Here is a 57,350-nt window from a genome sequence, read left to right as displayed (position 1 = left end):
CATTCATCAACCTCTCCATGATCACTATGATGACCAGGCGCCTGACCCGCGAAAAGCGGACCAAGACCACCTAGACAAGTTCAAAGACTGGCTCTAACCGCCCGCAACGCTCACGACCCCCTCCGCGCAGGCGTACCTACCCCGCGTGCGATCCCCGAGCTGGGTGAGGGAGGCCCTCACCCAGCTCGGGTTGACCCGCCGCGTTCGTCGTTCGTCCCTTGTGGACGCTCGCGGAGCCGCGACCAGCGGCATCCGAGCAAGTTGATGTACGCGAAACCCGAGTTTCGGCCACCCAATGGCCGAAACTCGGGTTTCGCGCGGCCCGCGCTCCGCATCGTGTGACAGCCGGGGTCGTGAGTGGCGCGGCCGGTTCTAACCGGTCTAAACACTCACGACCCCCGGGTCAGCGGGTGATCGCTTTTTCGGCCTCCGCCACTTCGACGGCTTCCAGGCTCACCAGGGTGGTGTGCGCGTCGCGCCAGGCTTCGCGGGCTTGGTCAAGCAGGCCCGCGTCGTTGAGCAGCGACCCCAGGCTCAGCTGGGCCTTGCCGGTCCACCGGGGATCGCCCAGCTGCTGGAACACCGAAAGCGCGTGCCGGACATGGTGCAGGGCCTGCGCGTGGTCGCCCTGCTCGGCGATGAACTCCGCGTGCAGGACCTCGGTGATGGCCGCGCCGTGGGCGTCCAGGGTCAGCGCGAACAGGTCGGTGCTGCGACGGCAGCAAGCCTGCGCGGTCCCGGTCTCGCCTTGGGCGCGGTAGGCGTAGGCGAGTGAACGCCAGGCGGCCGCCTCGCGCCGGACGTCACCGAGTTCGTGGAACATGTCGCGGCCGGTGTGCCCGAGCCGGAGCGCGGAGTCGAGCTCGCCGAGTTCGCGGTGGACCACGCTGAGCTCGCGCAGGCACGCGGCCTCCCAGCGGCGGTCGGCGATCAGCACGAACTCGTCGATCGCCTCCTGCAGGCACTGCTGCGCTTCCGCCCATTCGCCGCGGTAGCGGTGCAGGATGCCCAGCTCGCGCTTGGCGTACGCGACCCAGCGCGGTTCGTCCATTGTGGACAGCTTGGACAGGCAGGCCTTGATGCAGTCGGCGGAGGCGTCGTAGTGACCCTGGTACCGCTGGCCGACGCCGACCGCGAGGAGTGTGACCATCTCCAGGCGCGGGTCGTTCGCGGCGGGCAGCGCGGCGAGGCAGTGGCCGAAGTGCTTGCGGGCGGACTGGACGTCGTGCTGGTCGCGGGCGGCGAGGCCGAGCGCGAAGTAGGCGTACGCCGTCCAGTACATGTCGCCGGTCTGGCGCGAGGCCGCGAGGCTGAGCTCGGCGACCCTGATCAGGTCGTCCCAGCGGGACCGCAGTTCCAGGTAGGCGGCCACGGTCGCGGACAGGTGGCAGGTGATCTCCGGGCGTCCTTCGGCGGCCGCCATTTCGACCGCTTCGAGGAGGCAGTGCTGCTCCGCGTCGAACCAGGCGGGCGCGTCACGGGCGAATTCCGTGGCCAGCGCGTCGATTTCCGGGGACGGCGGCGCCACCTCGAACTGGTGCAGGCCGCCGAAGTCCAAGGCCGCGTCGGCTCGCTGGCCGACTTGGAGGTAGGTCTCGAAGACCCGGTCGAGCGCGGCTTCGCGGGCTTCTGGCGAGGTTTCCGCGGTCATCCGCTCTTCGGCGAGCAGCCGGATCAGGTCGTGGAAGCGGTAGCGCAGCGGGCTGCCGACCTCGACCAGGTTCGCCTCGACGAGCGCGTCGAGCAGGCGTTCCGCGGTGCGGCGGTCGGTGCCGAGCACGGCGGCCGCCGCCCAGGAGGCGAAGTCGGTGCCCGGCAGCAGCGCGAGCAGCCGGAACGCGCGGCGCTCGTCGGGCCGGAGCTGCTCGTAGCTGACCAGGAAGCCGGCCCTGACCTCGCGGTCGCCGCCGACGAGCTCGTCGAGCCGGTGGCGCTCGTCCTCGAGGCGGTCCGCGATCGTCTCCGCGCTCAGGTGCGGCAGCGTGCGCAGCTTGGTGCCGATGATCCGGATGGCCAGCGGCAGGTTCCCGCAGCAGCGCACGATTCGCTGGGCGGTGAGCGTTTCGCGGGAGGAGCCCGCGAGGTCGGTCAGCAGGGTGACCGCGTCGTCGAGGTCCAGCTCGCCGAGCTGGATGCGCAGGCTCAGGTCGAGCCCGGTCAGCCTGCGCCGCGAGGTGACGACCACCGCGCAGTCCGGGTTGCCCGGCAGCAGCGGCCGGACCTGGGCCTCGTCGGCGGCGTTGTCGAGCACGATCAGCACGCGCTTGCCCGCGAGCCTGGCGCGGAACACGGACTCGCGCTCGTCGGTCGCGCCGGGGATGTCGACGCCCGGCACGCCGAGCTCGCGCAGGAACCGGGCGAGCACGTCGCCGGGGTCGCGCGGGCGGGCGCCGGCGCCGAGCAGATCGATGAACAGCTGGCCGTCGGGGAACGACGGGGCGAGCTCGTGGCCCGCCTTGATGGCGAGCGCGCTCTTGCCGGCGCCCGGCTGCCCGGTGACGGCCGCGATCGGCAGGCTGGCCTTGCCTTCGCCGGTCAGCGTGGTGACGATCTCGGTCAGCTGCCGCCGCCTGCCGGTGAAGTGGTTGATGGCCGGGGGCAGCTGGCGGACCAGCCCGATGGTGGGCTTCGGCGCGATGCGGGCGTCGTCTTCGAGGATCTGGGCCTGCAGCTGCCGCAGTGACCGGCCCGGCGTGACGCCGAGCTCGTCGTCGAGCAGACGGCGCAGTTCCTGGTACGCCGAGAGCGCGTCGGCGCGGCGGCCGGAGCGGTGCAGCGCGGTCATCAGGTGACCCCACAGCTCCTCGCGCAGCGGATGGTCGGCGACCAGGCGCCGCAGCTCGGCGATGAGGTCCGCGTGCTCACCCAGGTCGAGCCGGGCACGCAGGTGCTTTTCGACGACGGCGAGGCGGCGTTCCTCCAGCCGGGTCACCTCGACGGAAAGCGCTTGCCCGGCATGCAGCCCTTCGAGCGGGCGGCCGCGCCACAGGCCCAGCGCCCGGCTGAAACAGCTCGCGGCTTCCCGGCTCCCGGCCGCGGTCTCGCCCGCGACGGTCAGCTCGGTGAAGGTGGTGAGGTCCAGCTCGCCCCGGTCGACCCGGAGCACGTAACCACCCGGCCGGGTGGACAGCCTGCCGGGATCATCACCCGCCTGGGCGAGCCGCTGCCGCAGCCCGGAGACGTAGGTGCGCAGGTTCGATTCGGGCGTCGCCGGCGGCGACTCCCACGCCGCTCCGGTCAGGTATTCGACCGAGGCGAGCTCATTGGCCCTGAGCAGCAGCGCGGCGAGCACCGCACGCTGTCTCGGGCCGCCCAGCTCGACGGGTCCCCCCACGGCGCGGACGTCCAACGGCCCCAGAACGCGGAACTCCACCGGCTCAGTATCGGGTACTGAGATCTCGCTGTTATCTCGGGGCGCGATCTGGGCGCGATCTGGGCGGTCGCTGGTGCAGGGTTCTCGCTCAGGGGGAATCGACGGGCCGGATAACACTTGCGAACCGCTTGGTGTGATCCAGGTAACACCGCTCGGTGGGCGGCCGACAAAGTCGGCGAACACCGAGGTGGGGAGGGGCCCTGCGATGACCGAGCCCGAGGGCGCGCGATTTCACGCGCGTGAGCTCTACGGCTCGGTCATCGCGGTCCCGTTGCTCCAGCGCATGGATGCCGCCGAGGCGCCGCATCGGGTCGTGATCGACCTGAACCTTGCTTACCCCCAGGGGCGGGAAGCGGCTGCCCGCGCCATCCATGCGCTGGTCGGTTCCGTGGCCGACGAGGGGGTCGACGAGGCGCGCACCGCGCAGCTCGGGCAGTACGTGGTCGCCTGGCTCAGCCCGGAGGCGCTGCTCGAGATCGTCCGGCGCGACCGGGCGGCCGAACACCGCGCGATCCACCGGATCTGGCCCGACTTCAAGGTCAGGGCGCTGATCAACAAGTCGTGCGCCACGGTGAAGGCCGACGCGGCCCGCGCCGTGTTCTCCGCGCTGGGCGCCGGGATCACCTGGGCGGTCGTCGATTCGGGCATCGACCACGGCCACCCGCACTTCGACCACTCGCTCGACGTCACGCTTCCCGTGGAGCACAAGGACTTCACCAAGGCGGCCAGCCCGCTCACCGACGAGTTCGGGCACGGCACGCACGTCGCGGGCATCATCGCGGGCCAGGGCTCCGGGACCGTGGTGCGCGCCGAGCTCGATTCCGGCGACGACGTGCACTACCTGCCCGTCCACGCCGACCGCATGACCGGGATCGCGCCGCTGGCCAAGCTGGTCAGCTACAAGGTGCTCGACGAGCGGGGCGACGGCGAGACGAGCGCGATCATCGCCGCGCTGCAGGACATCCAGCGGGTCAACTCGGGCGGGCGCGACCTCAAGATCCAGGGCGTCAACCTGTCGGTGGGGTACCCGTTCGACCCGCAGTGGTTCGCCTGCGGGGAAAGCCCGCTGTGCGTCGAGGTCACCCGGCTGGTCAAGTCCGGGGTGGTCGTCGTGGTCGCGGCCGGGAACACCGGCTACGGCTACAACCAGGACGCTGTGAAGGGCGCCGTCGCCGCGGGCATGGACCTGACGATCAACGACCCCGGCAACGCCGAGGCCGCCATCACCGTCGGCTCGACGCACCGCGAAATGCCGCACCGGTACGGGGTTTCGTACTTCTCGTCGAAAGGACCGACCGGCGACGGCCGCGCGAAACCCGACCTGGTCGCGCCCGGCGAGCGGATCCTGTCGTGCGCCGCGGGCAAGCTCCGCGGCCGCGTCGAGGCCAAGGCCGAGGTGCGACCGCCCGTCCACTACGTCGAGGACAGCGGGACGAGCATGGCCGCGGCGCACGTTTCCGGCGCGATCGCGGCGTTCCTGTCGATCAGGGGCGAGTTCATCGGGCGCCCCGACGAGATCAAGCGGATCTTCACCGGCACCGCGACCGATCTGGGCCGGGTGCCCGCGTTCCAAGGGCATGGCCTGCTCGACCTGATGCGGGCCATCCAATCGGTGTGAGCGGGAGGGAGCAGTCGTGGCCGACCTTTTCGGATTCCCCAGCGCGGAGGTCCAGTTCGACAAGGACGCGCACTTGGTGGGTGACGCGAACGCGGTGCTCGGGCTTGCCGCCGATCCCGGCCTCACCGATCTGCTGGTGCTCAGCCATGGCTGGAACAACGACATCGACGCGGCCAGGAGGCTGTATGGCGGGCTCGCCGGTTCTCTACGGGTCAACCTCGATCAGGCCACCGTGCCCGAGATCGCCGGGCGCCGCCTCGGCATCGCGGGCGTCATCTGGCCGTCGCGGATGTTCGCCGGTTTCGAGCTGCCCCAGCTGGCCGCCGCCGCGGCCGGGTCGCCTGCCGACCCGGACACCATCGCCACCCAGATCGAAGAGCTCCGCGCGGTTTTCCCCGATCCCGAAGCGCAGCGGACGCTGGACGAGGTCGCCGCACTCGTGCCGCGGTTATCCGACCTGGCGTCCGCGCGCGCGGATTTCGCGGAGAAGCTGAAGACACTCGTCGCGCACGGCGCCGCCGACCGCGAGGACGCCTCCGAAGAGCTGTTCAAGGTGCCGGGTGGCACTTTGATGGACCGCCTCGCCGTGCCGGTGCTCCCGGCACCTCCTGGCGCGCCCGGCGGCGCCGCCGGGTTCGGTGGCCTGCTCGGCGGCGTATTCGGTGCGGCGACCAACTTGCTCAATTTCCTGAGCTACTACGAGATGAAGGCTCGCGCGGGGATCATCGGCGAGCTGGGCGTCGCACCCGTGCTCGCGCAGATCCACCTGAACCGGCCGGATCTGCGCATCCATCTCGCCGGGCACAGCTTCGGCGGGCGTCTGGTCAGCGCGGCGGCCAAGCCGTTGCCGACCGGCTCGATCGCGACGATGACCTTGCTGCAGGCCGCTTTCTCGCACTACGGGTTCGCCGACGACTGGAGCGACGACGCCGGTGCGCAGTCCGGGTTCTTCCGCGACGTGCTGACCGACGGCACCGTGCGCGGACCGATCCTCATCACGCACACCGCCAACGACCTGTGCGTCGGCATCGCGTACGCCATCGCGTCGCGGATCGCCAACCAGATCGCGGCCGACATCGGCGACGCGAACAGCGTCTACGGCGGCATCGGCCGCAACGGCGCGCTCAAGACACCCGGCGCGGCCTTCGCCGAGCTGCTCGGCGTCGGTGGCGGCTACACCTGGCACGCGGGCGTGCCGAACAACCTGCGTGCCGACGCGTTCATCATGGGGCACTCGGACGTGACCGGGCAGCAGGTCGCCTACGCGATGCTCTCGGCGCTGGCCGCTACTTGATCGGCTATTTGATCGGCGCCGTGACCCGGAGATTCTCCACGTTGACCCCGCCGACCTTCACCGTCGGCGTGGCGCCGCCGAGGTCGGACCGGCGGTACTGCGCGGTCAGCGTGACCGACTCACCTGGCCAGATGGTCACGTAGTCGTCGCTCCAGACCGCGGGCGCGACCTCGTCCTCCGCCGAGCCCTTGGTGACGGTCGCGCGCAGGAAGAACGCGACCTTCGAGCCCGGGTTGGTCATGGTGACCGTGGTGGTGATGTCGTCGCCCGTGGCCTTGCTGGCCGCCTTGACGTCCACCTTCTGCTCCGGGATCCGTTCGAGGTCGGTGTAGTCGGCGTAGTCGATCTGCGGGCTGGTGCGCCAGCCCAGGTCTTCGTAGTCGACCGTGTCCGGCTTGGTGGAGAGCCAATAGACGTTGCGGTCGAGCAGCTTGCCCGCCGAGTCACGCAGCTGCAGCCGCAGGAAATAGGTCGTCGGGACGCCTTCGGGCAGCGGAACGTCCACCAGCCGCGCGGCGCCGTTGGCCGGTGCGGTCGCCGGAGTGGTCTGGTCGTGCAGCGCGACGCCGTTCTCGTCCAGGATGGTGGTCTGGATGCTCAGCCCAGGCACCTCGGTGAGCCCGGTGTTGACCAGCGCGACCATGCCGTCGTCGTAGGTGTACTGGACGTGCAGCGGCCGCAATGCCTTCTTGGCACCGAAATAGCCGCCGCTCGGCGCCATCGAGTAGTCGTAAAGATGCCAGAACAGCGACGGCCACGCGTTGTTGAGCATCCAATAGATCGTCCCGGTCGCCGGGTGCTCGCTCTTGGACTGGTTGACGCCGAACGCCTCGAACTGCGCGCGGTTGACCTCGTAGTTCGCCAGCTGGGACTTCATCACGAAGTCCGTGAGGTCGCGTGGTTCGCCGTAGCGCTCGACGATCGCCTTGTGGAACTCGGCGAGAGTGTCGAAGTTGTCCGAAGGCGACAGGTGGAACTGGACGGATTTCCCGTCCTTCCACAGCTTTTCCAGTTCCTTGGGCGACAGGATCTTCTTGAGCGCGGTCAGGTCGGGGATGGCCGGGCCGGGCCCGTGCTCGGCCTCGAAGCCGAACGCGCCACCGCGCTGGTCGCCGTAGAAATAGTTCGGCGGGACCCACCAGTACGGCCCCCAGCCCTTGTTGCCGGACTCGCCCAGCACCGGGCTGGCACGCCAGTTGATCGACGAGATGATCGGCGCGTCCCAGCCGGAGGCGGCCAGCCCGTCGAGGTACGCCCGCTCGACCGGCTCGGTCGGCGCGGTGTCGCTGCCGACGTAGAAACCGAGGACGCTCGGGTGATTGCGCAGCCGCAGGCCTTCGGTCGTCGCCGAGGCCTTCGCGATCGCCAGGTCGGCAGGCGTCCACCAATCGTAGTCTTCGACATAGGCCTGCCAGCGGGTGCAGCACTCCCAGCCGGCCAGCACCATGATGCCCATCTGATTCGCGAGCTGGTAGAACTCGTCGTTCTCTTCCTTGCCCTCGAGCCGGATCGTGTTCAGGCCGAGGTCGCGCATGTAGCCGAACTCGTCCTTCATCCGCTGCGGGTTGTTCCGCAGGAAGAGGTCGGGTTGCCAGCCGGCGCCGCGGACGAGGAACGGCTTGCCGTTGACCTCGTAGTACCGATCGCCTTCCGGGTTGATCGCCGACTCGACCCGCCGCACGCCGAAGTCGGCCTTGCCCTGGTCCGACAGCTTGCCGCCGACGGAGACGGTGAGCGCCAGGTGGTACATCGGCTGCCCGCCCATCTGCGCGGGCCACCAGACCTTGGGGTTCGCCACGTGCAGCTGGCTGAACTGTTCGGGCGCGAACGTGACGGTCTTGGTCTCGCGCGGAGCGAGCCGCACGTCCTGGTTGAACGAGATGGTGCCGATCGTGCCGCGCGCGGTCGTGGTGACCGGGTCGGCGGTGTTGTTGGTCAGGTCGGCCTGGACCGTGAGGTCGGCCGAGGTGAGCGCGGGCACTTGGAGGCTGGTGAGCACCCGGGGGTGCCGCAGGGTGACGGCGCCGGACTCGGCGAGCTGGACGTCACGCCAGAGGCCCATGCTGTTGTCCGGCGGCGGCTGGCTCCAGTCGAGGAAGCCGATGGACAGGTGCTTGCACGGGTCGGTGTCGAGGTTGAGGCAGAGGTCGGCGGGGAACGCCTTGATCGCCAGCGCGTTGACGCCGGAGCGCAGGAGCGGCGAGATGTCGAAGTCGTGTTCGGGGTACGCGCCCGCGACCTTGTCCGGCCCGGCCACTTTGGTGCCGTTGACCCAGATCTCCGCGCTCGGGATCACGCCGCCCGGCAGCCGCAGGAACGTGTGCACGCCGTCCTGCGGTTTCGCGGTGAACGTCTTGCGGTACCACCACGGGACGGTGAAGTCGGCCTTGTCGACCTTGTCCCTGAGGTTGGTCGAGTAGTTCAGGTCCGGGTACTTACCGGCCGAAATCAGGCCACCCATGACGGTCGACCGCGCGGGCACCGGCACCCAGGACGAGTCGTCGTACGCCGGGGTGGAGATTTTCGTGCCACCTTGGGTGGCCTTCGCGCTCGACTGCAGCCGGAACGCGGGGATCGTCTGCACCTCGCCCGGCGCCGCGGTCGTCGCCGCGTCGAAGGGGGCTTCCTCCGCCTGCACCGGGGTCGACCCCGACATCAGATAGGGCAACACCAAGATGGCGACCAGCCAGGGTGCCCGTCGTTTCGCGGGCATGCCAACTCCTCGGGTGACTCTGCTCAGTGTCGGCGGATACACCGAGGGTAACTGTTGCCGGACTAGCTTGCACTATTGAGTGATATTTTGTCACCAATCAGAGAGTGATCGGCAAGTGATCGAAACCACGCATGGCGAGCACTGACCGTCGCCGCGGTTCCCCGGCCAGCCGGAAACCGGGGAACCGGGCGAACAGCTCGTTGTACAAGATCTCGCCTTGCACCTTGGCCACGGCCGAGCCCATGCAGAAGTGGATGCCGCCGCCGAAGGTCAGTGGCCGGTTCGCGGCCCGCCGGATGTCGAACCGCCCCGGCTCCTCGAACCGCTCCGGGTCACGGTTGGCCGCGCCGAGGAAACCGGTGACGATCGCGCCCTCGGGGATGTCGGTGCCGGCGATGCTCGTGTCCCGCCCGGCGATCCGCAGCACCATCTGCGCGGAACCGTCGTAGCGGATCACCTCGGTGACCGCGCCCGCGGCGAGGCTCGGGTCGGCTTTGAGCAGAGCGAGCTGGTCCGGATTGGACAGCAGCGCGTGGATGCCGTTGCCGATCATGCCGGTGGTCGTTTCGAAGCCGGCCCCGAAGATGAGGGTGACCAGGTTGACCAGCTCGTCGTCGGTGAGCGCGTCGGTGCCGTCGCGGGTGGCGATCAGCGCCGAAAGCAGGTCGTCCTGGGGCTCGGCGCGACGCTGGGCGAGCAGCTCCCAGAAGTAGGCGAAGATCGTTTCGCACGCCTTGTCGGCCTTGGCGTGGGTCTCCTCGTCGAGCACCGGGTCGAACAGCTTCGCCATGTCGTCGACGAGCCAGCGCCACTGGCCCTGGTCCTCTTGGGGCACCCCGACCAGGTCACCGATCACGCTGACCGGGAGCGGGAAGCTGACGATGTCCTGGAAATCGACCACCTTGCCGTCACGGCCCGCTTCTTCGAGCGCGTCCAGCACCCGCTTGACGTCCGCTTCGATGTGCGGACGCAGCGCTTCGACGCGGCGCGCGGTGAACGCCTTGCTCACCAGCCTGCGCAGGCGCGTGTGGTCCGGCGGGTTCCGGTAGAGGACCGAAGTGTGCATGAACACCGACGCGGGGTGGTCGCGCCAGCCCGGTTTGTGCTCATCGGCCCAGTCCTCGTCGGGGGTCCGGAAATCGGCGCCGCCGAGCAGGGTTTCGACATCGGCGTAGCGGGTCAGGAAGTAGACGTTCAGTCCACTGTGGAAACTCACCGGCGCGGCGGCGCGGAGCGCGTCGTAGATCGGGTACGGGTTCGCGTGGCCTTCCGGGCTGAACAGGGTGAGCAGGGTCGACTCGACGTCCACGGCAGTGGTCATGGTCATTTCTCCAGTTCAGCGAGGATCGTCGGGAAGGTGTCCGTGTGCGCGTTCTTGCCGATGAAGACGTCGAGGTGGCCGTAGCCGGGAAAGACGTGCAGCTCGTGACGCCCCGGTTGCCGCCGCTCGAGGTGCGCGAAGGTGCGGTGCTGGCTTTCCGGGAGGAAGCAGCGGTTGTGCTCGCCGGTCAGCAGAACGAACCGGGCGTCGGGCGGTCCGGTGTAGACACTCCCGAAGTGTCCTCGCGCGGCCGCCTTGGCCATCTGGCGGAAGAAGGTCAGCGGCACCGGCCCGAACTCGGCGCGCAGCCAGTCGTGGGTGGCCTCGTCGAGGTTTTCGTGGTTCCACAAGGAAGACCGGCCGCCGCCGAAGATGAAGCTCGCCATCCGGCAGACGTCGTTGTGGCATTCACGATGGGTCGCTCGGACCACCAAACGGATCAACTGGGCCAGTAAACCGTCCGGTTCATCGCCCCAGGCGGGGGAGACGTCGCGGGTGAGCGTGCTGACGATCGGGACCAGGCCGCGCAACTTGGCCGTCGACACCGGCGGGACGACCGGATGCAGCGTGAACGCGTTGCCGATGATCGTGCTCACGCCCGGCAGGCGCCCCGAGGCGGCGGACAGCGCGACCGACGCCGACCCGACGCAGTGGGCGATGATCTTGACGTCGTCCGCGCCGGTCAGCTCCAGCACCTTGGCCACGGCGGCCGGGTGGTCGAATTCCGCCGCCTGGTCCAGTGTCCAGCCGACGAGGCCGACCTCCTTCGAGGCGCGCCAGTCGAACAGCCAGACGTCCCAGCCTTCGGCCAGCAGCGCGTCGACGAGCGTGGTCCGGTGCGGCGGCCGGAAGGTCGCGCCGCGGTTGCCCGCGCCGTGCACGAGCAGCACCGGCCCGCGCGGTGGCGGCTTTTCGGCCATCACCCGGGTGAGCTTGAGCGGAAGCCCATCACCCGCGATCAAGGGCACGGTCACCGGCGTTTCCTCCAGGGTGCGTTGATCCGGACCAGCCGGAAGGCGGGCGAGTCCGGATCGGGGTCGTTCGGCACCTGCCTGGCGACGCCGAGCAGCTGTGCCGCGAAGAAGCCGAGGAACCGGCGGATCGTGCGCGAGCGGCGCGGCCCGAAGGCCTGGAACGTGCGGACCATGCGCGGCAGGTCGCGCACGCGGACGCGGACCCGCGCGGTGCGGTGGCGGGTGTGCACGTAGTCGACGGTGCCGAGCGTGCCGCGATACACCCGCACCCACATCCGGGTGGTGTCGCGCCAGAGCCCCCACGCCGAGCGCCGCTGCACGTCCTTGCAGCCGAGGATGACGCGTGGCTCGCCGTCGCGGCCGACGGTGTTCAGCCGGTAGTACATCCGGGCGCCGACCGGGGTGGCGTGCCGCGTGAGCAGTTCGAGCGTCCCCTGCACGACCTGCCTGCCGCCGAGCGTCGAACAGTCGACCCAGCCGGAGACGTCCGCGCGGTGCTTCGGGTCCGCGAGGAAGGCGTCGAGGTCGGGGATCTCGACACTCAGCCGGAGCGTGAACGCCTGCGAGCGGGTCCCGCCGAGCGCGTAGGTGCCGACCATCTTCTCGCGAAACCGCAGGCCAGAGGTAGTGGACGGGCGCGGTGGCGCTTTTTCGGCCCGAGCCCGTGCCTGTCCTGATGCCGGCCGCGACGTCTCCAGCATCCGGTCGCAGAGGCGGTCGGCCAGCGCGGCGATCGTCAGCGACGGGTTGGGCCCGACCGACCCCGGCATGACGCTGCCGTCGGCGATGTACAGCCCGGGGAAGCCGAACACCTGCCCGTGCGGATCGCACACGCCGGCGTGCTCGGTGACCGCCATCGGGGCGCCGCCGAGTGGATGCACGGTGACCACCCGGCCGCCCCGGCCCATCGGGTTGTCGCGGTACTCGGCGCCGTCGCTCTCGGCGATCGCGCGCATCCGCGCACCGGCCAGCGTGAAGTAGTCGCGGGAGCTTTCGTGCCGCCACCGCAGATCCAGCTCACCGCGCCGGAGGCTCAGCCTGCCTTCGGGACGTTCGCGGCCCATGGCCAGCAACGGCATCGAGGTGTCCGAAAGCAGGCCACAACCGAGCAGCGAGGAGAGTCGCGCGCCGGAATGCGGTGAGCGGCTGAGCGAGAGCGACCCGGCGAGCGCGTCGCCGACGAACCTGGCCGCCCGCGCCCCGAGCTTGCTCACCCGGCTGCCTTCGACGAGCCAGTCGACGAACAGCGGGAACCCGGCGTCCTGCACGTACCCGCCCCGCTGCCCGGCGACGCCGTCGAGGCCGTCGGGGAACCGGATCGAGCTGGTGATCACCGGTCCCTGGCTGGCCGCGAGCGTGCGCGGGCCGCCTTCGGTCGCGCGCAGCATGAAGCCGAGCACGTCGCCGTTGCCGCTGAACCGGGTGCCGAGCGCGCGGCTGAGGCCGGGGAAGTTCGCGCGGTTGCGCAGCAGCAGCCCGACCGTGCCGAACGTGCCCGCGCCCAGCACGAGCACATCGCAGCTCAGCTGCTTCGAGTGCTTGAACGCGGCGGGCCCGGCGTCCGGGTCGTGCACGAGGTAGTCGACCTCGTAGCCGCCGCGCGCACGGGGCGCGATGCGGACCACCTCCGAGGACGTGCGGATCTCGGCGCCCTTGGCCTTCGCCGCGGAGAGGTAGGTGTGGTCGAGCGAGTTCTTCGCGCCGTCGTTGCAGCCGATGTTGCACTCGCCGCACATCCGGCAGCTCCGGCGGACGGCGCCGTGCAGGTTCTTGTACTCCACTTCGGCGATCCGCGTGCCGGGCTCGGGCGGAAGCCCGGGTTTCGCCGAAAAAGTGATACCGAGTGGCGGAAGCGACCATTCGGCGCCCATCCGGCGTGCCGCGTCGCGCATGGCGATCGTTTTCGGCGTTTCCGAATAACCCGGCCGGTCGAACGGCATCGGCGTCGGCGCCAGCATCTTTTCGACGGCGTCGTAATGCTTTTCGAGGTCCGCCCTGGTCACCGGCCAGTCCTCGTAGCCGCCGCCAGGCAACGGTTCCTCGTCGACGAACCATTTTTCGTCCTTGCGCAGCAACACGCCCGCGTAGAGCAGGGAACCGCCGCCGAGCCCGCTCCCGGTCACGGCCTGGAGCTTGCGGAAGTTGAGCACGTCGAACATGCCGTAGATGCCGGCCTTCGGGTCCCAGAAATTGCGGGACATTTCCGCGGGGGTGCGGGGAAAACTCCCCGGCGGATAGGCGCGTCCCCGTTCGAGCACCACGACCGAACGGCCCGCTTCCGCCAGGCGGAACGCGGCCACCGAACCGCCGAATCCCGACCCGACCACCACGGCGTGGATGTGTTCGCGATTCTCGGTGTCCACAATGCTCCCTCGGTCAACGCCGGAGTTCGCCAGAACTGTAGGAACGACGGTTCCGCGCGCTCAAGACCAAGGATGCTGATACATCATATTCCGGGAGCGAATTCCGCTCAGTGCGACACTGTCCGTCAAGTGGCTATGGTCGGGAGGGGGACCTGACGGACTGGGGGAACAATGGACGAAGTGTTCGAGTGGGCCGATCCGCGCGAGGTCGGCCTCGATCCGGCCAGGCTGGCGAGGATCGGGCGGTTCCTCGGCGACGAGATCGCGGCCGACCGGATGCCGGGCGCGGTGCTCGGCATCGTGCGGGACGGGCGCCTCGCCTTCCTCGAGGCATTCGGTCACCGTGACCGCGCTCGCGGTCTCCCGATGACCACCGACTCGCTGTTCTGGATCGCCTCGATGACCAAGCCGATCACCGCGGTCGGCGCGCTCCTGTTGCACGAACAAGGCCGCCTGACGCTCGACACGCCCGTCGGCGCCTACCTGCCCGAGTTCGCGAACCGGCTCGTCGCGGGCGCGGACGGGACGAGCAGGCCCGCCACTCGTCAGCCCTCCCTTGTGGACTTGCTACGGCACACCGCCGGGCTTCCCGAAGGCCTGCTGGGCGACACCGATACGCACCGCTTGTACGCCGAAGCGGTGGGCGACGGCATGACCGACCTGACCGGCCAGGAGTTCATCGACCGCCTCGCCGCGCTCCCGCTGCTGCACGAACCCGGCGCGCTGTGGCACTACGGCTGGGGCCTCGACCTCATCGGCCTGATCATCGAGTCGCTCACCGGCGAACGGCTCGGTGACTATCTGCGCCACGCCGTGTTCGAGCCGCTGGGTATGCGCGACACCACGTTCGGTGTGTCCGAGAAGGACCGCTTCGCCCAGCCGCTTCCCCATGATCCGCTGACCGGCGAGCCGCAGAGCCTGCCCGATCTCGGGAAGGCGCGCTTCGACTCGGGTGGCGCCGGTCTGGTCAGCACGGTGCCGGACTATCTGCGTTTCCTGCGGGTGCTGCTCGACAAGGGCCATGGCCTGCTCGGCCGCAAGACGGTCGAGTTCATGCTGTCCGATCAGCTCGAACCCGGCACCGATCTGACCCGGTTGCACAAGCCCGGCTGGAACCCCCGTCACGGCTTCGGCCTGGCGCTGGCCGTGCGCCGCGAGGTCGGGGACGGGGTCGCCGCGGGTTCCCCCGGCGAGGTGACCTGGCCTGGCGCGGCGGGCACGACCTGGTGGGCCGATCCGGCCGAAGACTTGGGGGTGGCCTTTTTCGCGCACACCCCGTCGGCGATCCAGAGCCGGTACCACCAGCAGATCAAGGCGCTGGTGCTGCAAGCCCTGCGCTGAGCCGGTTCACCAGTGGGTGTCGTTGACGCACTCGGTGCCGTTCCAGTGGGTGTCCGCGGGGCAGTCGGTGGGGCCGTCGGCGACGATGCTGACCGAGGGGCCTTCGGTGCCGAGCGCGAGGGTGGCGGGGGCGAGCGTGGTGACCAAAGCGGCGAAGCCGATGACCGAACCGAGGATCGAGGCGGTGAGCTTGCGCTTGGCGTTCATCCGGGGCCTCCGTCTGAGTGGTTTTCGCAGGTCCTCCCTGCTGGAACCCACTAGACAGCCGCGGCCCATCGGTCCCCTTTCGGTCGGCTATCGGTCCGGGCGCCGACGGCGGATAGGCGATGCATAGAGATCGAATAGCGGCCCCGGCGACAGTTCTCCCATCGAAACGGCAAGCGCCACCACCACAGCGCCACACCTGGAGGTTGGAACCATGACCACGACGGAGAATCCTTGCGACGCACTTGACTGCCAGAACGCGTCCGTGCCGGGGCACCGCATCTGCATGGCCTGCAGTGACAAGGCGGGCACCGAGCTCGTCGGGTTGCCGCGGCTCTATGACGAGCTCGAGCGCACTCTGACGCTCAGCCGCACCGGGATGCGCGAACGGATCAGTGGCTGGCGGCCGAACGGGATCTCCCTCAACGAGCCCGCCGTCAACATCCGGGCCGAGATGGTCGAGGTGCTCGGCGCCTGGGCGAAGCTGGTCGTCGACGAGCTCGGCGTGGCACCCGGCTACCACCGCCAGGTCCGCAAGCTCGCCGGGTTCCTCATGGTCCACTTCGACGCGCTGATGGCGCACCCCGCGGCCGGGGACTTCGTCGAGGAGATCAACGACCTGGCCGGCGCCGCCCGCGGCGTGCTCGAGCCCAGCAACGAGATGCGGCTCGACCTCGGCCCGTGCGCCGAGCAGGACTGCGACCGCACCGTGCACGCGACGATCAAGGGTGACGGCGAATGGTCGCCGGACCAGGTCGGCTGCGAAGCGGGACACACCGTGCGACCCGACCAATGGCTTCTACTGGGCCGTCGCATCGAGCGAGCCCAGCAGAACCTCAGCGTTTCCTCTCACGCCGCCTGACGCTCCCCTGAAGGCGGCCCAAAAGGGGCCTCCCGCGCGTGCACACGCGCTGGAGGCCCCTTTTGCGTGCGCGCGAAAACCGTTGGGGCGCAACGAAAACCGGGGTTGACAGCGATCTCAGCGCCATGTCACGCTTTCGGCACGGCAGAACCATGCCCAAAGCGGAAAACGTTCCCACTGGTTGAGCATTCCGCGAATTCCCCAGTTATGTGCCTTTACCTATGAGGGGTGAACTATGTCCGAGAGCGAGCGGCATTCCGGGTCCGGGGTCGATGTGGCGATCGTCGGCATGGGTCCACGAGGACTGTCCGTGCTGGAGCGCATGCTCGTGCGGCTGACCGAGGAACCCGCCGCGTCGGCCGTCCGGATCTGGACCATCGATCCCGGCGAGCACGGCGCAGGCCGGGTCTGGCGCAGCTCGCAGCCGGACTGGTTCGCCATGAACACGGTCACCGGCGAGGTCAGTCTCTATTCTGGCGAACCGGATGGCGGACCACCGAGAGCCGGCGCCGGGCCGTCACTGCACCAGTGGCTGACCCGGCACCCCGACAGCAGGCTTTCCGCGCTCGGCCCCTGCGACTACGCGCCCCGCCCGGTCTTCGGCCAGTACCTGACCAGCGTGTTCGACACACTGGTTGCCACCGCGCCGCGCGGCGTCGAGGTCATCCCGATCAGCGCGCAGGTGACCAGGATCGACCAGGCCGGCGGCCGGAAACGGCTGACGACCGAGGACAAGTCGATCGTCGCCGACAAGGTCGTGCTCGCCACCGGGCATCCCAAGGTGGTGCCGAACGGCTGTGACGACGAGTTCCTCCGGTTCGCCGAGGACCACCCCGGCGCCACGTACCTGCGCGGCGATTCCGCGGCCGAGATGAACCTCGAAGGCATCCGGCCCGGTGAACCGGTCGGTGTCATCGGGCTCGGCCTGACCTTCTACGACGTGCTCGCCGCGCTCACCCATGGCCGCGGCGGCGAGTTCGTCACCGAAGGCGGTTTGCTGCGCTACCGGCCGAGTGGTCACGAACCGGCCATCGCCGCCGGCTCCCGCAGCGGGCTGCCGATGCTGGCACGCGGACGGAACCAGAAGGCGCCGAGCTACCGGTACCGCCCGCGGTTCGTCACCGACCTGGCACTGACCGCGGCGCGCTACACGGCCGAACGGACCAGGGGGTCCGCGCAGCTGGACTTTCTCACCGACCTGTTCCCCTTGCTGCAGCTGGAAGTCGAGCACGTCTACTACCGGACGCATCTCAAACGGATGAAGGGGCAGCTGGCCGAGCGCGAGTTCGCCAAGCGCCATCTCACGATCGCCCGCGAGAACCCGGGCGCGGTCCGTGACCTGCTGGTCGAGTTCGGGCTCGAAAACCTCCCGCCGATCGACATGCTCGGCATGGCGCGGCCGTTCAAGGGTGAGGTCTTCGCCTCGCCCGGCGAGTACCACGACCGGTTGCTCGCGCTGCTCGACGCTGACGTCGCCCACGCCGAACAGGGCAATATGGACGGTCCGCTCAAGGCCGCGCTCGACATCTTGCGTGACACCCGCGGATTCCTGCGCTCGGCCGTCGACTTCGGCGGCCTGCTGCCGGAGTCGCATCGCGACGACTTCCTCGGGTTCTTCAACCCCATCAACACGATGGTGTCGGCCGGTCCACCGGCCGTGCGGGTTTCCCAGGCGTGCGCGCTGCTGCGCGCCGGGGTGCTGACCGTGGTCGGTCCGGCCACCGAGGTCCGGACCGATCCCGGCTCCGGCCGGTTCGCGCTGCACTCGTCGCAGGTCGAAGGCTCGCGGCGGCTGGTGAGCACGCTCATCGACGGCCGGATCCCGCGCCCCGCGCTCGACCTCGACTCGGCGCCGCTGACCCGTCAGCTGCTCGCCGACGGCGTGATCAGCGAGTACCTCAACGGCGATTTCGCCACCGGCGGCCTGGCCGTCACGCCAGCGCCGTTCCTGGTGATCGACGGCACCGGCCGTCCTGATCCCGATCTCTACGCGATCGGCATCCCCACCGAGAACGTCCGCTGGTTCACCCAGATCGGCAACGGCAGGCCGGGACCGCTGTCCGGGTTCCACGCCGATGCCGACGCCATCGCCGCCGACGCGCTCGCCGAGGCGCGGGTGGTCACGTCCGCGCTTGCCGCCTAGGTCGTGTTTCTCGGATCTGGTGCGTGAGAGTCGTGATCCAGGTTGTTCCTGGCGGTGCCGTGGCATCGCCCTCGTACCGGGTTGTACTCGGGTGATGTCGCGGTGCCGCCAGGGACGACCTGGGCGCGGCTATCGCGTGCCTGATCCGAGAAACCCGACCTCAAGGAGAATCATGAGCAAAACCGATCGGTTTCGTGCTGCCCGCGATCTGCTGCTGGAGCTGCGCGAAGACCACGACGCGGCCTACGAGCGGTTCCGCTGGCCCGAGTTCGACGAATTCAACTGGGCGCTCGACTGGTTCGACGCCATCGCACAGGGCAACACCCGCGACGCGCTCCGGATCGTCGATGGCGCTTCGGTCACTTCGGTGACCTACGAGGAGCTTTCGCGCCGGTCCAGCCGCGTCGCCAACTGGTTGCGCGAGCAGGGTGTCGACCGCGGCAACCGGGTGCTGCTGATGCTCGACAACCAGGCCGCGGTCTGGGAAACCCTGCTGGCCGCGATGAAACTCGGCGCGGTCGTCATCCCGACCTACACCACGATCGGCCCCGCCGATCTGGCCGACCGGCTCGAGCGCGGCGCGGTGTCCCACGTGATCACCACGGCCGCGCTCACCGGCGCTTTCGCCCAGGCCGATCTCACGAAGATCGTGGTCGGGCCGCCGGTCGACGGCTGGCTGGACTACGCGGACGCCGCGCACGCGTCGCCCGAGTTCGTCCCGGACGGACCGACTCCCGCGGACCAGGAGTTGTTCCTCTACTTCACGTCCGGGACGACATCGAAGCCGAAACTCGCGCAGCACAACCACACCAGCTACCCCGTCGGGCATCTGTCCGGAATGTACTGGAACGGCGTCCAGCCCGGCGACGTGCACCTCAACATCTCGGCGCCCGGCTGGGCTAAGCACGCCTGGAGCAGCTTTTTCGTCCCGTTCAACGCCGAGGCGACGGTGCTTTCGGTCGCCAACCCGACGGGTTCGGCACAGGTGGTGCTGGACGCGCTCGTCGAACACGGCGCGACCACGTTCTGCGCGCCGCCGACCGTGTGGCGCCTGCTGATCCAGCAGGACCTGCGGCAATGGCCGGTCCGGTTGCGGGAGGCGGGCAGCGTCGGCGAGCCGCTGAACCCCGAGGTGATCGAGCACGTCCGCCAGGCGTGGGGGATCACCGTGCGCGACGCGTTCGGCCAGACCGAGACGACCGCGCAGATCGGCAACACCGCCGGCTTGCCCGTCCGTCCCGGTTCGATGGGGAAACCGTTGCCCGGCTACGAGATCGTGCTGATCGACCCGATTACCGGGCAGCCCGCCGACGAGGGCGAGATCTGCGTCAAGCTCGACCCGCGGCCGGTCGGCGTGATGAGCGGCTACCTCGGAAACCCCGAGAAGAACGCCGAAACCTTCGGAGGCGGCTACTACCACACGGGTGACATCGCCAGCCGCGACGCGGACGGCTACCTCACCTATGTGGGCCGGGCGGACGACGTGTTCAAGTCCTACGACTACCGCGTCTCGCCGTTCGAGCTGGAAAGCGTGCTGCTGGAACACGACGAGGTCGCCGAAGCGGCCGTCGTGCCGAGCCCGGATGTGGTCGGTTTGGTCGTGCCGAAGGCTTTCGTGACCCTCGCGGCCGGTGCCGAGCCGTCCGAGTCGACGGCTCGGTCGATCCTCGCGCACGTGCAGGACCAATTGGCACCACATCAGTGGATCAGGCGGCTCGAGTTCGGGCCACTGCCGAAGACCACCTCCGGCAAGATCCGCCGGGCCGAGCTGAGGAAGCAGGAGGACGCCAGGGAGTCCGTTGTGGACGGTGAGTACCTGGCGCAGGACTTGTTCGACCTGGTCGCGCTCGGCGCGCCGGGCATGGGCTGAAACCACTTACTTTCAAGGAGAAACCGCCATGCACAACGTCACCATCTACCGCGATGTCTTCGGCAAGGGCCTGCACGACGGCAGCATCAACTGGACGACTTACAACCAGGCGGGCCGCAGCGGCGTCGACGTCGAATGGCTCTACACCGGGGAGCAGACCGGCGAGACCAAGGCCGAGGCCTACATCGGCCGCTTCGCGCCCGGCTCGCACGGAGACCTGCACGAGCACCTGGGTTTCGAGCTGCTGCTGGTGCTGGAAGGCGAGCTGCACAACAGCAACGGCGACGTCTACCCGCCGGGAACGCTGATCCTCGAAGACCCCACGAGCATCCACCAGGTGTCCAGCCCGAACGGCTGCGTCGCGCTGGTCGTCCGTGAGAAGGGCACCCGCCCGCTCACCGCCGCCGAGAAGGAAGAACTGTTCGCCGCCTTCGCCTGACCGAATCCCCGCCACTACCTTCTTGGAGACCTCGTCATGACCAGTATGCTCGAACGGACCGCGACGGCGATCCACCAGACCCCGGTGACCACACCGACCGAAACCGCACTGAAGCGCCAGAAAACGCACGGGCCGAATTACCGCTGGGCGGTGCTCGCGATCGGTTTCGGCGCGCAGGCGGCGTTTTCGGTCGCCTTCCAGGGCATCCCGGTCGCCGGGCCGCTCATGCAGACCGCCTACCAGCTGACCACCGGCCAGCTCGGCCTGGTGCTGTCGTTCATGTCGCTCGGCATCGCCGTCAGCGACGTGGTGTGGGGCATCGTCTCCGACCGCATCGGCGAGCGCAAGGTGCTGGTCGCCGGCATGGTCGGGTTGACCGTCGTGCTGGGATTGATCTCGGCTTTCCTGGTGCCTGCCGGTGGTCAGATTCCGACCATCGCACTGCTGTCCTTGGGGTTGCTCGTCGCGGGCGCGCTCGGCGGCAGTGTCAACGGCGCCAGCGGCCGCGCGATCATGGCCTGGTTCAGCAAGCGTGAGCGCGGGTTCGCGATCAGCGTCCGGGTGACCGCCGTGCCCGTCGGCGGCGCGATCGGCGCGGCGGCGCTGCCGTTCCTGGCGATGAACTACGGCTTCCGCGGCGTGTTCGTCTTCCTGACGGTGATCTCGCTGGCCGCGACCGCGGCGATCTACTTCTGGCTGGACGAGCCGCCGGTCGCCAAGGCCGCGCCGAAGATCAAGGGACAGAAGCGGGTTTCGACGGTGCCCAGCCCGCTGCGCGTGTGGAACGTCTGGCGCGTCGCGATCGCGTCGGGCCTGCTGACCTGCCCGCAGTTCGTGGTGCTCACCTTCGCCGGGATCTACCTGCACACCGCCAAGGGCGTCGGCATCGGCGCGATCGCCGGGCTGCTGGTCGCCGTCCAGGTGCTCGGCGCGGTCAGCCGGGTCTGGGGTGGCCGCTGGACGGACCGCCGCGACGGCCGCCTGCGCCGCACGGTGATCAAGTGGATGAGCTGGATCACCGCGATCGGGTTCGTCGGTGTGGCGGTCGCTTCGGACGCCCCGGCACCGGTTTCGGTCTCCCTGCTGTGCGTCTCGGGCGTCTTCGCCTGCGGCTGGCACGGCATCGCCTACGCCGAGATCGCGGAGATCGCCGGCGCCGAGCGCAGCGGGACCGCACTCGGCCTGGAGAACACCATGGTCTTCGCCGGCGCGTTCATCACGCCGGTGCTGATCCCGGTGGTGCTGGACTTCTCCGGTTCCTGGGCGGTCACGATGGTCCTGATCGGCGCGGTGCCCGCGGTCATCGCGGCGGTCTTGGTGCCCCGAGAAAGTAAGTGACTAGTTAGTATCTGCGAGCTGATCCATCAGCTTGCCCGCCAGGTAGAGCACCTCCCGTTCCGTCTCCGACAAACCGGCCATCGCTGAAGCGAGCCACGCGTCGCGCTCACCCACGTCCCGGGTGAGCGCGGCGCGGCCCTGGCCGGTCAGCACCAGGATGTGCTGCCGCCGGTCGCGCTCATCGCGCTCGCGGCTGATCAGCCCGTCTGCCTCGAGTTCCGCGAAAACCCTGGTCAGCGACTGAGGTTGCTGATGCTCGGCCGCGACCACCTCGCTGGCCGTCGACGGGCCCTGCCTGAACAGGTGACTCAGCACGCCCAGCTTGTTCCCGCTGAGCGCGCCGGGGGAGCGCACGGCACGCATGCGCCGCGTCAGCCGCATCGCGCCCTGGCGGAGCCCGGCTGCCGCATCGAGGTGTCTGCGTTGCTCGTCGTCGGTCATATCGCTAAGATATCACTTACTATGAAGGCAGCTCGGTGGGTCACCCAGCTCGACCCCGGCTTGCGCGAGCTGCGGGCGATGACGGTCGCCATGGTGGCGGTGCTCGCCACCTACGGGTCGGCGCTGCTCGTGGAGCACGCGGCGGACCTGCGGGTCGACGTGGTCATCCAAGCGGTCGTGCTGGCCATGACCCTGGCGCGCACGCTGCGCGGCGCGGACTACTGGAACCTCGCTCTCGCCTTCGTCGTGGTGCCCGCGGTCGCGGCGGGCACGAACGAGCTGAACTCCCTGTTCGCCGGCGACCACGTCACCGCCGATGTCCTTTTCGTGGCCGTAGTCGCCGCGTCGATCGCGATCCGCCGGTTCGGCGCGCGGGCGACCAAGATCGGGTCGCTCACGGTCCTGCCGCTGGTGTCGATCCTGGTCCTGCCGGGACCGTCCGCCCGCTCCGACGACCACAGCCTGTGGGTCGCGTTGTTCGCGCTGATCGCGTGCGGCTGGGTCACCGCGACCCTGATGATCGCCGGACGGCTCGGCTTCGTCGAACGGGTGCGCGCGCTGCCCTGGCGTTCGGACGCCCCGTCCGCCAAGTCCGCCTCCCGGATCCCGGCGAGCACCCGGATGGCGCTACAGATGTCGGCCGCGCTGACGGCCGCGTTCGTGATCGGCCGGGTCTTTTACGCCGGCCATTGGACCTGGGTGGTCCTGACGGCGTTCATCGTGTGCAGTGGCGCGCGTGGCCGCGGCGATGTCATCCACAAAGGATTGCTGCGTGCGCTGGGCGCCGCGCTCGGCACCGTGGTCGCGACGGAGATCGCCGGCCTGATGGGCCGCGACGACCCGATGTCGATCGTGATCATCTTCGCGGTCCTCGCGCTGGCGACCTGGTTGCGGACGCGCAGCTACGCGTACTGGGCGGTGTGCGTGACCTCCGTGCTTTCCCTGCTGTACGGGTACTACGGCGAGACCGGCACCGACCTGCTGCGGACCAGGCTCATCGAGATCCTCATCGGCAGCGCACTGGGCATCACCGCGTCCTGGCTGATCCTCCCGGTCAAGACGAACCAGGTCCTCCGCCGCCGCGTCGCCGACGCGCTGGAACGGCTGTCCCAGTTCCTGGGTCCGCCGGACTGGTTCGACGCCGAAGAACTCGCGCGCCGCCAAGCCCGGTTCGACACAAGCGTCGGCCTGGTACGTCAGCTCGCGGGTCCGTTGGAGGCCCAGCGAGCGCTGGCCATGCGCCTGCGCGGCAAGGCCCGGCACGCCGACGCGATCGACGCCGTGCGGCAGTGCGTCCGCCCGGTGCGCGTGCTCGTCAAGTGCCAGGAGGCCCGCCCCGAGCTCCGCACCGACCCCGAGCTGACGCAGCTGCGCGCGCAGGTGTCCGCGAACGTGACCGCGCTCCGCCGGGCGATCGGCCGCCAGCCCGGTCCCGCGTATACGCCCGTTGAGACCGCGGTCCGGTCCAAAGCGGCTTCGTCCCTTGTGGACATCGACGCCGCGCTGGGCGAGCTGGCGGAGGTGTTCGTTCCCGTCCGCGAGACCGTGCCGTCTTGAGTACCTTGGACGCGGTGAAGCTGCGGCCTTTGCCGGATCAGGCAACTCGACTGCTGGAAACCCTCGACGCCCCGCCCCGGCTGGTCGCGCATCTGCGGCTGGTGCACGACGTGGCCTGTGAACTGGTGGAGTGGCTGTATCCCGTGTTGCCGTTCGACCGGGCGGCGGCGTTGTTCGGCGCGGCCACCCACGACATCGGCAAGATCGTGCATCGCGCGGAACTGTCCGGGCCCGGTTCCGAACACGAGCAGGCCGGGTACGAACTTTTGCTCGCACAGGGAGTCCAAGAGGACTACGCGCGTTTCGCGCGGACGCACGCGTCGTGGAACTCTTCGGACATCCGGCTGGAGGATCTCGTGGTCAGCCTGGCCGACAAAATCTGGAAAGCCAAACGGGTCCCCGATCTCGAACAGCTGATCGTGAATCGCATCGCCACGGCAGGCGGGCGGGAGAAGTGGCAGGTCTTCATGGAACTCGACGACCTGCTCGACCGTCTCGCCGCGACCGCCGACCGCAGGCTCGCTTATCAAGCAGAACACCCCGTCTGAACTGACGGGGGTCGTGAGTGTTTAGGCCGGTTAGAACCGGCCGCATTTGGTGATCTGCGCGGGTTGTGCTCGTCGGGATCCGCACGAACGGGGCTTTTGTCGCGCTCACGGTGACAAAAGTCCCGTTCGTAGCATGCACGGCGAGGGCTGGGCTGTCGGAGTTTGTGCTGGAGGTGACAAGGGTGGCCCTTGTTACCTCCAGCGTGACAAGGGCCACCCTTGTTTCGCCAGCGAGACCGGCAAAAGGTACATAGTGGGGCGTATTTCGGCTTGTGAGGTGTGATCGGGTGTGCGAGGGGAAGGTTTGCTGCATCTAACGCAGCAAACCTTCCCCTCGCACCAGGCAGCTCCGCGAATTCCGCCGTAGGTGACCAAATACGGGTCGGCCAGAACCGGCCGCAACACTCACGACTCCATGCGCTCCGGGAAACACGACTGGCGGAGTCCCGGTGTCAGCACGTGACGGAATTCGGCCGCGCGGGCCCTGGATGGCTGATTGCGGGCGGGGATTCGCGCCGGTGTTACTGGTGGAAAGCCCCTCGACAGGCCGGAGCGGCGATGGTCACCCACGGCGGCGCGCGATTCCGGGAAGTGTTCGCGGTCGCCGAATTCCGGGCGTTGTTCGCCGCACAGCTCGTTTCCGTCGCGGGGGACCAGCTGGCGCGGGTGGCGCTCGCGGTGCTCGTGTTCGACCGGACCGCGTCGGCGGGCTGGGCGGCGCTCGCCTATGCGGTCACGCTGGTGCCGGATCTGCTCGGCGGGCCCTTACTGTCCGGATTGGCCGACCGCTATCCGCGCCGCTCGGTCATGGTGGCCGCGGATCTGGTGCGGATGGCGCTGGTCGCGTTCATGGCCGTGCCGGGCGCTTCGCTGGTGGTCGTCGGCGCGCTGCTGGTGATCGTGCAGCTGGCGAACACGCCGTGGGCGGCGGCCCGCGCGGCGGTGCTGCCGCAGGTGCTGTCCGGCGAGCGGTTCGTCGCGGGCACCGCGGTCTTCGCGATGACCACCCAGGCCGCGCAGGTGCTCGGGTTCGCCACGGGAGGCGTGCTCGTCGCGTGGCTCGATCCCGACGGCGCCTTGCTGGTCGATGCGGTCACGTTCGCCGCGTCGGCGGCGCTGATCGCCGGGGGACTACGGCATCGCCCGGCGTCGTCGGGACTGCGCTGGCGCGGCCGGGTACTCGGCGGCTTGGCGCTGGTGTGGCGTGATCGCCGGTTGCGCGCGCTGGTCGCGCTCGCGTGTGTTTCGGGCTTTTACATCGCGGGTGAGGCGGTCGCGGCGCCGTACGCGGCCGAACTCGGCGGCGGGGCGGTCGCGGTCGGGCTGCTGCTGGCGTCCTACGCGGTGGGGAATGTCGTGGGGATGGCGATACTCGCCCGGCTGCCGGAGGCGGTGCGGGTGCGGTCGATGGTGCCGATGGCGATCGCGTCCTGCGCACCGCTGCTGGGCTGCGCGGCCGATCCGGGGCTCGGTGCCGTGCTCGCGCTGTGGTGCTGTTCCGGCGTCGCGAGCGCGTACAACCTGACCGCGTCGACGTTGTTCGTCACGGCGGTGCCGGATCACGTGCGCGGGCAGGCGTTCGGGCTCGCCGTGACCGCGCTGAGGGTCGCGCAGGGGGCGGGCGTCGTAGTGGCGGGTGTCGCCGCCGACGGTTACGCACCGCATCAGGTGGTGGCGGCCGCGGGGTTGCTGGGAGTAGTCGCCGCCGCGGGTGCCGGGCTGGCGTGGAAAGGCTCGTGAGCGCACTATCGGGTGGAATCACTCACGAGCCTTCCGAACCACTCAGAAGCGTGACCAATCCGTGGGGCGAGCCCAGTCGGTCGGACGGCCGGTGCGGGGCGAAGACGAGGTCTTGATCATGGCTGCCTCCACGGCATAGAAATGTAGGCGGCCACCGAGGCCGCCCACCTGGACTAATGACACTGCGCATGCACGCGATTACCATTGCGGGTTCCCCCGGGGGAGAAAGGGGCGCCCGCATGGGATTTTCCCGTGCTCGGGCCACCTTGCCCAGCAAGGTCAGGCCGCCGAGTGGTCTCGATCCGCGCCGCTGGCCGTTGTGGTCGCTGACGCGGCCCGTGCTCTGCTACCTCTTCGTAGTCGAGATCGCCGCTGTAGCCACCCTCGGGGTGACGGCGAACCTGGCTCCGATTACTCCCCGTGCTCTAGCTTGGTGTGGCCTCCTGCTCGTCGCGGAACTCGCGCATCTGGAAGCCGCCCGCGGCATCGAGCGCATCCGCGAGCTCGGCGCGGACGGCAGTCCCCACATGCATCTGCAGTCCATCTGGATCTTCGCGGCGCTGCTGCTCCTGCCGCCGCCGCTGGTCGCGGTCGTCATCGCGGTGAGCTACACGCATTCGTGGGTGCGGGTGTACCGCCGCCGGTCCGTGCTGCACCGCAAGGTCTTCTCGGCGGCCACCGTGATCTTGGCCTGCGCCGCGGCCGGCGCCGTCCTGCACGCGGGGACGGCCGGGCACTTCGCGCCCTACCCGCCGCTGATCGACGGTTTCGGCGGCATGCTCACCCTGCTGCTGGCCGGGATCGTCTACTTCGCCGTGAACTACGCGATGGTCGTGCTGATGATCATCGCGACCAACCCGGCCAACCCCGGCCGCCAGGCGCTCGGCAACCTCTCCGACGTGCTGGTGATCGGCGGCGCGGTCGGCCTTGGCTGCGGGATCGCGCTGGTGATGACCGTCCGGCCGTGGCTGCTCCCGGTGATGATGCTGACCCCGCTCGCGTTGCAGCTGGGCCTGTTGCTGCCGCAGCTGCAAGCGGCCTCGCGCACCGACTCGAAGACCGGCCTCGTCGACGTCTCGTTCTGGCATGAGGTCGGCCAGCGCGAGCTGTTGCGCGCGCGGCGGCTCACGTCGACCGTCGGCGTGCTGATCATCGACCTCGACCATTTCAAGCGCATCAACGACCGCTACGGCCATCTCGCGGGCGACGAGGTGCTCCGCGCGACGGCTTCGGCCATCAGGGACCACGTCCGCAGCCACGACTTCGTCGGCCGCTACGGCGGCGAGGAGTTCGCGGTGCTGCTGCCCGGCGCGGGCGGCAAGGAGACCTTGGCGGTGGCGGAGCGGATCCGCGCGGGCATCTCGGCGGTGTCGGTGGAGGTGCCTGACATCGGCGGCCCGTCGACCTCGACAGTCAGCGGGCTCAGCGCGTCGATCGGGGCGGCGGTCTATCCCGACAACGCCGAGGAGCTGACCGACCTGCTGCTGGCGGCCGACACGGGCCTCTACGCGGCCAAGAACTCCGGGCGGGACCGGGTCGTGCTGGGATAAAGGGTCGTGCGCGTTGCGGGCGGTTAGAACCGCCCGCAACGCGCACGAGCCTTTTCTACTGCTGGGTGAGCTTGAACGACTGCGCCGCCCCGCCGTTGCAGGTCAGCTGCACCAGCTGGACGCTGTCCGCGGTCGACCCGTTCGGCACCGTAAGGCACTTCGGGGTGTTCCGGCTGACGAAGTGGAAGTACCCGCCGCCCTCCGGAACCGCTTGCCACTGCTGGTTGTTGCCGCCGCCGTAGGCCCACAGGTGCAGCGGCGCGTTGTCCGCTGTGGACACTCCGGCCACGTCGATCACCTGTGCGGGGTTGTTGCGGTTGTTGACGCGCGTGAAACCGCCGCTCGTCGGCTGGAACTGGTACTGCTGCGCGAAACTCGCGTTGCAGGTGTACTGCTGGACCACCGTGCCGTTGGCCGTGCCCGCCGCCTTGGCGTCGACGCACTTGCCGTTGCCCTTGTTCACCACGGAGTACCAGGCCGACGGTGACGGCTGGTCGGGGTCGGCAGGCGGCACCGAGCCACCGCCGCCGAGCCAGAGCAGGCCGTCGAGCAGGAACTTGTTCTGCGTCTCGCTTTCGAAGGTCGACGAGAGCGGGGTGTTCGTCTGGTAGTTCATCGCGTTGTGGCCGAAGTTGGCGTAGAGCATCTTGTAGTTCTTGTTCGTCCACATGATCGGGTAGTACCCGCTGTACCAGCTCTGGTCGGGGTCGGTGCCCAGCGGGAAGCTCGACGGGTCGACCGAGGCCAGGATCCTGATGTCCGGGTTGGTCCGCAGATCGTTGTTCCAGCTGTACCACTCGCTCACCGCGGAGGTGAACTTCGAGCCGAGGCGCAGTGTCGACGGGTGCGTCTGGTCGTCGACCTTCAGCACCGCCTTGGTCGGGCCCCAGGTGTTGTTGCGGAACCGCCCGGTCGCCAGGAACTGGCTGTGGTACCAGGCCCAGCTGTTCGGATCCTCGTTGTACGCCGAGACGTGGAAGCCGAACCAGCCGCCGCCGTTACGCATGTACCGCTCGAAACCCGCGCGCTGCGAGGCCGTGTGCGGCAGGTCGTCGAGGAACATGACCACCTGGTACTGCGAGGCGGTGATGGTGTTCAGCAGGTTCCAGTCCGTGGTGGCGGTGTAGCTGAAGTTGTTCTGGTTGCCCAGGTTCGTGAACCAGGGGTTCGCCTCCTTGTAGAACGAGACGTGGGCCTGGTCGTCGACGTAGTTGTAGAACGCGAGCACCTTGAACGCGGGCGCTTCGGGACGGGCGTACGCCGGAGTGCCCGCCAAGGCGACGCAGACACCGAAGAACGCCAATACCTTCGCTAGCTTTTTCTTGAACACGGCGGGGACCTTCCTGCTCAGAAGTGCTTGCGGTAGCGGAGCCCATAGCCGAACGGGAACAGCGGGGTCTGACCGTCGCCGACGTTGATCGGCTGCTGGTCCGCGCTCTTCATCCAGGTGACCGGCAGCTTCCCGGTCGGGTTGTACGCGCCGAAGAGCACGTCGGCCACGCCGTCGCCTTCGGTGCCGGGCAGCCAGGAAGCGACCAGGCCGTCCCAGTCCGGCAGCTGTGCGGCGATGTCCAGCGGACGTCCGGAGACCAGCACCACGACCGTCGGCACGCCGCTGTCCTTCAGCTTCTTGAGCGTGTCGAGATCGGTCTGGTCGAGGCCCATGCCCTGCGGCCGGTCGCCCTTGCCCTCGGCGTACGGCGTCTCGCCCACCACGGCGACCGCGACGTCGTAGCTCTTGTCGATCCCCGTGCCGTCCTTGCTGAACGTCACGTTCTTCGAGGCCTGCTGCATTCCTTGCAGGATCGTGGTTCCCGGGGTCACCGGGCCGCTCGTGCCCTGCCAGCCGACGGTCCAGCCGCCCGCCTGGTTGCCGATGTCGTTCGCGCTCTTACCGGCGACGAAGACCTTCTCGTGCTTGTTAAGCGGCAGGACGCCGTGCTCGTTCTTAAGCAGCACCTGCGACTCGCGCACGGCCTGGCGGGCGAGCGCGCGGTGGTCCTTGCTGCCGATGGTCGAGGTGAGCCTGCGGTCGGTCAGCGGCTTCTCGAACAGGCCGAGCTCGAACTTCTTGGTCAGGATGCGGCGGTTCGCGTCGTCGATCCTGGCCATCGTGACGTGCCCGGCCTGCACCTCGCCGCGCAGCGTGTCGATGAACTTCTTGAACTCGAACGGCACCATCACCATGTCGATGCCCGCGTTGATGGACGCGGTCACCTCGGCCGGGGTGAAGCCCTTCTGGCCGTCGATCTGGTCGATCCCGTTGTAGTCCGAGATCACGAAACCCTTGAAGCCCAGCTCGCCCTTGAGCACGTTGTTGATCAGGTACGACTGGCCGTGCATCTTCACGCCGTTCCAGCTGCTGTACGAGATCATCACCGTGCCGACGCCGCGATCGACGGCGGCCTTGAACGGCGGCAGGTGGATCTTGCGCAGCTCGGACTCGGGCAGCGTGGTCTCGCCCTGGTCCTTGCCGCCGGTGGTGCCGCCATCGCCGATGAAGTGCTTGGCGGTGGCGACCACGGACGACGGGCTCTTCAGCGACCGGCCCTGCATGCCGGTGATGATCGAGCTCATCGACACGGCCAGCTCCGGCACCTCGCCGAACGACTCATAGGTGCGGCCCCAGCGGTCGTTGCGCGCGACGCAGAGGCACGGCGAGAAGTTCCAGTCGATGCCGGTGCCCGCGACCTCTTCGGCCGTGGCGTGCCCGATCCGCTCGGCGAGGTCCGGGTCCCGCGTGGCGCCGAGGCCGATGTTGTGCGGGAACACGGTCGCGCCGTAGACGCCGTTGTGCCCGTGCACCGCGTCGACGCCGTAGATCAGCGGGATGCCGAGCGGCGTGGTGAGCGCCGTCTTCTGGAAGCCGTCGTACATGTCGGCCCAGGACACCGGGGTGTTCGGGGACGGCTGGGAGCTGCCGCCGGAGAGCAGCGAGCCGATCCGGTACTTGGCCACGTCGGCCGGGTCGGTGATGCCGAGCCGCTCCGGCTGCGTCATCTGGCCGAGCTTGTCGTCGAGCGTCATCCGGGAGAGCAGGTCGTTCACCCTGACCCTGACCGGGAGCCACGCGTTCCGGTACGCGGGGCCGGAGGCGAGCGCCGGGGTGTGGGACCCCAGTAGCAGCGCGCCTGCCAGCAGGCTGAGGGTGAGCTTGCTTCTGACTCGCATGCCTGGGGCCTCCTCGACGACGTCGTCAAATTCACGTATTAAATTAACTGACGAGATAACCGTGGTCCAGACCTTTGAGCAGCAAGAAGGCCGCGTTCACGTGCATGAACGCGGCCTTCGGTGAGTGGGACTAGCTAGGGTTGCACTGGGCGAGCACGGTGGCCAGATACCCGACGTCCGGGCGCCACTGCTCCAGGTTCCAGCTCGGCTTGTCCGGCGCGGCGGCCCGCGCGAAGTCGTAGTGGCAGCGGAACTGGTCCTTCATGTTCCGCTGGTTCGCGCTCGGCGCCAGCGCGACCACCTCGTTCCACGCCGAGGCCCACGCCGACGCGGGCGCGCTCGTCCGGCCGTACTCGGTCGGGAACACCGCGAGCCGCGGGCCCTTCGGGTCGGTGAGCCACTCGGTGTGATCGATGATGGCCTGCTTCAGGTCGGGCGCGGCCTGCAGCCGGGCCAGGACGGCCCGGTCCGCCTGCCCGGTCCGGATGTCATCATCGCTGGTAGCCGCGTGCGCGGGCGCCGCTAGCAGTACGGCCGACACTGTGACGGTGAGTACGGTCAGAGATCTGATCATGTCCCGAACGTAGAATGACTGACCGGGTGCCGGCCACCGTCCGCGCGAACCCGCTGGTCACGCTCCAATGCGCGGAACTGTCGGGCTCCGGGGATACCCTCTCCATCGGTGGGATGCCGGTTCGGCGCCGCTGCTTGTCCGCTATCTGGGAGAAACGACCCTGTGACTGCTTCTGCTGAGACCCTCTACGGGGCCGACGACCTGACCCACCTCGAGGGTCTGGAAGCGGTTCGGAAGCGGCCCGGTATGTACATCGGGTCGACGGACAGCCGCGGCATCAACCACCTCTTCACCGAGATCGTCGACAACTCCACCGACGAGGGCGTGGCTGGCCACGCGTCGAAGGTCGTGGTCACGCTGCACGCCGACGGCAGCGTCCAGGTGGACGACGACGGCCGCGGCATCCCGACCGGGGTGCACGCCAAGTCCGGCCTCTCCGGCGTCGAGCTGGTGCTGACCAGGCTGCACGCCGGCGGCAAGTTCGGCGGCTCCGGGTACAAGACCTCGGGCGGCCTGCACGGCGTCGGCGCCTCGGCGGTCAACGCGCTGTCGCTGCGCTTCGACATCACGGTCAAGCGCGACGGCAAGGTCCACCAGATGTCCTTCGCGCAGGGCGTGCCCGGCGTGTTCGACGGGCCGGGCCCGAAGGCGAAGTTCACCAAGCAGTCCGGCCTGCAGATCGTCGGCAAGATGAAGCGCGGCGAGCGCACCGGCACCTCGATCCGGTACTGGTACGACGCGCGCTACTTCGAGAACGGCGCCGCGCTGGACGTCGAGAACGTCCGCCAGAAGCTGCGCAACACCGCGTTCCTCGTGCCCGGTGTCACCTACGTGCTCAAGCACGCCACCGAGGACGAGATCGGCGAGGAGACCTTCCACTACCCGCACGGCCTGTCCGACATGGTCGAGTTCCTCGCGCCGGACGGGGAAAAGCCGGTCTCGGGCACCCTGCTGATCACCGGCGAGGGCACCTACCGCGAGAACGCCGCCGACGAGAACGGCGTCATGCAGTCGAAGGTGGAGCGCCGCGCCGAGGTCGAGGTCGCGCTGCGCTGGGGCACCGGCTACGAGCGCACGATCGAGTGCTTCACCAACACCATCCGCAACGTGCACGGCGGCACGCACCGCCGCGGCTTCGACCGCGCGGCCGCGAAAGCCATCCAGGAAGCCATTTCCAAGACCCGCGGCCTGCTCAAGCCGAAGGAGGACCCGCCGACGATCGAGGACGTGCTCGAGGGCATGACCGCGGTCATCCACGTGCGCCTCCCCGAGCCGCAGTTCACCTCGCAGACCAAGGACGAGCTGTCCACGGCCGGCATCACCCGGGTCATCCAGGGCATCGTCGACCAGCACATCAAGGCGTGGACCGAGGACCGCAAGACCAAGTCCGAGGCCAAGATCGTGCTCCAGAAGGTGGTCGACGCCGCCCGCGTGCGGCTGACCCAGAAGCACCAGAAGGACGCGGCCCGCCGCAAGACGGCGCTCGAAGGCGCCGCGATGCCGCCGAAGCTGGTCGATTGCCGCACCACCGGCATCTCGCGCAGCGAGCTGTTCCTCGTGGAGGGCGACTCCGCGCTCGGCTCGGCGCGGATGGCGCGCGTGTCGGAGTACCAGGCGCTGCTTCCCTTGCGCGGCAAGATCTTGAACGTCCAGAAGGCCAGCCTCGGCGACACGCTGAAGAACGCCGAGATCGCGTCGATCGTCCAGGTGCTGGGCGCGGGCAGCGGCCGCACGTTCGACATGTCGACCATGCGCTACGGCCGCGTCATCCTGATGGCGGACGCCGACGTCGACGGCTCGCACATCCGGACGCTGCTGATCACGCTGTTCGCCAAGTACCTGCGGCCGGTGATCGAGGACGGCAGGCTGTTCGCCGCGATGCCGCCGCTGCACAAGGTGGTCACCAAGGGCCGCAACCCGGAGACGAAGTTCACCTACACCCAGCGCGAGATGGAGACCACGGTCGCCGCGCTGGAGAAGGCGGGCAAGCAGATCGTCAAGCCGGTGCAGCGGTTCAAGGGCCTCGGCGAGATGGACGCCGACGAGCTGTGGGAGACCACGATGAACCCCGCCACCCGGTCGGTCCGGCGGATCACCTGGGACGACGCCGAAGCCGCCGAGTCCGCGCTCGAACTGCTGATGGGCGAGAAGGTCGAGCCACGCCGCAACTGGCTGGTCGAGTCTTCGGACCGGGTCGACCAAGAAGCGATCGACGCCTGAGTTTTCGTTAGCTACCAAGGAGTTTCGCAGTGGCACGCCGCAAAGGCCCCAGTACGAAGGTCGACGCGTCCGCGTTCGACCAGGCGGGGGCGAACGTCTTCGAGAACCCGCTGAAGACGGAGATCGAGGACTCCTACCTGGAGTACGCGTACTCGGTCATCCACTCGCGCGCGCTCCCGGACGCGCGCGACGGGCTCAAGCCGGTGCACCGCCGCATCCTGTTCTCGATGAACGAGCAGGGGTACCGGCCGACGCACGCGTACGTGAAGTCGTCGCGCGTCGTGGGCGACGTGATGGGCAAATACCATCCACACGGTGATTCGGCGATCTACGACTCCATGGTCCGCATGGCGCAGGACTTCTCGCTGAACGTGCCGCTGATCGACGGGCACGGGAACTTCGGCTCGCCCGACGACGGTCCGGCGGCCTCGCGGTACACCGAGGCCAGGCTGTCGGCCGAGGCGATGGCGCTGGTGGGGGAACTCGGCGAGGAGACCGTCGACTTCCGGCCGACCTACGACGGCTCACTGCAAGAGCCGACCGTGCTGCCCGCCGCGTTCCCCAACCTGCTCGTCAACGGCACGTCCGGGATCGCGGTCGGCATGGCCACCAACATGATCCCGCACAACCTCGGCGAGACGGTCGCCGCGGCGCGGTGGCTGATCCATCACCCCACGGCGACGCTCGACAAGCTGATGGAGTTCGTGCCCGGCCCCGACCTGCCGACCGGCGGGATGCTGCTCGGGCTGGACGAGGTGCGCAAGGCGTACGAGACCGGCCGCGGCGTAGTCCGCATGCGGGCCAAGTGCGAGACCGGGCCGCTGGAAGGAAGCCGCGGCCGTCAGGCGATCACGGTCACCGAGCTGCCGTACGGCGTCGGGCCGGAGAAGATCATCGAGAAGATCACCGATGAGGTCAACAAGTCCAAGCGGCTCACCGGGATCGCGGACGTCAAGGACCTCACGGACCGCGAGAACGGCACGCGGCTGGTCATCGAGTGCAAGGTCGGTGTCAACCCGCAGGCGCTGCTCGCCGACCTGTACCGGCTGACGCCGCTGGAGCAGTCGTTCGGCATCAACAACCTGGTGCTCGTCGACGGGCAGCCGCAGACGCTCGGGCTCAAGGCGCTGCTGGAGGTCTTCCTCGCGCACCGGTACGAGGTCGTCACGCGGCGCACGCGCTACCAGAAGCGCAAGCGCGAGGACCGTTTGCACCTGGTCGAGGGTCTGCTGCGGGCGCTGCTCGACATCGACAAGGTCATCAGGCTCATCCGCAACAGCGAGAACGCGCAGGCCGCGAAGGACGGCTTGATGAAGTCGTTCAAGCTGTCGGAGATCCAGGCGACGTACATCCTCGACACGCCGCTGCGGCGCCTCACCAAGTACGACAAGATCGAGCTCGAGGCCGAGCAGGACAAGCTGCGCGAGGAGATCGCCGAGCTGTCCAAGATCCTCGACGACGAGTCCGTGCTGAAGAAGGTCGTCTCGGCCGAGCTCGCCAAGGTGGCCAAGGACTTCACCACCGAGCGCCGGACCGCGCTGATCGACGGTGACCTCAAGGAGGTGCTGGCCGCTTCGAAGCCATCCGGCCCGCTGGAGGTCGAGGACGATCCGTGCCAGGTCATTCTTTCGGCCACCGGCCTGGTCGCGCGGACCGCGGCCGAGTCGGAGGAGTCCTCGGAAGCGCGCCGCCGCAACGGCCGGGTGAAGCACGACGCCGTGCAGGCGGTGGTGCATTCGACGGCCCGTGGCCAGGTGCTGCTGGTGACCAACCGCGGCCGCGCGTTCAAGACCGACGTGCTGCCGTTGCCGGTGCTGCCCGAGCAGGCTGGCACGGTTTCGCTGCGCGGCGGCATGGCGGCGCGTGAGCTGATCCCGTTGGAAAAGGGCGAGAAGGTGGTCGGCATCGCGCCACTCGGCGAGCAGGGCGCGGGTTCGCCCGGTCTCGCGGTCGGCACGAAGCTGGGCGTGGTCAAGGTGTGCGCGCCCGAATGGCCCGTTCGCTCCGATGAGTTCGAGATCATCAGTCTCAAGGACGGCGACGAGATCGTCGGGGCCACGTGGCTCACCGACGGGTCCGAAACGCTCGCTTTCGTGTCCTCGGAGGCTTCGCTGCTGCGGTACGCGGCGTCTTTGGTCCGGCCGCAGGGCCTCAAGGGCGGCGGCATGGCGGGCATCAACTTGAGCGGTGACGCGACCGTGGTCTTCTTCGGCGCCATCCGCACGGACGACGAAGAGCACGGCGAGCCGATGGTGATCACGTCGACCGGGATGAGCGTGAAGGTGACGCCGTTCAGCGAGTACCCGGCGAAGGGCCGCGCGACCGGCGGTGTCCGGGCGCAGCGTTTCCTCAAGGGCGAAGGCGGGCTGCGGGTGGCGTGGATCGGCTCGCGGCCGGCGGGCGCCGGGTCGAACGGTGACCCGGTGGAGCTGCCCGAGGTGGACATGCGGCGCGACGGCTCGGGTCACGCGCACCCGGGGCCGGACGTGGTCGGTCACCTCATCGAACGCGACTGACGAACGGGATAAAGCGGGCTTTATATCGGGGTGCTTTTCCCCGATATAAAGCCCGCTTTATCCCGTTCTACCTACCTCAAGACGCTCGGGTCGACCTTGGCCGCGCGCTCACGCTGGGGGAACACGCCGACCTGCACCCTGGCCTTTTCTTGGCCAGTCGCGTAGTCGACCACCGAGACCTCGTTGCGCTTGCTCAGCGAGACGAAGCAGTAGCGGCCGTCGGCCGACGTGGTGCCCCAGTACGGCAGGGAGCCGACCGGGTAGTTGACCGTCGCCGCCGTGCTCAAATCCGAGGTGGACACCAAAGCGACATAGTCGTCGATCGTGCCGACGTCACACAGCCGCGAGCCGTCGCCGGACAGCGCGAGCCCGTGGTGCGCCGAGTTCTTCGGGTAGTCGTCGGGCTTCAGGGCCGCGCCCGCCGGCGAGAACGGCATGTTCACCGTGTTCACGATCTGCGACGAGTTCAGGTCGTACTTCACGAATCCGTTGAGATAGGACAGCTGCGCGTAGAAGGTGTGGCCGTCGGGCGCGACGAGGTTCGGCCGGATCCCGTGCGGGAAGCGCCAGGTCTTGACCACCTGCAGGGTCGCGGCGTCGACCTTGGTCAGCAGGAAGTCGCCTTTGGCCCATTCCATCCACTTGGGCAGCGACACGGTGCCGATGCTGGAGTTGTAGATGTAGCGGCCGTCCGCGGAGAAGTCGTTCTGGTGCGGGTAGGTGCCGGTCTGGAACGAGCCGGTGATCTGGCCGGTCGCGGTGTCGAGCACCTGCGCCTTGCCCGCGGTGGTCGCCGAGACGACGAAGCGGGTGCCGTCAGGGGACAGCGCCGCGTGGTCGGCGTGGAAGCCTTCGAGCCGGGTGTGCCAGAGCTCGGCGCCGGAGCCGAGGTCGAAGGCGGCGACGTCGTCGAGGTTGCCGCGGGACACGTACAGCTTGCGGCCGTCGGGGGAGAGCGCGAGGTCGTCGACGAACCGGTCGCCGCCTTCGACGGCTTTGACCGTCTCGTAGCCGGCACGCTCGACGGGGTTCATCGCGTTGAGGCGCTCTTGCAGGTCGGGGATGACGTTGACGTAGCCGAGGTTGGCGAAGGTGGTCGAATCCAGGAAGCTCACGGTGCCTGACTGCGCGTTGCCGACGAGCACGACGTCCTTGAGTGCGGCCGCCTGGGAGACAGGCGCCGCGAGCGTGGTGCCCAGCAGGGTGATGGCCAGTGCGCTGACGATGCGGTTCGGCGGCATCGATTCTCCTCTTCGAGAATCCCCCTCGGGGTACGGGACGCGAATATTATTCGCATTAAACTAAGGTGTGCGCTACCGCCAGCTGAGGTACGCCGATCCGGTTAGGACAGAATCGACCTCGTGAGGTTCGGGATTCTGGGGGCGCTCGAGACGCCGGTGCCGGTCGGCGGCCCGCGTCCGCGCTCGCTGCTCGCGGCGCTGCTGCTCGACGCGGGCCAGATCGTCAGCGCCGAGCGGCTCATCGACGCGCTCTACGGCGAGGAGCCGCCGAGCGGCGCCGCGAACGCGCTGCAGTCCCAGGTGTCGCGGCTCCGAGGAAAGCTTGGCGACGCGAGCCTGATCGAGCTGCACCCGTCCGGCTATCGGCTCGCCGTCGACCGCGAAGACGTCGACGCGCATGTCTTCACGAGGCTCGCCGCCGAAGGCAAACGGGCGCTCGCCGCTGGTGACCACAAACAAGCCACCGCCCTGCTCAGCGACGCCTTGGCGCTGTGGCGCGGCCCGGCGCTGGCCGACATCGACGCCCCCTTCGCCGAGGGCCACGCGACGCGGCTGGAGGAACTCCGGATCGCCGCCGTCGAAGACTGCGCCGAAGCGCACCTCGACCCGAGCGAGCTCATCGCCGGGCTCAAAGCCGAGACCGTCAAATACCCGCTGCGCGAACGTTTGCGCGGCCTGCTCATGCGCGCGCTGTACGCGGCGGGCAGGCAGGCCGAGGCACTGGCCGAATTCGAAGACATCCGCCGGGTGCTGGCCGAGGAACTGGGCGCCGATCCGTCGGCGGAGCTGGCCGCGGTGCACGTCGCGCTGCTGCGCGGGGATCAGCGTCAAGCCCCCGCGCTGCCCGCGCAGTTCACGAGCTTCGTCGGCCGCGAGGACGAACTGCGGGTGGTCGGCGACCGGCTCCGCGACTCCCGGCTGGTGACCTTGCTCGGGCCGGGTGGCGCCGGAAAGACCAGGCTCGCGATCGAGGCCGCCCGGAGCTACGAGGCCTGCTTCGTCGACTTGGCCCCGTTGACCGGTGGTGTCGCGCAGGCCGTGATGGCCGCGCTGGGGTTGCGTGAATCCGGCCTGCTCGCCGCTCCGGGTCCGGCAGATGTGGAGGGCCGGCTGCTCGCCGCGCTCGCCGGGCGCGAGCTGCTGCTCGTGCTCGACAACTGCGAGCACGTTGTCGCCGATGCGGCCAGGCTCGTGCACGTCATCCTGGGCGGCTGCCCGGGTGTCACTATTTTGGCCACCAGCCGGGAGGCGCTCGGGATCACCGGCGAGGTGCTGTCGCCGGTGCCGCCGCTGTCGCCGGAACCCGCGGTCCGGCTGTTCACCGATCGCGCGCGAGCGGTGTCGCCGGGGTTCGTCGCCGACGAGACCGTCGCGCACATCTGCCAGGCGCTCGACGGCCTCCCGCTCGCGATCGAGCTGGCGGCCGCGCGGCTGCGCTCGCTGACGGTCCAAGAAGTGGCCACCCGGCTCGACGACCGGTTCCAGCTGCTCACCCGCGGCAGCCGGACCGCGGCGCCCCGCCACCAGACGCTGCGCGCGGTCGTCGAGTGGAGTTGGGAGCTGCTCGAACCAGATGAGCGGGCACTGGCCGAAAAACTGTCCGTCTTCGCGGGCGGCGCGACGCTCGAAGCGGCCGAGCGGGTGTGCGGCGGCACGGTCGACGACCTCGCGAGCCTGGTCGACAAGTCGTTCGTCGAAGCGTCCGGCGGGCGGTACCGGATGCTCGACACGATCCGGGTCTTCTGCGCGGAGCGGCGGACGGAAAACGTCCACCGCGCGTACGCCGAGTACTTCCTCGAGCTGGCCCGCGCGGCCGACCCGCATCTGCGCCGGGCCGAGCAACTCGACTGGATGAGCAGGCTCAAAGCCGAGCATGGCAACTTTTTCGCCACCCTCCGCTGGGCGGTCGAGCACGATACCGAGCTGGCGTTGTCGCTGGTCAGCGCGTTGTCCTGGTATTGGTACCTCAGCGGGACCCGGACCGAGATCATCCCGCTGACCGCGCGGCTGATCGAGCTCGTCGAGCCTGCGGACTGCGAAGAGGAGTACGTCCTCTGCGTGCTGCATTCGGTGGCGGGCGGGCCGGGTGGCTTCGAAAAGCACATCGCCCGTGCCCGCGAGATCATGAGCCGGATCGGCGCGCTGCGGCAGCCGTACGTGGTCGTCGCGTGGGCGCTGTTCGAGGGGCCGCCGATCGAGGGCGAGCCGATCTCGCCGATGCGGAAGGCCTTCGCCGAGAACCCCGACCCGTGGTTCCAGGCGGTGCTCAAGTTCAGCACCGGGTACGTCGCCTGGCTCACCAGCGGCGAGATCGACACGGCGGGTCAGCTGGTCGAAGAGGGACTGGCCGTTTTCCGGCACCTCGGCGAACGGTGGGGTCTCGCGCAGTGTCTCGACGCGCTGGCCGCGTTCGCCGACGCGGCGGGCGACCACACCCGCTCGCTGGCGATGACCGCCGAAGCGCTCGGCGTCATGCGCGAGCTCAACGCCGTCGAAGAGCTCGCCGACCTCACTTCGCGTGGCGCCGCGCGGTTGCTCCGGGCCGGGCGGACCGAGGAGGCGGAGGCCTCGTACGCACAGTCCGCCGAGTACGCGAAGCGGGCGGGTGTGCTCGCGACGCTGGCCGTGGCGTGGTCCGGTCTCGGCGAAGTGGCGCGGTTGCGGGGTGACCTGAAGAAGGCCCGCGAACTCCAGGAGCGGGCGCTCGCGCAGTGCACCGAGGACTGGGTGAACGCGAACGCGCGCACCCAGATCTTCCTCGAACTCGGCAGGGTCGCCGCGCTCGAAGGCGCCACCGCCGAGGCGGTCGCGCACTTCGAGCGTGCGGCCTCGCTCGCGCACGCCAGCCGGATCCAGACCGTCGAGGACGAGGCTGTCGCCGAGCTCACGCGTATTTCTTCAGCGTGACGATGTCCGAGGACCGCATGGTCACCTTGTTGAACCAGGCCCCGATCGGACCGGCGAACATGACCTTGCACATCAGGTTGCGCTGCCAGATCGCCGAGCGCGACCCCGGCGCCAGGAAACTGCCCGCCCGCTTGGCCTGCCCGTGCCCGATCTTCGCCGACGGCCGCAGCTGCCGCTCGAACTCGGCGAACGCCTCGCGGTGGTCGGCCTGCGTGGCCAGCTCACCGGCGAGCACGTACGCGCCGAGCATCGCCGTGCCCGTCCCCGACCCGCCGGGGCCCGCCGACCACGCCGCGTCGCCGACCAGCGCGACCCGGCCCTGGTGCCAGCGGTCGAGGTGGATCTGGCCGATCGCCGCGAAGTACAGATCGTTCGCGTCGTACAGGTCCTCGAGCAGTTCGGGCGTCTTCCAGCCGACGTCGACGAACCGCTCGTGCACGATCTTCTTCTGCTGCTCGACGTCCTGCCGGTCGTAGGTCAGCACGTCCGAGGCGAACGCGAAGCCGACGCCGTAGGAGGTGACCATCACGCCCCGGCCGGGCTCGTTGTACCAAACCCCGGTGCGGTCCAGCCCGAGCCGGTTGGTGCCGCTGTAGCCGGCCAGATAGCAGCCACCGTGCGTGGCGAACTGCTCCTCCGGCCCGAAGAGCAGCTCACGAACGCCGGAGTGCGCCCCGTCGGCGCCGATCACGAAGTCGAACGTGCGGTCCTCGCCACTGGCGAAGGTGACGTCGACGCCGGTGGCCGTTTCGGTGAGCCCGGTGATCCGGTCGCCGAAGATGTACTCGGTGTTCTCGCGGGTCGCGTCGTAGAGCACGCGGGCCAGGTCGCCGCGCATGATCTCGACCTCGCCGCTCATGAACTCGCCGGGCATCTTGGCCAGCGGCTGCCCGTCGCGGTCGACGACCGTGACCTCGCCCATCCCGGTCTCGTGGGCCTTGATCTCGTCCAGCACGCCCATCTGGCGCAGGATCTCGACCTGCGCGCCGCGGAAGTCGACGGCCGAGCCGCCGGGGCGCAGTTCCGGCGCCCGCTCGACGACCGTGGTCTCGAAGCCGTAGCGGTGCAGCCAGTAGGCGACGGACGGCCCGGCGACGCTGGCTCCGGAGATCAGAACTCGCTTCTTCATGGTGTTCTCCCTGTTCCCGTGGTGACAGGGAGAACTCTCGGGCGCGGACCCTACCGCCGCCCTACCGTGCGCTGACCGCCGCTCTCAGGCCTCGAACGTGACGGTCAGCCGCGCGATCCGGCCGTCGGGAGCGATGTCGTAGACCGCGAGCATCGGCACCTCGAAGTTGTCGCCTGCCCGGCCCTCGGGGCCTTTCGGTGACATCGGGGTGTCGGCGAGCAGGATGAAGTGGACGTCGAGGTCGACCACGAGGGTGTGGCCGTCGGTGCGGAAGGTCCGCACGATCAGTGTCTCGAAGATCGACTCGTGCGCCTTCTCGAACCAGGTCAGCGAGTCGGCCGCGTTGTCGAAGCGCGCCACCGGGAAGTCGATGACCACGTCTGGCGTGTAGAACTCGGTGTGCACCCGCTTCCAGTCCTGGCTGTTGAAGGCCGCGACGTAGCTCAGGTAGCTCTCGAAGTTCACAGCGGTTCTCCTTTGAGCACACGGGCGCGGGCGCCGGGGCCGCGCTCGTCGGCGGTGACCACGAGCATGACGTCGGCCCGGCCGGTCGTCAGCAGGTTCGTCGCGTGGTCGAGTGCGACCTCTTCCGAGGCCTGCCCGGACGTCACGGCCGAAAGCGGGCCCTTGAGGCCGAGCGTCAGCGAAACGTAGCCCGCGGTCACGCTCGCGACGATGTTCGGCGCGGTCACGGGGCTGATCAGGTGCAGCTCGTCGCGTTCCCGCGCGGCGTGGAGTTCCTCGATGGTGCTCAGCGGGCCGTCGGCGGTGGCGAGCACCAGCCCGGAGCGGTCGGGATCGGGCCGGTTCTCGGCGGTGAAGCCCGCGTCGGCCCAGGCGAGATGGGCCGCGGCCAGCGACAGCGCCCCGAGTTCGTCGACGCGTGACGCGTACGCGCGCGGGAAGTTCCCTTGCGCCGCTTCGGCGTCCGGCACCGTCGCACTGCCCACAGTGGACACTTCGCGGATGCCGAGCCCGGGATCGGCGGCGGGCTCCCTGCCCAGCACGAGCACGCAGTTCGCGCCGCCGAACGCGATCGAGTTGGTCACGGCCACGTCGACCTTCGCGGGACGCGCGGTGCCGGGGACGACGTCCCAGCCGGGCATCCGCTCGGGATCGAGGTTGATCGTCGGCGGCAGCTTCGAGTCGCGGATGGCGAACGCGGTGATCGCCGCCTCGACCACGCCCGCGGCGCCGAGCGTGTGCCCGAGCTGCGGTTTCGAGCTGCTGAGCGGCGGGCCGCCGGAACCGAAGAGCGACCGCAGCGCGGTCAGCTCCGCGCGGTCGTTGGCGGGCGTCCCGGTGCCGTGGCCGTTGACGTAGTCGACCTCGGCCGGGGTGACGCCCGCGTCGCGCAGCGCCAGGCGCATCGCGCGGAAGAGGCCTTCGCCGCTGGGCGGCGGCGCGGTGATGTGGAAGGCGTCGGCGGTCATGCCGTAGCCGTTGACGTAGGCGATGACCTCCTTGTCACCGGGGTCGGCCTCCAGCAGCAGGAACGCCGCGCCCTCGCCGAGGTTGACGCCGCCGCTGCGCGAATACGGCCCCGACGGTTCGGTGTCGAGCGCCTTCCAGCTGCTGAAGGTCGCCATCGTGGTGACGTTCAGCAGGTCGATCCCGCCGACCAGCATCGCGGGCACGCGTCCGGCGCGCAGCAGGTCGACGGCGTGGCAGAGCGCGTTGGCGCTCGCCACGCAGCCGGTGCCGAAGATCGCGCGCGGCCCGTCGAGCCCGAGCTTCGCGACGATCGGATCCAAGGCGGCGTAAGGGAACCCGGTGCGCCACGCGGTCTCCGGCGCGCCGTTCGTGCCCAGCGTGATGCCGGTGCCCGGCGGCAGGTCGTCGACGGGCAGCCGCTGCGCGAGCGCCCAGAGCGTGTCCTGCTCGGTCAGTTCCGCGACGTACGCGCCGCCGAACCGGCCGGCCGCGTGCACGGCCGTCTCGCCGAGCGCGACCCGGTGCCAGGTGTCCTCGGCGCTCAGCCCGAACCCGGTCGCGAGCGCTATGCCGGTGATCGCGATCCCATGCGTCATGCGCGTAGTTTCCCTGTCTCGCTGCGGTCGATCCGGTCGACCAGCTCCACGGCCTGCGGGTTCAGCCCGAGCTCCTTGGCCGCGGCGCGCACGGCCTGCGGCAGCTCCGTGCCGGACCCCACCACCCGCACGAGGAAGCTCTCGCCGCGCAGCGCGTCACGCACGGGGAAGCACGCCAGGTCCGCGCAGCGCACGCGCTCGGCCAGCTCAGCCTGCACGGTGTCGAGGTTGACCCGCAGGCCGTTGATCTTGCACAGCCGCCCGCGCCTGCCCAGGAACCGGAACCGCCGCGCGTCGACGACCTCGACGAAGTCGTCGGTGCGCCATTCGGTCAGCTCACCGGCGAGCCGGGGGCCCGCCACCACGAGCGGGATCTCGCCGCTGTCGTCGCCGAGCAGCTTGACGTCGTCGAACAGCGTCCACGGCTGGGTCTCCCCGGTGCGATGCGCGATGCCGCCGGTTTCCGTCGAGCCGAAGATCTCGGTGATCCGCACGTCGCCGGGCGCGGGCAGGTCGTGCGCCTCCGGCGGCAGCGTCGCGGTGCTGTGCAGAATCGACAGTTCGTCCACAGTGGACAGGAACTCGGGATGCCTCGCCAAGATCCGGAAGGTCCACGGGATCGCGCCGACGCCGAGGCCGCGCGGGCTGATGGCGGGCATGTCGACGTCGAAGCTCGGCTGGTACCACACCGGCACACCCAGCAGCGCGGGCACGAGCACGGTCGTGAGCACGCCGTAGAGATGCGCGGGCGGCGCGAACGCGAGCACCGCGTCGATCCGGCGGCCGGACCACAGCCCGGCCAGCAGCTCCGCCTCGGAGACGAGCTGCTCGCGGGTGCGCCGCCACACCGTCGCCGCGCCGGTCGAGCCGGAGGTCTTGATGTCGAGACAGGGCGCGCTGCGCGCGATGAGGTGCTCGCGGTCGGCCGCGCTCAGCCGGTCCCAGCGCACGGACCAGGGTGTCTCGCCCGGCGCGCCGCCGTCGAGCACGACCCGGGGGTCGAGTTCGGCGTGCCGCCTCATGTCCGGCCCGCGACCCAGCTGGTGATGCTCGCGATCGTGCCGAACTCGGCGGCCGCGTCGTCCATCGCGAGCGGCCCGGTGGCGAGCGCGCGCTCGATCAGCCCGACCGTCTCCAGCTTGGCGAGACTGTCGAACAGCCCGTCCGGCACCTCGCTGAGCGGGCGGTCGACCGGCCAGTCGTCGACCGTGGTCCGCAAGGCCTTGCCGACCGCTTCGCGGACCACGGACTCGATCTCGTCTACCTCAGGCATCGGCTTCCTCTGCTGGGGTGAAGGCACCCGACGCGATCAGCCCGGCGACCGTCGCCAGGTCGCCGTCGAGCCTGCGGTCGTGGTGCAGGAACGGCACGTGCTCGCGCAGCAGCCGGTGCGCGGCGCGGGTGCCGTCGCCGAGCAGCTCGCGCCCGCGCAGGTCGGCCGCCTGGCAGCCCGCCATCAGCGTGATCGCGGTGATCTCGGTGACCAGCTCGACCACCGTGCGCGCGCCGCGGGCGGCGATGGTGCCCATGCTGACCTTGTCCTGGTTGTGCGACTCGGTCGAGCGGGAGAACGAGGTCGACGGGCCGGTCAGGCTCAGCGCTTCGGCGGCCAGCGCCGAGCAGGCCAGCTGCATGCCCTTGAAGCCGTGATGCAGGCCAGCCTCGGCCAGCGGTGTCAGATTGGGCGGCAGTCCCGCGTTGAACTTGTCGTCGACCAGCAGTGCCAGCTGCCGGTCCAGCAGGTCGCCGACGCTCGCGACGGCGACCTTCAGCGAGTCCATCGCCTGGCCGATGTGCCCGCCGTAGAAGTTGCCGCCGTTGTAGACCTCGCCGGTCTCCGCGTCGAAGAGCGGATTGTCGTTCGTGGAGTTGATCTCGACCTCGATCCACTCGGTCACCCAGCCGAGTGTGTCACGAAGGACGCCGATCACGTGCGGCGCGCAGCGCAGCGAGTACCGGTCCTGGATGGACCGGTTCAGCGTCAGCATCTCGCGCTCGTCCACATCGGCGTGCGGTTCGAGTACCGGGTTGTCGTCCGTGCAGAGGTACGAACCCGCCAGCATGCCGTGAATCCGTTGCGCCGAAAGGACTTGTCCCCGATGCGGCTTCTGGCGGTGGATGACCGGGTGGTAATGCCCCCGATTGCCGAGCAGCGCTTCGGCGGACAGCGCGGTGCACAGTTCGGCCACCCGCGCGAGCTCGGCGGCGTCGTGCGCGGCGAGCGCGGCGAACCCCGACATGAACGAGGTGCCGTTGATCAGCGCGAGGCCTTCTTTCGCCTCGTACGTGGCGGGTTTCAGGCCGCAGGCGCGCAACGCGTCCGCCGCCTGCCATTTGGCCTGCTTGAAGGTCACCTCGCCTTCGCCGGTCAGCATGTCGGCGAGATAGCACAGCGGGACGAGATCACCGCTCGCGCCGACCGAGCCGCGTTCGGGGATCAGCGGCAGGATGTCGTGGCGGAGGCAGTCGACGAGCAGGTCGACCACCTCGCGGCGGATGCCGGAATAGCCGCGCGCCAGGCAGTTCGCCCTGATCAGCATGGTCGCGCGCACCACGTCCGGCGCGGCGTGCGTGCCGGTGCCGTTGAGGTGATAGCGGATCAGGTTGCGCTGGAGTTCGGCGGTGCGCCGGGGATTGAGCTGGAACCGGGCGCTGTCCCCGAAGCCGGTCGTCACCCCGTAAAGAGGACGTTTGGTGGCGATCAGCTCGTCGCGGAGCGCGACGGAATCGTCCATACGGATGGCGGCTTCGGCCGAGAGGCCGAGCTGGGGTTCGTTCCTGGCCGCGGACGCAACGCCGGAGACGGTCAGCGTGTCGTCGCCCAGAGTGAGGCGCATGAACGGATCGTAGCGCCGGGAAGTCCCGCGCGAAACATACCCAAGGGTTTTATCGATCATGTCCCGGCCAGCGAATTTGTTGCTGTCCCATGGAAAGAGCAGGTCGTGCCGAGGCCGTGCGCGCTGATTTTGGTGCGGTAACGATGTTTCCTTATTTGTTAAAGTTCCTTACTTATGGCGCACGGTAAAGTGCGCGGGCGGCAGAGTCAAGGTCCGCGCCCGTGATGTGATTGAGCACCACTACGGAGGTAGGGAAATCGGCCGCCGCGCTTGACGGGGTTTTCCCGGCGGTGTTTCCATTTGGCGTCCGCCGCGGCGGATATGTCTCAAAAAAATGATCCAGGTGGAGGATTCCGTGTACTCAAGCCGAGCGCACGGGGTCCGTCGTGTCCACAACGGACGGTGAAGCCGGGTTACTCGGGTTGACCGTATTTCTGTCGCACGACCGTCAGGTCGAACGGCGGAAAACCGCATGGCGGCCGACTGCGCTCCGGCGCAGAAGGGGGAGAACGCTCAGGCGTCGTGAGTGGTATGACCGGTTCTAACCGGCCGTACCACTCACGACCCCCTGCGCCTGGCCGGATTCGGCGGCGGCGAACTCGCGCACCGCCGCGGAGCCGTAAGCGCGCGAAACCTCGCACAGCCACTGGATTTCCGCCGCCCGATCGGGGAGTTCGGCGCCGTTGAACAGGTCCGTCGCCGGGTCGTCGCACGGCTCGGCGCCCCGCAGCTTCAGCCGGCACGCCACGGCGACACTGCAGGCGGTCGCCAGCGCGTTCCGGCCACCCGCGCGGGCGCGTGCCTGGTCCAGTACCGACGCGGGCAGATAGTCCCGCAGCGTGATCAAGCCGTCGCGGATCTCGATCACTCGTCTGTACAGCCGCAGGTTCAGTGAGCCGAACGCCAGCTCCCGCACCCGTCCGCGCGGTGTGATCAGCGCGATATGCGGCACCGCCTCGTAAACCGCGCGCCACAGCGGATAGAGCGTCCACAGTGCACAGTAGCTGCGCGCGGTCTGCGCGTAGTCCGGGTAAGCCGACAGGATGCTGCCCGCCACGAAGGCCAGCAGGCCTATGTACATGATTAGCCGCATCGCCGCGACGATCGGGGTCTCCGGATAGAACAGCAAGACCGTCCGCAACACGGCGTACGCGATGCCCGCCACGAAGCAGACCGTGATCAGCTTCAGGCTGATCCGCAGCAGCCGCGAGCCGGCACGCAGGTTGTACCGCCAGAACACCCACATCGCGATCGTGCTGATCGCGCAGACGTACGACAGGTAGACCAGCCAGTACGAGATCAGCGGCGAGAAGCTCACCGTCTTCGGCAGGAAGTACGCGCCGGCCGAGGAGGTCGCGAAGCCGAAGAGGACGGTCATCGCCGTCACCGTGACGAGCGCGCTGATCAGCACCCGCCTGCGGTTGACGCGGGAGTCCCGGCCGACCACCACGAGCATGATGTGCAGGATGGCCGCGTCGAACAACGCGGTCAGGCCGTGTTTGAGCAGGCTTTCCACGTTGGGGACGCCGGTGAACGCGTTGACCCAGCGGCCGATCGCGGGTTGTGCGAACGTCATCGAAAGCGCTTCGAGGAACAGGGTGGCCGCCCACAGCCTGGCGCGCCTCGAGCGGATCGCCGACGGGACGCGGATCAGGCCTGCCGTCCACAGCCCGACGACCGTGGCGACCTCGAGGGTGGTGAGCAGCCCGGTGATCATGCGTCGCTCGGGCGGGTGCCGAGCACCTGCTCCAGCCTGGCCAGATCCGGGGTCGACGGGCCCGCGCAGCGGGTGGCGTGGTCGAGGATGAGGCTGGCCACCATCTCGGCCTCCTCTTCCTGGCGGTTCGTGTAACTCGTGCGCGCGAGCAGCCGCCGGACCAGCGCCGGGTCGAGGTCGGGCAGGATCGCGCGGAACGACGACGGTTCCGTCAGTCCCGGTGATTCGTGTTCACACAGCATATGCGCGATTTCGTGCACGATGATGTGTTCTTGGTGCAATTTGGTGGTGTTTTCTTCATAAAATATGTAATCACTTTCCGCGGTGGCGATCCACAGCCCGCACGGGCCGCCCGCGGTCGGCAGCACCGGGAACGGCAGCAGATACAGCGGGCGCCCGCGCTGGGCGCTCAGCTTGTGGCACAGCCGCGCGACCGAGAACGGCTGGGGCAGCCCGACCCCGCGCACGATCGACCGGCAGTGCTTCTTCAACCGCCGTGAGGTCATTCCACATCCTCGACCGGACTGAGCTGCTGGACTTTCCTGGCTTCGGTGACGATGGCCAGAATCGTGTCCAGAGTCTGGGGCGCGAGACCGTCCGCCCGCAAGGCTATGTCACGCACCTTCGCGTTGCGCAACGCCGAGGCCAGGCTGATCTGGGCGTTCACCCGGTCGGCCACCTCGTCGTTGAGGAAGTACTCGGCGGGCACGCCGAAGTAGCTCGCGAGCACGGCGACCTGGTCGACCGTCGGATTCCGCTTGCGCCCGGTGGCGAGTTCCCACAGATAGGTGCCGGACAGCCGCGCGCCGGTGGACTCCCTGATCTCCTCGGCCAGCCGCGTGTACCCGGGCCGCCTGCGGGTGTCGGGGTGGCGCACGGCGATCAGATGATTGATCTTGCCTGCCAGCCTGCCCTCGTCCCCTGGGCCCTCTGCGGGGTGCATGGATCGACGTTACCAGGCACCACGGACCTCAACAGCTATAGTTGACGGACGGTCCGAGCGTTTACCGGGGGGTGGCTCTCGGGCCACGGACTCGTGCGCGTTGCGGGCGGTTCTAACCGCCCGCAACGCGCACGAGCCCCTAAACCTGATGCAACTCGGCCGCGAACAGGCTCAGCTTCGTATACGCGCCGGGGCTTCCCTCACGCGCGCACCCGCGCCCGAACGTGATGACGCCCGCCAGCCGCCCGTCCACGACGATCGGCCCGCCGGAGTCACCCTGGCAGGCATCGATGCCGCCCTCGGCGTATCCCGCGCAGAAGACGGTCGTGATGTACGGCTCCGCGTACGCCGCCGCGCAGTCCTCGTCCGACAGCAGCGGCACCTCGGCCTGCTGCAGCGTCTCGGCGAGAGCACCGTCCTCGGTCGTGTCGCCCCAGCCGAGGATCGTGCCGACGTTGCCCGCCTCGTACGGCTGCGTCTCCCCGTCCTCGACGATCTCGATCCACGGGTACGGCACGGGTTCCGGCAGCATCAGCATCGCGATGTCGTTGCGGTAGTAGTCGGGGTCGTAGTCCGGCTGGATCCAGTACGACGACACGGCGAAGACGTCGCCGCCGTCGCCGGTGCGCTGGTCGCGGCCCGCGACGACCTCGATGCGCGTCGGGTCGTCCAGCCAGGCCAGGCAGTGCGCGGTGGTCAGCACCTGCTGGTTGCTGATGAACGTGCCGCCGCAGAAATGCTGGCCGTTGATCCGCAGCGAGACCACCCACGGATAGTCCTGTGTGCTCGCGTCACCACCGCCGACGATGTCCGGTTTCGGACCGGCCTGCGCGGCTCCGACCAGACTGGTCAGCAGCACTGCTACGAGGCCGAGGATGACGGCGGTGCGGCGTCTCATGCGGACGTTCCTCCCCAGGATCAGGACAATTCTCCAGCGGGAGAAGCTAACCCCGATCTTGCCTGTGAGACAAGGGCTTTACGTCAAGAAGGCACCTCACGGAAAAGCCTGCCAGTGCGAAACATTCGCACTGGCAGGCTCGGTCACCGCGCCGTGATCAGGTGCCGGCCGCGAAGTGGATCACGTTGCTGATCGAGTTCGCCGGGATCTGCCTGGTGGTGTACCGGTAGGCGCTCCAGTTGTACTCCTCGATCGTCACGGTCGAGCCGTTCACCGCGGAGATGTACGCGACGTGGCCCGCGGAGGAAGCCCCGCTGACGCCGGGCTCGAACTGGGCGATGGCGCCGGCCCGTGGCGTGTGGTCGACCGGGTAGCCGAGCTTGATCGCGTTGTCGTTCCACTCGTAGGCGTTGCCCCAGTGACCGGCGATCCCGTTGCGCCACATGTTGTTGTGGAAGTAGCCGTTGACCTGCTCCATCCGCCACGCGACGAACGAGGTGCACTGGCGGATGTACATCGCCCAGCGGTCGGCCAGGTTGACGTCGCCGTTCTTGTACGGGTAGTCGTCGCCGGCCGGGCGCCTGCCGGTGGCCGGGCATTCCGGCTCGACCGCGCCGGAGACTCCGGTGTAGACGAACGCGTCCGCCACCCACGAGCCGTTGGACAACTTGTCCCAGATGGTCGACGAGCCCCACTTCCCGCTCACCGGTTCGGATTTCGTGGTGCACACGATGGTGACCCAGCTGCCGCTGTTCGCGCTGCCGGTGACGCCGTACTGCGTGCCGGGGCCGCCGCGCAGGTTGACGGCCGAGCCGCCGGGCGCGTCGATCTTGGCGTTGGTCGCGGCCTGCGCGGGCGCCGCGGACAGCACGCCTGCGGCCAGCAGGCCGGTCAGCGCGGTGAGCATGGTCTTGAAACGCATCGGTTCATCTCCCGTTCCAGTGCGAGGTCTTCTTCACGGCGCCAGCCCAGTTCTGGGAGATGTGCACGTGGTCGTTGTGTTTGCAGGTCTTGCCGGAGTTGCCGCAGTTCCCGATCTCGTCGTAGTCCTGCCAGCCGAGATTCGGCTGGCTGGAGAGCCAGACCTTGTCGTTCCAGATGACGGTCTGGACGCCGTAGCTCCCGGCGTTGGCGCGCATGAAGTTCGCGAGGTTCCAGCCGACCTGGTATTCGCTCGGCTTGTCGGCGTCCATCCAGAAGTCGAGCGCCCGGCCTTCGCCGTGCTCGCCCGGCTTGTCCGCGTAGATACCGGCGAAATGCGCGTCGCCACCGCGGACGTTGTAGGCCGGGTTCGCCTTGAGCTCGTTGTAGAGCAGCCGGGTGCCCGGCTGGTCCACGTGCAGGTTCAGTTCGGACGGATCCCAGTGCAGCACCGATCCGCCGCACTCAGGGCCGACCGCGCCCGGCTGTCCGGTGTAGACATACGCGTCCGAGACATAGCCTTCGAGGTGGATGTAGTCCCACACATCGGTGGTGCCGTACGGGCCGGTGACGCTCTGGCCGCGCACCGTGCACGCGATGGCTACCCGCTGGCCGCCGGTGACCGTGCCTTTCGGCGCGTACCCGGTGCCGGGCCCGGTGCGGTAGTTGACCGTGTAGCCGTTGAGCACACTGACCGTGTGCGCCGAGGCCGGCGTGAGTCCCAGCCCGACGGTCAGCGCCGCCGAGGCCAGGAGCACCGCGGCCGTCCTCAGTGGTTGCAGACGCACTTTCTTCCCCTCTCGCGTCGGTGTGGTGCTCACCGTCGGGGGTCGAAATGACCGAAATCTTGTGGGAACCTTGCGGCGTGCTAGCGCTGCGCCTGCTCGGTCCGGTCGAGGCCGTGATCGACGGCGCACCGGCCGACCTCGGGCACCCCCGGCAGCGGTGCGTGCTCGCCGTACTGCTCGCGAACGCGAACACGCTGGTCACAGTGGACGCGCTGATCGACAAGGTGTGGGGCCAGGACCCGCCCGCGTCGGTCCGCAACACGCTCTACGCGCACATCGCGCGCCTGCGCCGCGCGCTCGCGGGCACGGACGAGATCCGCATCGGCAAACGCTCCGGCGGCTATCTCGCCGAGGTCGACCCCGGCGCGGTCGACATCCTGCGCTTTCGCAAGCTCGTGGCCTCGGCACGCGGTCTCGACGATGACGAGGCGTCGAAAGTGCTTTCCGAAGCCCTTTCGCTGTGGCGCGGCACGCCGCTCGCGGACATCTCCGGGCCGTGGGTGGCCGAAACCCGGCCAGCGCTCGACGCCGAATGGTCCGCCGCTGTCCTCGACCGCAATGCCGCTGAGCTGCGTCTGGGCAGGCACGCCGAGGTGCTGGCCGACGTGCGCGCGCTGCTGGTCACGCGCCCGCTCGACGAGCGGCTCGCCGCTCAGCTGATGCTGGCCGCGTATCGGACCGGCTCACCGGCCGACGCGCTCGAGTGCTTCCACGACATCCGCCTGCGCCTCGCCGAGGAGCTGGGCGTCGATCCCAGCCTTGAGCTGCGGGAACTGCACGGCAAGATCCTGCGCAACGACCCCACGCTCGACGCGCCGTCAGCCGCGGCGGCTGTCCGCGCACCCGCCGAGCTGCCGCCGGACGTCGCTGACTTCACCGACCGCCAGGCCGAGGTCGACCGGCTGTGCGAGCTGCTCGCGCTGGGAAAGGCGCCGGTCGCCATCAACGGGCCGGGTGGCGTCGGCAAGTCCGCGCTGGCCGTGCACGTCGCGCACCGGCTGGCCGGCCGGTTTCCCGACGGGCAGCTCTACGTCGACCTGCAAGGCGCGACCGCCGGGCTCGAACCGCTCGCGCCCGCCGAGGTGCTCGACCGCTGGCTGCACACGCTCGGCGGCGACGCGACGCGCGTGCCGCTCGGCGTCGGGGAGGCGGCGACCCGGTTCCGGTCGCTCGTCGCGGGGCGGCGCCTGCTGATCGTGCTCGACAACGCGGCGACGGCCGCGCAGGTCAAGCCGCTGCTGCCGGCCGGGTGCGCGGTGCTGATCACCAGCCGGGTGGTGCTCGCGACACTCGCCGGGGTGACGCATCTCGATCTCGACGTGCTCAGCCAGGACGGCGCGGTCGCGTTGCTCGGCAGGCTGGCGGGCGCGGACCGGATCGAGGCCGATCCGGACCAGGCGGCGGCCGTCGCGCGGTTGTGCGGCTACCTGCCGCTCGCGGTGCGGATCGCGGGCGCGCGGCTGGCGGCGCGCCGCACGTGGACGATGTCGATGCTGGCGGAGCGGCTGGCCGACCAGCATCGCAGGCTGGACGAGCTGCAGGTCGCGGATCTGGCCGTACGGGCGAGTTTCACCGTGGGATACCAGGATCTGCGTGCCGACGCGGCGCGGCTGTTCCGGCTGCTGGGACTGCTCGACGGGCCGGACGTGAGCGTGCGCGTCGCGGCGGCGCTGGCCGGCTGCTCGCCGCTGGACGCCGAAGCCGTGCTGGATCGCTTGTGCGACGCGCAATTGCTCGCGTCGCCGGTGCCGGGCCGGTACCGGATGCACGACCTGATCCGGCTCTACGCACGAGAACTCGACGACGGTGAGCGGTACGCCGCGCTGGCGCGGGCTTTCCGTTGCCACTTGGCCGATGCACGGCAATCGAGCCTGTTGTTGCATCCGACGAGCACGCGGCGCCTGCCCGGCTGCCCGGGCCTGGTGTCTACTGTGGACACCAAGGAGCAGGCGATCGACTGGGTCGACACCGAACGCGCCAACCTGGTCGCGGCCGTGTCCCAGCTCGGCGCCGGGCCGGACGCGAAGCTCGCGGTGCAGCTGACGGCGGCGCTGTTCCGGCCGTTCGACATCCGCGGGCATTGGCAGGAGCTGAGCTTCACCCACGACGTCGCGATGGCGACCGCGCAGCGCATCGGCGACCGGGCCGGTGAGGCGCAGACCAAGGAAGACCTCGGCTATGTCCACGGCCACAGTGGACGTTTCGACGAGGCGATTTCCCTTACCCGCGAAGCGATCGAGATCTGGCGTGAGATCGGCGACGAGACCGGCGAGGCGAGCTGTCTCGACATACTCGGGCACAGTTACGCGCAGCTGGAACGGTTCGACGAGGCCGTCGAATGCCTGCTGCGCGCGTTGGAGATCAGCCGATCGTCGGGCCATCGGCGCGGTGAGGCGCGGGTGCTCAACACGCTCGGACTGGTGTACCAGCGGCTGGGAAAGCTGGCCGAAGCCATCGAGTGCCATACGGAAAGCCTTGAGCTGGACCGGGAATTGGGCAACCACTACGGCGAAGGCGTCGCGTTCGCGAACCTCGGCTGGGCGCATTCCCGGGGCGGGCACTACGCGGAGGCCATCGACTACCACCAACGGAGCCTTGACATCGCCCGCGCCGTCGGCGATCGCTACGTCGAAGCGGAGCAGCTGTGGGGACTGGGCCAGGCGCAGCACGCGCTGGGTTCGGCTTCGGCGACCGCGCACTGGCACCAGTCGATCGCCATCCTGCGCGACATCGGCGCGCTGACCACGGCCGAAGCCGTGGCGTTGGCCGAGGAAAAGGTCCCGGGAACCCCCGAAGTCATTCGTAGGTTTACGTAGGGGTTGTCGTGAGTGTTGCGGCCGGTTAGAACCGGCCATACCACTCACGACTCCTTTCGGCGGGTTGACGCCCGGCCGGGCCGCGCGCTTTGCTGGAATGGTCCATACCAGCTTCCCGCCGTCGCTGGTGGTACCCGCGGTGAAGGGCGGCCCATGACGGCTCGGACGGCGTTGCCGGTCATACTCACGCTGGCGGCAGGAATTCTCACCGGCGGCACCGCCGCGGCCGCGCCGCCACCGCCGATCCAAGCCGACGGCCAAAGCCACGCCGTCACCCTGCTGACCGGCGACAAGGTCATCGTCACCGACGTTCCCGGTGGACGGCACAGTGTCCGCGTCGAACCGGGACCCGGCCGCGAGAACCAGGTGTTCTTCAAGCAGGCCAAGGAAGATCAGCTCGTCGTGCTGCCCGGCGACGTCGCGAAGCAGGTCAAGTCCGGCACGCTGGACCGGGCGCTGTTCGATGTCACCGGCCTGATCAAGCAGGGCTACGACGACGCGTCGCGCAAGGACCTGCCGGTCATCGTCGACGGCGCCGGTCTCACCGGCGCGTCCACCGTGCGGTCCTTGCCCAGCATCCACGCGGTCGCGGCGACCCTGCCCAAGGGCGGGGTCTGGACCGCGAGCGGTCAGCGCGTCCGGCTCGACCGCAAGGTCAAGGTCGACCTCGACCAGAGCGTCCCGCAGATCGGCGCGCCGCAGGCGTGGCAGGCCGGTTACACCGGCAAGGGGGTCAAGGTCGCGGTGCTCGACACCGGCTACGACCACGAGCATCCCGACCTCAAGAACGTGGTGGCGGACGAAAAAGACTTCACCGGCGAGGGTGTGCAGGACGGCAACGGTCACGGCACGCACGTCGCGTCGACCGTCGCGGGATCCGGTGCCGCTTCGAACGGCCGCTACCAGGGCGCCGCGCCCGATGCGCGGCTGCTGATCGGGAAGGCGCTCGACAACGAGGGTTCCGGGAGCTTCTCGACGATCATCGAGGCCATGCAGTGGGCGGCGGACGCCGGCGCCAAGGTGATCAGCATGAGTCTCGGCTCGGACACGCCCAGCGACGGCACGGACCCGTTGTCCGAGGCGGTCAACACGATCAGCCGCGAGAAGGGCGCGTTGTTCGTCGTCGCGGCAGGCAACGAGGGCCGGGACAAGTCGATCGGCTCACCCGGAGCCGCCGATGCCGCGCTGACCGTCGGCAGTGTGTCCAAACAGGACATTCAGAGCAGCTTCTCCAGCCGTGGTCCCAGGATCGGTGACTTCGCGGTCAAGCCGGATCTCACCGGACCCGGCGAGGCGATCGTGGCCGCGCGCGCCAAGGGCACCGAAGCAGGCGACCACGACCCGGTCGGCGATTTCTACGCCAGGCTGTCCGGCACCTCGATGGCTACCCCGCACGTCGCCGGTGCGGCGGCCATCCTCGCGCAGGAGCATCCACAATGGACAGGCGAGCAGCTCAAGAACGCGTTGACCTCCACGGCGAAGGTCAACGCCGGATCCGTCTACGCGCAGGGCGCCGGCCGCGTCGACGTCGCCCGCGCGGCCCAGCAGAAGGTCACGGCCAGTGCGAGCGTCGGCTTCGGGCTGGTGACCTGGCCGCATGACCAGGGCAAGCCGCAGGTCAAGGACGTCACGTACACCAACGACGGCGACCAGCCCGTCGAGCTGACGCTCGCGCTGACCTCGGACGCGCCCGCCGGGGTGCTGTCCGCCGCGCAGAACAAGCTCGTGGTTCCCGCGCACGGCACCGCCAAGGCGCAGGTCAGCAGTCGGCCCCAGGCACTCGGCGCGGCCACGGGCTCGTTCGGCGGCAGGTTGACCGCCACGGGTGGCGGGGCCGTGCTGCAGACGGCCGTCGGCATCAGCGGCGAGCGCGAGAGCTACGACCTGACCATCAAGCTGATCGACCGGCAAGGCAAGCCGCAGAGCGACGACATCCAGTCCAGCCTGGCACTCATGGGCGACGCACTCGGCCCCGACGAGGGCGGCTATCTGTCCACGGCCGGCGGTCAGGTGACCGTTCGCGTGCCGAAAGGCAAGTACAGCGTCTCTTCGCTGGTCACCACTGCGGGGCCGGACGGAAGCGTCGGCGACATCACCCTGGTCGGCGCGCCGGGGCTGACCGTCAGCAACAAGCAGACGCTGACTCTGGACGCGAGGCCAGGTAAGAAGGTCACGGTCAAGGTTCCCCGCAAGAGCGCGGTGAACCTCTTCCGCGACTTCGGCGCGATCGTCGGCGGCAGCGGCGGCACGGTGAACAACACCGCGTACGTCGAACCTGAGTCGGTCGGGCTGTACGCCGTCCCGGCGACCGGCGGCACCGCGAGCACGTTCGTCACCGCGTACACCGCGCAGGTCACCGATCCGCTGGACAAAGACCTGGTCACGCACGCGCCGATGTACAACCTGAACTACGGCTGGCCCGGCGAGGTGCCCGCGCGGATCGACTTCACCGTGCGGGAAGAGGACATGGCACGCGTGCACGCCACATTCGGAAACAAGACCGGGAAGGCCGACCTGGTCGTGCGCGCGCTGAACGGCTACCTGCCGATCCAGACGTTCACCGCGGTCGCCACCACCCGCGTGCACCTGCCGGGGGAGCGCGTCGAGTTCTACACGGCCGGTGACGTCTTCTGGATCAACCAGCTCTACCGCGAACCCGGCGACGGCGGGAACCCGCCGTCGCCGTTCGGCGCGGTCTGGGCGACGGTGACCAAGTATCGGCCGGGCTCGTTCGAGGAGCCGTGGAACTTCGGGGTCGAAGGCCCCGGGCTGCCCGGCGCCGCGGACGGCAAGGGCATCCCCGGCGACCCGATCTGGGGTGGCCGGTGGGGTGACCAGCTGAGCGTGCGCGCGCCGTTGTTCGCCGACAGCGGGCCGTATCAGCACACCTGGCTGGATCCGCAGCACGTCAAGGGCGGCTGGTCGGTCTACCGCGACGGGAAACTGATCGGTT

At 69.1% G+C, this 57,350-nt stretch carries 40 protein-coding genes (1 of these 40 running past the window's edge); 17 read left to right on the top strand and 23 right to left on the bottom strand.

The features are described 5' to 3' along the window. Positions 1-403: 403 nt before the first annotated feature. Positions 404-3,373 (bottom strand): AfsR/SARP family transcriptional regulator, encoded by a 2,970-nt coding sequence (locus BLV57_RS31640; protein ID WP_143047192.1) that lies wholly within the window; start codon positions 3,371-3,373, stop codon positions 404-406. A 205-nt stretch (positions 3,374-3,578) separates the two neighbouring features. Here BLV57_RS31640 and BLV57_RS31635 point away from each other — a divergent pair, with 205 nt between their 5' ends. Both BLV57_RS31635 and BLV57_RS31630 read left to right on the top strand, forming a co-directional pair. Beyond that, positions 3,579-4,991, top strand: coding sequence for a S8 family peptidase (locus BLV57_RS31635; RefSeq protein WP_091295037.1), 1,413 nt, complete (start codon positions 3,579-3,581; stop codon positions 4,989-4,991). A 16-nt stretch (positions 4,992-5,007) separates the two neighbouring features. Continuing rightward, positions 5,008-6,285: a hypothetical protein gene (locus BLV57_RS31630; RefSeq protein WP_091295034.1), complete on the top strand. Its 1,278-nt coding sequence runs from the start codon at positions 5,008-5,010 to the stop codon at positions 6,283-6,285. A gap of 4 nt (positions 6,286-6,289) precedes the next feature. Here the strand turns inward: BLV57_RS31630 and BLV57_RS31625 are convergent, their stop codons facing one another. From BLV57_RS31625 to BLV57_RS31610, 4 genes are all read right to left on the bottom strand, one after another. Then, on the bottom strand, positions 6,290-8,998 hold the full coding sequence (locus BLV57_RS31625; RefSeq protein ID WP_091295031.1) for a glycoside hydrolase family 2 protein: 2,709 nt from the start codon (positions 8,996-8,998) through the stop codon (positions 6,290-6,292). Positions 8,999-9,095: 97 nt separating this feature from the next. After that, complete coding sequence (locus BLV57_RS31620; protein ID WP_176968891.1) at positions 9,096-10,319, bottom strand: cytochrome P450; 1,224 nt, start codon at positions 10,317-10,319, stop codon at positions 9,096-9,098. A 2-nt stretch (positions 10,320-10,321) separates the two neighbouring features. After that, positions 10,322-11,293, bottom strand: a complete 972-nt coding sequence (locus BLV57_RS31615) for an alpha/beta hydrolase (RefSeq protein ID WP_218134909.1) — start codon at positions 11,291-11,293, stop codon at positions 10,322-10,324. Further along, positions 11,290-13,656: a GMC oxidoreductase gene (locus BLV57_RS31610; RefSeq protein WP_091295026.1), complete on the bottom strand. Its 2,367-nt coding sequence runs from the start codon at positions 13,654-13,656 to the stop codon at positions 11,290-11,292. The genes BLV57_RS31615 and BLV57_RS31610 overlap by 4 nt, the downstream gene beginning before the upstream one ends. Before the next feature lie 171 nt (positions 13,657-13,827). Here BLV57_RS31610 and BLV57_RS31605 point away from each other — a divergent pair, with 171 nt between their 5' ends. Beyond that, on the top strand, positions 13,828-14,997 hold the full coding sequence (locus BLV57_RS31605; RefSeq protein ID WP_091295023.1) for a serine hydrolase domain-containing protein: 1,170 nt from the start codon (positions 13,828-13,830) through the stop codon (positions 14,995-14,997). A 6-nt stretch (positions 14,998-15,003) separates the two neighbouring features. On the opposite strand, the gene BLV57_RS31600 is transcribed toward BLV57_RS31605, so the two are convergent. Continuing rightward, positions 15,004-15,204 (bottom strand): hypothetical protein, encoded by a 201-nt coding sequence (locus BLV57_RS31600; RefSeq protein WP_091295021.1) that lies wholly within the window; start codon positions 15,202-15,204, stop codon positions 15,004-15,006. A gap of 211 nt (positions 15,205-15,415) precedes the next feature. On the opposite strand from BLV57_RS31600, the gene BLV57_RS31595 reads away from it, so the two are divergent. The 5 genes from BLV57_RS31595 to BLV57_RS31575 all read left to right on the top strand — a co-directional run bounded on the left by BLV57_RS31595 (position 15,416) and on the right by BLV57_RS31575 (position 21,853). After that, positions 15,416-16,063, top strand: coding sequence for a hypothetical protein (locus BLV57_RS31595; protein WP_091295019.1), 648 nt, complete (start codon positions 15,416-15,418; stop codon positions 16,061-16,063). Between the two features lie 235 nt (positions 16,064-16,298). Further along, positions 16,299-18,206 carry an FAD/NAD(P)-binding protein gene (locus BLV57_RS31590; RefSeq protein ID WP_091295016.1) on the top strand — a complete coding sequence of 636 codons (1,908 nt, stop codon included), beginning with the start codon at positions 16,299-16,301 and terminating at the stop codon, positions 18,204-18,206. 172 nt (positions 18,207-18,378) lie between these two features. Beyond that, positions 18,379-20,076: an AMP-binding protein gene (locus BLV57_RS31585; RefSeq protein ID WP_091295014.1), complete on the top strand. Its 1,698-nt coding sequence runs from the start codon at positions 18,379-18,381 to the stop codon at positions 20,074-20,076. A 28-nt stretch (positions 20,077-20,104) separates the two neighbouring features. Then, positions 20,105-20,515, top strand: a complete 411-nt coding sequence (locus BLV57_RS31580; RefSeq protein ID WP_091295012.1) for a cupin domain-containing protein — start codon at positions 20,105-20,107, stop codon at positions 20,513-20,515. Between the two features lie 36 nt (positions 20,516-20,551). Continuing rightward, a complete protein-coding gene (locus tag BLV57_RS31575) occupies positions 20,552-21,853 on the top strand; it encodes an MFS transporter (RefSeq protein WP_091295010.1) in 1,302 nt (433 codons plus the stop codon). On the opposite strand, the gene BLV57_RS31570 is transcribed toward BLV57_RS31575, so the two are convergent. After that, complete coding sequence (locus tag BLV57_RS31570; protein ID WP_218134908.1) at positions 21,854-22,294, bottom strand: MarR family winged helix-turn-helix transcriptional regulator; 441 nt, start codon at positions 22,292-22,294, stop codon at positions 21,854-21,856. It abuts the gene before it with no gap. Between the two features lie 21 nt (positions 22,295-22,315). Here BLV57_RS31570 and BLV57_RS31565 point away from each other — a divergent pair, with 21 nt between their 5' ends. The 4 genes from BLV57_RS31565 to BLV57_RS31550 all read left to right on the top strand — a co-directional run bounded on the left by BLV57_RS31565 (position 22,316) and on the right by BLV57_RS31550 (position 27,689). Beyond that, positions 22,316-23,851: an FUSC family protein gene (locus BLV57_RS31565; RefSeq protein WP_091295008.1), complete on the top strand. Its 1,536-nt coding sequence runs from the start codon at positions 22,316-22,318 to the stop codon at positions 23,849-23,851. Beyond that, positions 23,848-24,399: an HD domain-containing protein gene (locus BLV57_RS31560; RefSeq protein WP_091295006.1), complete on the top strand. Its 552-nt coding sequence runs from the start codon at positions 23,848-23,850 to the stop codon at positions 24,397-24,399. The genes BLV57_RS31565 and BLV57_RS31560 overlap by 4 nt, the downstream gene beginning before the upstream one ends. A gap of 558 nt (positions 24,400-24,957) precedes the next feature. Then, entirely contained in the window at positions 24,958-26,139 is a 1,182-nt protein-coding gene (locus BLV57_RS31555) for an MFS transporter (RefSeq protein WP_091295003.1), read from the top strand. 239 nt (positions 26,140-26,378) lie between these two features. After that, a complete protein-coding gene (locus BLV57_RS31550) occupies positions 26,379-27,689 on the top strand; it encodes a GGDEF domain-containing protein (protein WP_245757593.1) in 1,311 nt (436 codons plus the stop codon). Positions 27,690-27,744: 55 nt separating this feature from the next. Here BLV57_RS31550 and BLV57_RS31545 read toward each other — a convergent pair whose 3' ends face one another. From BLV57_RS31545 to BLV57_RS31535, 3 genes are all read right to left on the bottom strand, one after another. Next, entirely contained in the window at positions 27,745-29,019 is a 1,275-nt protein-coding gene (locus BLV57_RS31545; RefSeq protein WP_091294998.1) for a ThuA domain-containing protein, read from the bottom strand. Positions 29,020-29,036: 17 nt separating this feature from the next. Then, positions 29,037-30,860: a glycoside hydrolase family 3 protein gene (locus tag BLV57_RS31540; RefSeq protein WP_091294996.1), complete on the bottom strand. Its 1,824-nt coding sequence runs from the start codon at positions 30,858-30,860 to the stop codon at positions 29,037-29,039. Positions 30,861-30,990: 130 nt separating this feature from the next. After that, the gene (locus BLV57_RS31535) at positions 30,991-31,434 is read right to left on the bottom strand and encodes a DUF2599 domain-containing protein (RefSeq protein WP_091294993.1); all 444 of its coding nucleotides are present in this window, start codon (positions 31,432-31,434) and stop codon (positions 30,991-30,993) included. Positions 31,435-31,596: 162 nt separating this feature from the next. Between BLV57_RS31535 and BLV57_RS31530 the strand changes: the two genes are divergently transcribed. Together BLV57_RS31530 and BLV57_RS31525 are read left to right on the top strand one after the other, a co-directional pair. After that, positions 31,597-33,654: a DNA gyrase/topoisomerase IV subunit B gene (locus tag BLV57_RS31530; protein WP_091294990.1), complete on the top strand. Its 2,058-nt coding sequence runs from the start codon at positions 31,597-31,599 to the stop codon at positions 33,652-33,654. A 29-nt stretch (positions 33,655-33,683) separates the two neighbouring features. Then, a complete protein-coding gene (locus tag BLV57_RS31525; RefSeq protein ID WP_091294988.1) occupies positions 33,684-36,170 on the top strand; it encodes a DNA gyrase/topoisomerase IV subunit A in 2,487 nt (828 codons plus the stop codon). A gap of 71 nt (positions 36,171-36,241) precedes the next feature. On the opposite strand, the gene BLV57_RS31520 is transcribed toward BLV57_RS31525, so the two are convergent. Beyond that, positions 36,242-37,411, bottom strand: coding sequence for a YncE family protein (locus BLV57_RS31520; RefSeq protein WP_091294986.1), 1,170 nt, complete (start codon positions 37,409-37,411; stop codon positions 36,242-36,244). A 120-nt stretch (positions 37,412-37,531) separates the two neighbouring features. Here BLV57_RS31520 and BLV57_RS31515 point away from each other — a divergent pair, with 120 nt between their 5' ends. After that, the gene (locus BLV57_RS31515) at positions 37,532-40,318 is read left to right on the top strand and encodes an AfsR/SARP family transcriptional regulator (protein ID WP_091294984.1); all 2,787 of its coding nucleotides are present in this window, start codon (positions 37,532-37,534) and stop codon (positions 40,316-40,318) included. Here the strand turns inward: BLV57_RS31515 and BLV57_RS31510 are convergent. The 12 genes from BLV57_RS31510 to BLV57_RS43450 all read right to left on the bottom strand — a co-directional run bounded on the left by BLV57_RS31510 (position 40,296) and on the right by BLV57_RS43450 (position 51,581). Then, a complete protein-coding gene (locus BLV57_RS31510) occupies positions 40,296-41,447 on the bottom strand; it encodes an FAD-dependent monooxygenase (RefSeq protein ID WP_091294983.1) in 1,152 nt (383 codons plus the stop codon). The genes BLV57_RS31515 and BLV57_RS31510 overlap by 23 nt on opposite strands. An 84-nt stretch (positions 41,448-41,531) precedes the next feature. Then, entirely contained in the window at positions 41,532-41,912 is a 381-nt protein-coding gene (locus BLV57_RS31505) for a nuclear transport factor 2 family protein (RefSeq protein WP_091294980.1), read from the bottom strand. Next, positions 41,909-43,477, bottom strand: coding sequence for a beta-ketoacyl synthase N-terminal-like domain-containing protein (locus BLV57_RS31500; RefSeq protein WP_091294978.1), 1,569 nt, complete (start codon positions 43,475-43,477; stop codon positions 41,909-41,911). Before BLV57_RS31500 ends, BLV57_RS31505 begins: the two co-directional genes overlap by 4 nt. Further along, entirely contained in the window at positions 43,474-44,499 is a 1,026-nt protein-coding gene (locus tag BLV57_RS31495; RefSeq protein ID WP_091294975.1) for an AMP-binding protein, read from the bottom strand. The genes BLV57_RS31500 and BLV57_RS31495 overlap by 4 nt, the downstream gene beginning before the upstream one ends. Then, positions 44,496-44,750 carry a hypothetical protein gene (locus BLV57_RS31490; RefSeq protein WP_091294974.1) on the bottom strand — a complete coding sequence of 85 codons (255 nt, stop codon included), beginning with the start codon at positions 44,748-44,750 and terminating at the stop codon, positions 44,496-44,498. The genes BLV57_RS31495 and BLV57_RS31490 overlap by 4 nt, the downstream gene beginning before the upstream one ends. Then, positions 44,743-46,314 carry an aromatic amino acid ammonia-lyase gene (locus BLV57_RS31485; RefSeq protein ID WP_091294971.1) on the bottom strand — a complete coding sequence of 524 codons (1,572 nt, stop codon included), beginning with the start codon at positions 46,312-46,314 and terminating at the stop codon, positions 44,743-44,745. The genes BLV57_RS31490 and BLV57_RS31485 overlap by 8 nt, the downstream gene beginning before the upstream one ends. 541 nt (positions 46,315-46,855) lie before the next feature. Beyond that, complete coding sequence (locus tag BLV57_RS31480; RefSeq protein ID WP_091294970.1) at positions 46,856-48,031, bottom strand: MAB_1171c family putative transporter; 1,176 nt, start codon at positions 48,029-48,031, stop codon at positions 46,856-46,858. Beyond that, positions 48,028-48,537: an ImmA/IrrE family metallo-endopeptidase gene (locus tag BLV57_RS31475; RefSeq protein WP_091294967.1), complete on the bottom strand. Its 510-nt coding sequence runs from the start codon at positions 48,535-48,537 to the stop codon at positions 48,028-48,030. Before BLV57_RS31475 ends, BLV57_RS31480 begins: the two co-directional genes overlap by 4 nt. After that, positions 48,534-48,974, bottom strand: a complete 441-nt coding sequence (locus BLV57_RS31470; protein WP_091294965.1) for a hypothetical protein — start codon at positions 48,972-48,974, stop codon at positions 48,534-48,536. The genes BLV57_RS31475 and BLV57_RS31470 overlap by 4 nt, the downstream gene beginning before the upstream one ends. 139 nt (positions 48,975-49,113) lie before the next feature. After that, on the bottom strand, positions 49,114-49,872 hold the full coding sequence (locus tag BLV57_RS31465) for a S1 family peptidase (protein WP_245757592.1): 759 nt from the start codon (positions 49,870-49,872) through the stop codon (positions 49,114-49,116). A 157-nt stretch (positions 49,873-50,029) separates the two neighbouring features. After that, entirely contained in the window at positions 50,030-50,794 is a 765-nt protein-coding gene (locus tag BLV57_RS31460) for a CHAP domain-containing protein (protein ID WP_091294959.1), read from the bottom strand. Between the two features lie 4 nt (positions 50,795-50,798). Next, positions 50,799-51,581 (bottom strand): VldE C-terminal domain-containing protein, encoded by a 783-nt coding sequence (locus BLV57_RS43450; RefSeq protein WP_176968890.1) that lies wholly within the window; start codon positions 51,579-51,581, stop codon positions 50,799-50,801. Between the two features lie 47 nt (positions 51,582-51,628). On the opposite strand from BLV57_RS43450, the gene BLV57_RS31450 reads away from it, so the two are divergent. Next, complete coding sequence (locus tag BLV57_RS31450) at positions 51,629-54,397, top strand: AfsR/SARP family transcriptional regulator (RefSeq protein ID WP_091294958.1); 2,769 nt, start codon at positions 51,629-51,631, stop codon at positions 54,395-54,397. Between the two features lie 153 nt (positions 54,398-54,550). Beyond that, positions 54,551-57,350, top strand: partial view of a S8 family serine peptidase gene (locus BLV57_RS31445; RefSeq protein ID WP_091294955.1) — the 5' portion only. The gene runs 485 nt beyond the window's last position; 2,800 of the gene's 3,285 nt are visible here — the first part of the coding sequence; it begins with the start codon at positions 54,551-54,553; the stop codon falls past the right edge of the window.

The sequence above is a fragment of the Amycolatopsis xylanica genome, assembly GCF_900107045.1.
In the GTDB taxonomy this organism is placed as follows: Bacteria; Actinomycetota; Actinomycetes; order Mycobacteriales; family Pseudonocardiaceae; genus Amycolatopsis; species Amycolatopsis xylanica.
Note: the sequence above shows the minus strand (reverse complement) of the source record. Positions and strands in the feature narration are given on the sequence as shown.

What these genes read in the sequence shown, in the direction of transcription:
- BLV57_RS31635 (WP_091295037.1), top strand. Translation starts at nt 3,579, where the DNA reads ATGACCGAGCCCGAGGGCGCGCGATTTCACGCGCGTGAGCTCTACGGC.
- BLV57_RS31625 (WP_091295031.1), bottom strand. Translation starts at nt 8,998, where the DNA reads ATGCCCGCGAAACGACGGGCACCCTGGCTGGTCGCCATCTTGGTGTTG.
- BLV57_RS31620 (WP_176968891.1), bottom strand. Translation starts at nt 10,319, where the DNA reads ATGACCACTGCCGTGGACGTCGAGTCGACCCTGCTCACCCTGTTCAGC.
- BLV57_RS31605 (WP_091295023.1), top strand. Translation starts at nt 13,828, where the DNA reads ATGGACGAAGTGTTCGAGTGGGCCGATCCGCGCGAGGTCGGCCTCGAT.
- BLV57_RS31600 (WP_091295021.1), bottom strand. Translation starts at nt 15,204, where the DNA reads ATGAACGCCAAGCGCAAGCTCACCGCCTCGATCCTCGGTTCGGTCATC.
- BLV57_RS31595 (WP_091295019.1), top strand. Translation starts at nt 15,416, where the DNA reads ATGACCACGACGGAGAATCCTTGCGACGCACTTGACTGCCAGAACGCG.
- BLV57_RS31590 (WP_091295016.1), top strand. Translation starts at nt 16,299, where the DNA reads ATGTCCGAGAGCGAGCGGCATTCCGGGTCCGGGGTCGATGTGGCGATC.
- BLV57_RS31585 (WP_091295014.1), top strand. Translation starts at nt 18,379, where the DNA reads ATGAGCAAAACCGATCGGTTTCGTGCTGCCCGCGATCTGCTGCTGGAG.
- BLV57_RS31580 (WP_091295012.1), top strand. Translation starts at nt 20,105, where the DNA reads ATGCACAACGTCACCATCTACCGCGATGTCTTCGGCAAGGGCCTGCAC.
- BLV57_RS31575 (WP_091295010.1), top strand. Translation starts at nt 20,552, where the DNA reads ATGACCAGTATGCTCGAACGGACCGCGACGGCGATCCACCAGACCCCG.
- BLV57_RS31570 (WP_218134908.1), bottom strand. Translation starts at nt 22,294, where the DNA reads ATGACCGACGACGAGCAACGCAGACACCTCGATGCGGCAGCCGGGCTC.
- BLV57_RS31565 (WP_091295008.1), top strand. Translation starts at nt 22,316, where the DNA reads ATGAAGGCAGCTCGGTGGGTCACCCAGCTCGACCCCGGCTTGCGCGAG.
- BLV57_RS31555 (WP_091295003.1), top strand. Translation starts at nt 24,958, where the DNA reads ATGGTCACCCACGGCGGCGCGCGATTCCGGGAAGTGTTCGCGGTCGCC.
- BLV57_RS31550 (WP_245757593.1), top strand. Translation starts at nt 26,379, where the DNA reads ATGGGATTTTCCCGTGCTCGGGCCACCTTGCCCAGCAAGGTCAGGCCG.
- BLV57_RS31540 (WP_091294996.1), bottom strand. Translation starts at nt 30,860, where the DNA reads ATGCGAGTCAGAAGCAAGCTCACCCTCAGCCTGCTGGCAGGCGCGCTG.
- BLV57_RS31535 (WP_091294993.1), bottom strand. Translation starts at nt 31,434, where the DNA reads ATGATCAGATCTCTGACCGTACTCACCGTCACAGTGTCGGCCGTACTG.
- BLV57_RS31520 (WP_091294986.1), bottom strand. Translation starts at nt 37,411, where the DNA reads ATGCCGCCGAACCGCATCGTCAGCGCACTGGCCATCACCCTGCTGGGC.
- BLV57_RS31510 (WP_091294983.1), bottom strand. Translation starts at nt 41,447, where the DNA reads ATGAAGAAGCGAGTTCTGATCTCCGGAGCCAGCGTCGCCGGGCCGTCC.
- BLV57_RS31500 (WP_091294978.1), bottom strand. Translation starts at nt 43,477, where the DNA reads ATGACGCATGGGATCGCGATCACCGGCATAGCGCTCGCGACCGGGTTC.
- BLV57_RS31495 (WP_091294975.1), bottom strand. Translation starts at nt 44,499, where the DNA reads ATGAGGCGGCACGCCGAACTCGACCCCCGGGTCGTGCTCGACGGCGGC.
- BLV57_RS31490 (WP_091294974.1), bottom strand. Translation starts at nt 44,750, where the DNA reads ATGCCTGAGGTAGACGAGATCGAGTCCGTGGTCCGCGAAGCGGTCGGC.
- BLV57_RS31485 (WP_091294971.1), bottom strand. Translation starts at nt 46,314, where the DNA reads ATGCGCCTCACTCTGGGCGACGACACGCTGACCGTCTCCGGCGTTGCG.
- BLV57_RS31480 (WP_091294970.1), bottom strand. Translation starts at nt 48,031, where the DNA reads ATGATCACCGGGCTGCTCACCACCCTCGAGGTCGCCACGGTCGTCGGG.
- BLV57_RS31475 (WP_091294967.1), bottom strand. Translation starts at nt 48,537, where the DNA reads ATGACCTCACGGCGGTTGAAGAAGCACTGCCGGTCGATCGTGCGCGGG.
- BLV57_RS31470 (WP_091294965.1), bottom strand. Translation starts at nt 48,974, where the DNA reads ATGCACCCCGCAGAGGGCCCAGGGGACGAGGGCAGGCTGGCAGGCAAG.
- BLV57_RS31465 (WP_245757592.1), bottom strand. Translation starts at nt 49,872, where the DNA reads ATGAGACGCCGCACCGCCGTCATCCTCGGCCTCGTAGCAGTGCTGCTG.
- BLV57_RS31460 (WP_091294959.1), bottom strand. Translation starts at nt 50,794, where the DNA reads ATGCGTTTCAAGACCATGCTCACCGCGCTGACCGGCCTGCTGGCCGCA.
- BLV57_RS31450 (WP_091294958.1), top strand. Translation starts at nt 51,629, where the DNA reads ATGACCGAAATCTTGTGGGAACCTTGCGGCGTGCTAGCGCTGCGCCTG.